The sequence below is a fragment of the Larkinella punicea genome (assembly GCF_003334855.1).
Lineage (GTDB): Bacteria > Bacteroidota > Bacteroidia > Cytophagales > Spirosomataceae > Larkinella > Larkinella punicea.
Genome location: NZ_QOWE01000005.1, coordinates 173015 through 230685, shown reverse-complemented (window position 1 = coordinate 230685; position 57671 = coordinate 173015). Strand labels below are relative to the sequence as shown.

Below are 57671 nucleotides of genomic sequence, written 5' to 3'. Positions count from 1 at the left end.
CAGACCGAAGATTTTACCGACGGCTACCGGATCGACGCCCGCGCTTTTCAGAAAACCGTTCGCCAGGTTCAGGTCGGGTACTTCTTCGACCAGGGCACCGGCACCGTATTTCTGGGCAATCGACTCGAGGGTTCCCGATGCACTGTTCAATTTGGCAATGATCTGTTCCGCCTTCACCTGATTGCGAACTTTCGCGGTCAGTTCCGGACGGAAGTTGTCGATCTTCACTTCATCTTCGGATGTTTCGCCGGTCAAAACCGCCACCACATACTGGTCATCCACTTCAACCGCCGATGAAACGTCGTTGACGTCCGTATCCTCGTTGAAAGCCCAGCGAACCAGTTCACGGGCATTTCCCAGCGCGTTGACGCTGGTTGAGTTTTCCGGAATCCGTTCGGCCGTGGCTACCACCAGTGTTTTGTCTTTCTTCGCATTTTCGTCAAACGCTTCCTTGGTCTGGCTTTCCGTCGCGAACTGCTCGGCTTTGCGATACACTTCATCGCGGGTTGCCTGGCTCGGGGTAATGGTTTTACCGATCGTCGAAATCCGGTACAGGGTATTCGTTTTCGGCTCGGTTACTTTGATGATGTGGTAGCCAAATTCGGTTTCAACCAGACGCGGAATCAAACCGGTGCCGTTGAAGCCGAAAATCGCATCCTGGAACGGTTTCACCATCTGGTTGTTGTTTTTGAAATACCCCAGGTCACCACCCTGCTGGGCCGATCCGTCGGCGCTGTTGGCTTGGGCGAGGGCTTCAAAGCTGGCTCCTCCCTGAATTTGACGCAGAATGCCTTCGGCCGTAATCCGGGCTGCGGCTTTCGCTGAATCGCTGCCGGCGGCACGAATCAGGATGTGGCTGGCCCGAACCGTGAAGTTGGTGTCCTTTTTAACGCCACCATACTTGTAAATGAAATACGTGTTACCTTCTTTGTAAGGGCCGTATACACCACCCGGTGCAAACGTACCGACAGTGGCTTTCAGTTGTTCGGGCATTTCGCCGAGCGTCATGTACAACGGAGCCTGAATGTCGGAGTTCATCCGGGCATACGAAGAGTCGTTCGTGGCCGTTGCCAGACCACGGGCCAGCGTTTTAATCTGATCGTATAAGGCCGTGCTGTCTTCTTTTGACGGTGCTACCGGGAAGGTTACATACTGAATCGTCCGGCTGTTGATGCTTTTGTATTCGTCCTTGTGCTTGTCCAGGTATTCCTGCAACTGGCCATCGGTTATTTTCACCGTCGTATCCGGAACGGAGTAATACGGAACCAGCAGGAATTTGGCATTGGCGCGGGTGTTCTGGGCCTGGTATTCTTTCTGGGCTTCGGCGGTTGTGACAAACGACGATAACCGCAGCAGGTTTTCGTATTTGGTCCGGGTGCGGTCGGCGCTCAGATTTTTCTCAAAATTGGCCCAGGCCTGTTGTTGTTCGGCGGGCAGCGTTTTGAGGCTTTTCAGGTAATTGATAACGGTATTTTTGTCGAAAGAACCGGTTTTGGGGTCCGTAAACGTCTGCCGGATGGCGGGGCTGATGTAATTCCCCTGCACCATATCGACCAGTTCGTCGGGCGTTACCGACAGGCCGAGGGCATCGTATTCTTTCTGATACGCAATGTCTAAAATGAACTGATTCCAGGCCTGGTCGCGAAGTTGAACCTGGTCCTGTTCGGTAGCCGGGCGACCGGTTTGTTGCTCATAAGCGGCCCGGGCTTCATCGACTTTCGCATTGAATTCCGGATACGAAATCTTTTGGCCGGCAATCTCACCCACATTCTGATCCTGTCCGCCAAACAGGCTTCCCGGACCGAGCAGATCACCTCCTACAATAAATAAAATCAAGCTGACGGCAATCACACCAACCGCAACGCCTGATTTTTCTCTGATCTTGTTAATTAAAGCCATTGTTAGTTTTACGCAGAAATTTGACCCGCAAAATAACACTTATTCTCACAGAAATACAAGGAGAAAACGGGGGCGAATAGGCTGTGTTTCAAAATTAACGCGGCTGACACGGGTGGGTTGGACGCTTATCCGAAGCGTCCTGTTTTTCGCAAATCTTTTGGAAAGCAGGACGCGGGGACTTTAGCCGATGTTTGCTGATGCCAACCGGGCCGGGAATCGTTGGTGGGGCTCCACCTGGTGAATGACGACCAGATTTGACGCACATCGGTCGCTTATGGGTTGATGGTCAGACGGAAAACGAAACCTCTTTTTCGCCACAAGGCTCCTCAGACGAAGCCTGAACAACCTTATGACGCAGCCTGTTCCCGGAAGCAATGCAGAGCGATGCCGGAGTCCTTAAAACAAGAAGAAAAGTGACAGCCCGGCGCAGGAAAAACGGGTAATCCAGCGAATTTGGGGCTATCATCAGCTATTCTTTTACCCCGGGCTTCAGGGAATAAACGACGGTTTTATGCGGTTATTACCAGCGTTTATACCCTGAAATTGTTTACTACGAATGCTTTTATTTCCTCCTCAACAATAAGAACATCCAGCCGTCGTTGAAGCCGGAATGACTTGGTCAGGAATTATAAGACAGGCCGGGCCTTCGCACTGCGGAAAAAAGGAGAGTGTATGCATTTCATCAAGTTACTGATGTGGCTAAATAAGCTACATAACCATTCGCTATATTGAGCCGGGTTTTAGAATTATTCCAGATTATAAAGGATGGTTTAAGGAAACAAGTTGGCAGAATAACGGGTTTCTTTTGAGTATTTATTACCATATGATTTTGAGCGTAAACTTCACTTTTTTGCTACAACTCAAAATTGGTGAAAAGCGGCTGAAACAAATTCTAAAACCGTTGGCAAAGACGTCCGCCAATAGGTCCAGGTGTGGCCGCCATCCCGAATCCGAAATTCGTGTGGAATTTCTTTTTTGCGCATGGCAATATGAACCAGTGAGTTTCCTTCATACAGGAAGTCGTCGTCACCGCAATCAATGTACCAGCGGATTGCTTTTTTCTGATTATCGGGTACATTGTTCACCAGATTCAACACACTTTGGCGGTTAAAATAAGCCTGCAGTTCGTCGTCCGTTGCCGTCTGGTTGGTTCGGGCCAGCCGGGTTTTGGCATCTTCGGTTGAGACCGGTCCCGTGGCCGCGCTGAGGGGGCAGGCCGATGAAAACAATTCGGGGTGGTGGAGCGCATAGGTGAAGGTGCCACCGCCCCCCATCGACAAACCGGAAATGGCCCGAAACCGCTTTTCCGCTTTGATTCGGTAGTTTTTTTCAACGAAAGGCATCAGTTCTTCAAAGAAAAAATCTTCGTAGCGCCATTCCCCTTTTACATCATTTTCATAACCACGACGGCCGGTATTGGCGTCGGGCATCACGATAATCATGGGGGTTGCTTTGCCCTCCGCAATGGTTCGGTCGGCGATGTGAAGGACCTCGCCGAATTGTACCCAGCCCGTGTGGTCGTCGCCGGCACCGTGCAGCAGATACAACACCGGGTAGGTTCGCTGCGAGGTTTCGTAGTCGGGGGGTAAATAAATCGCAAACTTCCGGTCACTCTTCAGAATCCGGCTTTTTAACGATTGGTTATCCAGCACTTTTCCCGTTTGGGCAGCCACCAGAGCAGGCAAAACTGCCAGGAACATCAGCACCTGAAACGTAGTTTTTTTCATGTACGACAAGGGGTTTAGGAGTGAGTTAAAACCGTTCGTCAAAGAGCCCTTCTACTCCCGTAAAATTGCCCGGTCATGACATCTCCGACGACTTTCCAAGATACGACAAAGAAATAAAAAAGGAACGCAAGTCGCCCTGCGTTCCTTTTTTAACCAACTTTTTGTGGCCTTACATCGCGTCCTGAATCGCTTTGATGGTATCATAGTGTTTTTGCAGGGTCGGAAGGGTCTTTCCTGCGAACGCTTTTACATCCGGATCTTTGGCGTTAAAGGAAGCATCTTTAAAAAGGTCGATATCTTCCTTGTGGTCATCGACCATCAGTTTAACGTATTCTTTGTCAAATTCTGCCCCCGAGAGTTTGCTTAAATCGTCCACATGTTTCTGATGATCTTCGCTTAGGGTAGCCGGTATGGTGATGTTCTTGGAGGTGGTCAATGTTTTTAATTCATCGTTGGCTTTGGCATGATCGGAGGCCATCATGGCACCAAATTCCTTCACTTTCGGATTCAGTGCTTTCTGTTCGGCCAGTTTTCCCAGTTCGACTTCCATCATGCCCCCGCTGGCTGCTTTTATCGCAAATTCGGAATCATCTTCGGGCATGTCTTTCTCGTCATTGGCTTCTTCGGCCTGTTCCGCGCTGTCCTTATTGCTGCTACTATTACACGCCTGGAAGGTGTACGTCCCCAATACTAACAGCAGGAATAAACTTACTTTTTTCATGATCGTTGAGCTTTTATTGTGTGAGATGTTTTGTTAGACTCTTGACCGTAAAACTCACGATTCCGGGTAAAGTGTTTTCAATTATCCTGAATATTATCCAAAGGCCCGGAATGGGCGACCCGGAAATGTTGCATCAGCATATTCGTTTTTTTGGTTTCCTGTACGGAATATGAATCCTGCTTTGCGGGATAATGGCCGGAATTAGTATGATGGGAAGTTTCGCTAATTAATAAATGATCAAGTAGTGATGAAACGATAACATAATTCATGTTGAAAAAAAAACTGCGCTTTTTAAACCGTCTTTGGAACACTTTATTCGGCCTTTTTGCGTACTTATCCTGAAGTGATCGGGTGGAACCACTGTTTTACCAGACATATTCTTTGCCGGAAAAAAGGCCGTTTCGTTGGGCTAATTTATCAAGTGAATCGTTGATCAGCCTCTAAACGAAATTAATTATTTATTAAAGAAGTCTTTTTTTATACCAATCGATTTAAATAAAAGTAAAATAAATTAAACAGAATTGAATAGCTTTGCAGGCAAACATTTTTCAACACACCCAATGAAAGTAAAACCGAACAAAATCCGTTTCTTCTCACCGGAAGACAATACGGATGAAGCACCCAAAGTAACACCGAAAGAGACTTCGTTTTCGACGTCTGTGACCAAAACCGGTCGCCTGGCTTTCCCCCAAAAACTGATGGAAGGATTGAGCATCGATCCTTCAAAACCCCACTACAAAGTGGGAACGGTTAACCGTCGCAAAGGCGTAAAAGCGTTGTATCTGATTCCAACGGAAGCCGGTGATGATGAAGCGTTTGAATTGTCAAAAACCGGTCGTGGTTATTCCATTCCCCTGAAAGGAGTCTTCCAGAAGATCGGCCTTAATTTTCAGGATCATGAATACACGTTCGTGATTAAGCCCTATGAGTATGGTGATGGCGTATCCGGTTTTGAACTGGTTTCTGACCAGCAAACACCACGCACGGCAGCCTCTGATGAATCGGAGGAGTAAGCTTCGGATAGCCGGATTGTTGTTCGCTCTTGTGGCGAACCTTTCCGGCTTTTCTCAGTCGACGTATTCCCAACATCTGTTGGCGCATCGGGAAAACTATAAAGCGGAATTCCTGAAATCGCCGAAGAGTCCGTTAAAAAAAGAGGATTTAAAAAATCTTCGCTTCTACGATCCTGATTCTATGTATCGGGTCGAAGCCACGGTTCAGCGAACGCCCCAAGCCGAGCCGTTTGATTTACCTACCTATGACGGTCAGAAAAAAAGCTACGTTCCGTATGCCGTTCTGACGTTCCGTATTCATGGTAAACCGTACCAACTGACGCTTTACCGAAGCCTGCAACTGGCGCGTTTACCCCAATACCGGGATTACTTATTTCTGCCGTTTAAAGATGCCACCAATGGCCGGGAAACCTACGGCGGTGGGCGTTACATCGACCTGCGGATGGGGGATGTCAAAGAGGGAAAGATTGTAATTGATTTCAATAAAGCCTACAATCCGTCCTGTGCCTACAGCGACGGTTATGCCTGTCCAATTCCACCCAGAGAAAACCATCTGGCGGTGGCTGTGGAAGCGGGGGAGAAGAATTATGAGTTAAGAGTTAAGAATTAAGAGTTAAAAATTAGCTATTGCCTTTAAGGGCGTCAGCCAACTTTTAACTCTTAATTCTTAACTTCTTTAACTCCAATCCCGATCCGACGAATCGCGGGTGTTCCAGCTATCGGTGGGGGCAAACCAGGTTGCGCCTTTCCGGAGGAATTTCTTGGCAACTTCTTCGTTGAGTTCGACACCCAGTCCCGGTTTGTCGGGCACTTTCACGAAACCTTTCTCAACGATCGGCTTGATCCCGGTCACAATGTCTTCCCAGCCTTCCACGTCAACGCCGTGGTGTTCCAGCGCCACAAAGTTTTCGGTGGCAGCCGCGCAGTGAATGTTGGCCATCATGCAGATCGGCGAACCGGCAAAGTGCATTGCCATCGGAATACCGGCTTCTTCGGCGTAATCCCCGATTTTTTTGGTTTCCAGTAAACCGCCCGACGAAGCCAGATCCGGGTGAATCATGTCGATGGCCTTGGCGTCGATGAGCTTGATGAATTCTTCCTTGGCGAAAATGTCTTCACCGGTCAGTGTGGGTGTTTCGATGGCATCCGAGATTTGCTTCCACTGATCGGTATAGAACCAGGGCACCAGGTCTTCGAGCCACGCCAGCCGGAACGGTTCCATGGCTTTGCCAATCTGAATGGCGGTATTGACGTCGAAGTGTCCGAAGTGGTCGGCAGAAAGTGGCGTGTCGTAGCCCACGATGTCCCGGACTTTGCTCACGTGCAAGGCCAGCGCGTCGATGCCTTTTTTCGTTACCTGAATGCGGGTAAACGGGTGTTTGGTCTGCGCATAATTGCCCATCAGCCCCGGTTTGGCATCATTCCATTGTTGCTTGACATTCCAGTTCTTTGTACCGACCAGCATGCCCGGCGTGTCGGCCAGCATTCCGATGCCGAAGTCCATCTTCAGGAACGTATAGCCCTGATCCCGGCGCCGGACCATGTGTTTGGCAAATTCGTCGTAGTCCTTGCCTTCGGGCGTATCGGCGTAGAGCCGGATGTAATCCCGGTATTTACCGCCCAGCAACTGGTAAGCCGGCACGTTATAAGCTTTTCCCGCCAGATCCCACAGGGCCATTTCGACCCCGCAGACGCCCCCGGCAGCCCGGCCATGATTCCCAAATTGCTTAATCTGTTTGAAGATCTGCTCGACATTGCACGGGTTTTTCCCCAGAATGCGGCTTTTCAGCATGAGTGCGTAGTTGGCACTGGCGCCGTCCCGCACTTCACCCCAGCCTACCAGCCCCTGGTTGGTATCGATCCGGATGATGGGGCTCGAAAAAGGAACGCCCTGCAAAACCGCAATGCGCATATCGGTGATCTTGAGATCCGACGGTTTCGATTCGCGCTTTACTTTCTGGGTGATAAACTCCAGTTCGCGCTCCGGTCGTCCGTCGAACAACATTCCCATCGACAGACCGCCCAGAGCCGAGTTGCGCAGAAAACCACGCCGGTCGACGCCGGAAGACGGACCTCCCAGACGGGGTTCGGCGGCTGTCGGTGCAGGGTATTTCTTCAATAAATCAAGTAGGTGTTGAATTTTTTTCATGCGTTTAACTGGATTTAGGTAATACTATTTCATTCAATCGGTATTTACATAGAAAAGCAAACTTCAGTCTGGATATAATTCAATTTATTGAGAAAGTTAATGAAAAACCTCATTTTTTCGTTTTGGTGGCCTATTTTTTTACACCAGCTGTCTGGGTCAGTATTTTACCCAACCTCCTGTCTTTATGAGTAGACCTTTTTGACTTTTCTAATTCCTTAATCTTTCCGGGTGCAGCATCTGCGTGCAGTTTTGCTGACCGGCAACCCTTAAAAAAGCGATGATAAAGAGAACACTTGTAGTACTGACAATTGCCCTTTCGGGAAGTCTGACGGCCCAGGCCCAGCGGGTTGGCTCATCGGTTGAGCAGGTTACCGCTTTAACGTCTAACTGGAAAGGAGCTCGTCTGCCCGATGGCCGGCCCAATGTGCCGGATCTGGTTCTGGAGCGGCTGCAAAACTGTACGCTGGAGCAAATCTGGGGGTATCTGGGGAATAAAGGCTACCGCAACCAGGTCGAGAAAAACTGGGTCATTCTCAAACCCGGCGAAACCATGACCGGACGGGTGGTTACGGCGCAGTTTATGCCGACCCGGCCCGACCTCGACAGTCTGGTGAGGAAGCAGGGTAAAGCCGAAGGGCGGTCACAAAAAGGCGGCATCAACATCTGGCCAATCGATATTCTAACCAAAGGCGATGTGTATGTGGCCGACGGCTACGGAAAAATTAAAGACGGAACCCTGATTGGTTCGAGCCTCGGCAACGCGATCTACGGCAAAACCGGGAAGGGCGTGATTTTCTACGGGTCGGTTCGGGACATGCAGGAATTAAAAGACACCAAAGGGTTCAACGCCTGGGTGAAAGGGCACGATCCGTCATACATCAAAGACATGACCCCGACGTCCATTAATGCGCCGATTCGCGTCGGTGAGGTGACGGTTTTTCCGGGCGATGTTGTATTTGCAAATGAATACGGCGTGGTGTTCATTCCGGCGCACCTGGTCGAAGGGCTGGTGTCGGCTTCGGAGATGACGGCCTTGCGGGATGAATTTGAACGTGTACTTTTGCAGCAGGGTAAATACCCTTCGGGCGAGATTCACGGCGACTGGTCGGCCAAGATCAAAGATGAATTCAGAGCCTGGGTGGGCAAATACCCCAAAAAATTAGCGATTACCCAAAAAGACATCGATGCCTATCTGGCGAAAGAACATTGAAAAGAAAGGAAATAATAAATGTTAAATGAGTAATATTAAATGTAAAAGTAGTTTTCAATCCAGCACTTTTACATTTAATATTACTCATTTAACATTTGATATTGTTTATAGATTAATTGATCCCGTATGAAATCCAGAGTTGCCGTTTTAGCTTCGTTGCTTGCCCTCGTATTCAGCACGCATTCGTTGGTTGCCCAAACCATTCCCAAAGAGGAATTGACATTTTTGACGTCGGAATGGAAGGGAGAACGGTTTCCCGACGGACGCCCTAAAATTCCGGATGCCCTCGTGGAACGGGCTAAAAAAATCGGGATCGACGATGCCTGGACGGTTTTAAAAAACGAAGGCTACACGAACCAGTTTGAAGGCGGCTGGAAATTCATCCACGACGACGTCATCGTAGTGGGCCGGGCCGTGACGGCGATGTTTATGCCCAGCCGACCGGATGTGGAAAAAAACATCAAGGAGCGTGGCACCACCAAACAGGGTCGCAAGGGAAATACCAACACCTGGCCCATTGAAACGCTGACCAAGGGCGATGTATACGTGGCCGACGGTTTTGGGAAAATCGGCGGAGGAACGCTCGTGGGAGCGACGTTGGGGAACGCCATTTTTAGCAAAACCGGCAACGGCGTCGTTTTCAACGGAGCCGCCCGCGATTTGCAGGAATTGCAGAACATCAAAGGATTCAATGCCTTTGTGCGGGATTTCCACCCGTCTTTTCTGGAAGAAATGGTGTTGATGGGACTCAATACGCCGATTCGGATGGGGGGCACGATGGTGTTGCCGGGCGATCTGGTGATTGCCCAGCGCGAAGGCATTTTGTTCGTACCGGCGCACATGGCCGAGCAGGTGATTGTCACCTGCGAATTTGTGACCCGCAAGGATCAGTTTGGCTTCGAAATGGTGAAATCAAACCGCTACACCACCGGCCAGATCGACAGTCAGTGGACCGACGAGATTAAGACGGAGTTTCTGAAATGGCTGGGGCAACATCCCGAACTGGGCGCCATGACCCGGCCGGAGCTGGATAAAGTCATGAGCAAACGAACCTGGTAAATTTTCGTTTCAATCGATACGTACGATGGCCGGAGATCTCTTCGGCCATTTTTTTTGCCCGGCGGGCTTGAAAGAAAAAAAACATTCGGGTGTGTGACCGGTTGCGAAAATGTCGCATTTTTTCAATACCGGAACCGATTGGGGCTTTACTTTTACGGCATAATTCGCAACAATACTACGATTGAACAGGAATGAATACATGGTATCAGGAATTTAAACCGTCGGCTGCGCTGCAACCCTTCGTTGAATGTTACTGGCTGCATCATTTTGAAACCAGCGGTAATGAAGAGTCGCCCCTGCAACGTTGCCTGCCCTTCGGAACGCTGGAACTGATCATGCACCTGGACGATAACCGCGCCTATGCGTTGTTTGATAACCAGTGGCACAAGCTCCCGCAGGCGTTTTTTGCGGGGCTTTACCAGGATGCCGTGCAGTGGAAGTCGGTGGGAACGACCCGAAAATTCGGTATTCAGCTCAAACCGGAGAGCCTGCCGCAACTGTTCAACGTGCCTGCGGCATCGCTGTTCAATCATTTCACGGATCTGGAAAGTCTCTTCGGAAAACGCATGAACCGTCTGGTCGACAGCGTCTACGGTTTGCCGGATATCCAGGCGGTGGTCAGCGCAGCGGAGACGTTTCTGCTGGCGCAACTCCGGAATCTGAAGGCCGAACGCAATTACGTATTCGAAGCCACCCGTCTGATCCGGAAAGCGAAAGGAAACCTCTCGATCGAGGACCTGAGCACGCATTTATACGTGAGCAAGCGGCAGTTGGAACGTAGTTTTAAGGAAAAATACGGCACCACGCCCAAGATGTACCAGCGGATCATTCGCTTCCGGAATGCCTACGAGTCGTTCCAGCAGGAAACGACGCTCCCCAACTGGCTGGATGTTTCGCACACGTTTGGCTATTCGGACCAGGCCCATTTTATCCGGGAATTCAGACTGTTTACCAATGACGCCCCGACGATGGTGTTTAATAACCAGGGCCACTATTATCGGGTTCCGGGCCGGCAACTGATCCGGACCCATGCCTAAGGTATCTGATTCCGGTTTTTGATAAACGCTGCCGGTTTTATTCTTCCACTTTTTACCGTTTCAATGACGGTCTGCCGGAAATCCAGCGGATCACAGGATTTTTTCACTACAAACAAAACGCACCATGAAATGGATTTATCTGGCGGCCACAGCCGCCATTGGGCTTGCCTGTGCCTTTACCCAACCGCATAACGCCCCCCAACCGGAATTCAGTCCGGTTCTGGTACCCAAAAAACCAACCCAGGGCGAGCTGGTCAAACGGGGCGAATACCTGGTGACGATTATGGGCTGCGCGGATTGCCACGCGCCCAAGAAAATGACAGCCCGGGGTCCCGCACCTGACATGGACCGCTTTCTGTCCGGTTACAATAGTGCTCAACCGCTGGGTTCGTACGACAAAAATCTGGTCAAGTCGGGTCAATGGGTGCTGTTCAATGGGCAGAATACCGCCTTCATCGGTCCCTGGGGCGTGTCGTTTGCGGCCAACCTAACGCCGGATGCCACCGGAATCGGCAACTGGTCGGAGGAACAGTTCAACAAAGCCATGCGGCAGGGGAAATTCAAAGGGCTGGACAGCGGCCGCCCCTTGCTGCCGCCGATGCCGTGGCCGAACTATGCCGGGATGACCGACGCAGACATGAAGGCGGTTTTTGCCTATCTGAAATCGCTCAAACCGGTTTCCAATGCCGTCCCTGCCCCGATTCCGCCCGCGCCCTGAGTTCGAACATCCTCGTTCTAAATCTATTTTTTTAGTCAAAAACAACGAATACACCATGAAAAAAGTACGCTTATTTTGCGCCATTGCCTTGTCGTCCTTTCTGTTGAATTGCACAAAAGACCATTTAGATCCTTCGCAGGAGCAGTACCAGCTTGACGAAAAAAAGTCCGTTGCCGTATGGAAAGGAAGTCTGCGAACCGGTTATTTTGAAGAAGGTTCCATTGCCGTGACGAGCGATGTCCTGACGGTGAAAGACGGGAAAGTAACCGGTGGTTCGTTCACGATTCCGGTTTCGTCCATCGTCAGCACCAGTTTGCCGGATACGCTGAAACCGGTGTTGGTACACCATCTTCAAAGTGCCGATTTCTTCAACATGGCGTTGCATCCGTCGATTACCTACACGATCACCAGCCTGGCACCTTTTGCGGGTGGAGAAGGAGTAACCGGGGCCAACTACCAGGTGGATGGCAGTCTGACGATGCTGGGCAAAACCCATCCGGTGAATTTTCCTGCGAAAATTGCCTTGAAAGACAATCAGTTGGCCGTGGAAGCCACCTTCAAGGTGGACCGCACCCAATGGGGCATGACCTATAGCGCGGACCCCACTTTACCCGATGCGCAATACATTCTGCCCGAAATCGCTATCCACTTAAAACTCGCCGGGAACAAACACTAAGGGCCGGGATGTTCTTTTGTCTCTAAGCTTCTGTCTTTCTTCCCAAAATGACCGACCAAACAAAAGACATGCTGCGCCGGGCAGCCTCGTTTTGCGCCTATCAGGAACGAACCCAGCGGGAAGTTCGCGAACGACTCGGTGAGTGGGAGGTTTTCGGCGATGAGGCTGAGGAGATGATTGCGTGGCTGATTGAACAGAATTACCTGAATGAGGAACGGTTTGCCAAAACGTTTGCGGGCAGCAAGTTCCGGGTGAAACGCTGGGGGCGGCACAAAATCCGGCAGCACCTCAAGCAGCGCGGCATTACCGGCTACAACCTCGAACAGGCCATGAAGGAAATTGAACCCGACGATTACCGCCAGACGCTGGTCGATTTACTCGAAAAAAAGAAGCGCAGTCTCCAGGGCGAAAGCCCACTGGTATTGAAGCAGAAACTGGTCCGCTACGCCATCAGCAAAGGCTACGAAAGCGAGATGGTGTGGGCGGTTATTGGGGAGAGTAAAGAGTAAAAAGAGAATAAAGAGTAAAGACAAGAGAGTAAAGACGAATGAAATGCTCAGGACGTCTTTACTCTCTTGTCTCTGCTCTTTATTCTTTATTTACCTTTAGAACTTTCGCTTGTTGCCCCTAAATCCCCTAAAGGGGACTTTTGTCACCCGGAGAATTCCGTGTCCAAGTCCCCTTTAGGGGATTTAGGGGCAACAAGCGTTAAAAATCAGCGTCGAAGGTAATTTTCTGATCTTCTTTTTCTTTGGTAGATGACATGACACCGGCTTTCTGGTATTCGCCGACGCGTTTCTCGAAGAAGTTGGTTTTGCCCTGCAGTGAAATCATGTCCATGAAATCGAACGGATTCGTGGAGTTATACACCTTCTGTAAACCCAGCGACACCAGCAGGTGATCGGCTACAAATTCGATGTATTGCTTCATCAACTCGGCGTTCATCCCGATGAGCGAAACCGGCAGCGATTCACTAACGAACTCCTGTTCGATGCTGACCGCATCCTGAATCATCGCGTATACCTCCGATTCCGGCAGTTTATTCTTGATGTGTTCCGTGTAGAGCATGCAGGCAAAGTCGCGGTGCAAGCCTTCGTCGCGCGAAATCAGCTCGTTCGAGAACGACAGACCGGGCATCAGACCCCGTTTTTTCAACCAGAAAATCGAGCAGAACGAACCGGAGAAGAAGATGCCTTCCACGGCCGCAAACGCCAGCAGCCGTTCCACGAATGAACCGTTTTCGATCCAGCGCATGGCCCAGTCGGCTTTCCGTTTCACGCACGGAATGGTATCGACCGCCCGCAGCATCTTGTCTTTCTCGACCGGGTTTTTGATATACGTATCGATCAGCAGCGAGTAGGTTTCCGAATGGATATTTTCCATCATAATCTGGAAACCGTAGAAGCATTTGGCTTCGGCATATTGCACCTGCGACAGAAAACCGACCGCCAGATTCTCGTTGACAATCCCGTCTGAAGCGGCAAAAAAAGCCAGGACGTTGGAGATAAAATGCCGCTCGCCGTCGTTCAGGTTTTCCCAGTCGCGCTGGTCCTGCGAGAGGTCAATTTCCTCCGCCGTCCAGAACGACGCTTCGTGCTGCTTATACATTCTCCAGATGTCGTGGTGTCGGATCGGGAAAAGAACGAACCGGAGTGGATCATCTTGTAAGATCGGTTCGATTGCTTCAGGTTGAGCCATGATTCTTATAGACTTAGTGGTATGTGTAACGTTCAATAAACTAAAAAGCGGGCTAACAAAGTTATCGCATTGAAGGAGGAATACAACTTAAATATTATTGGATGAAAGTAGACTGGTAGCCGCTTTCTGAATAACTCCATAGCTATCAAATAGTTGTTGGGCGGGCAAAAAAATAACTTCTTAGAAATCTGCTAAAATTTGATTTTTGCATTGAAAGCCAGTCATTTGTAGTCCCATCTCGATTTTAGTGTTTTTATGTCCGTGTTGCCATTGCCCGGCTCACCGCCGGTGAGTGCTGTCATGATTACCTTCAACTCCGCCCGCATTCTGCCGGCGGTTCTGCGAGCCTTAAGCTGGTGTGACGAAATTGTCGTGGTCGATTCGGGCAGCACCGATCAAACCCTTCCGCTGGCGCAGCAGTTCGGTTGCCGTGTTCTCCACCGGGATTTCGACGGTTTCGGTCTACAGAAAGGATTTGCCGTCAGCCAGGCCCGGAATCCCTGGGTGCTGGTGGTCGATGCCGACGAAGTTGTAAGCGACGAACTCCGTTCCGAAATCCAGCTTCGGCTGGCGGAAGTGGCAGCCGGAAAGCGCCATTTCCACGGTTTTGAAGTCCCGATTTCCCTCGTCTTTCTCGACCGGCTGATGCGGTATGGCGGAGAATACAAAATGCCCCACCTGCGGCTTTTCGACAAGCGGTTTGGCAACTACAACACCGCCCGGGTTCACGAAGACGTGATACTGACCGGGCCGGTCGGCAAACTGACGCACCACATGCTGCACGACAGCTACGGAAGCCTCCACGAATACTTCGAGAAATTCAACCGCTACACCACCGCCGGAGCCCGTGATTTGCTGAGCCGGGGCAAACGCGGTTCCATTGCCCAGATCATTTTCCGGCTTCCGATTACGTTCGTGAAAGCGTATGTGATTAAACGGAATTTCCTGAACGGTTATCCCGGTTTTATCTGGTCGTTGTTTTCGGCGATGTATCCGGTGGTGAAATACGCGAAGCTCCGGGAGTTGCGGAGGAGCAGGAACCCCAACGCAGCGCTGTCGGACTGAGGATCGTAAACGACATTTAAGCCATTTTCGCTTCAAAAAGTCACTTGTTGTTTGTCTGTTAAATGGGCTGGTAACATAAAAAGTGACATTTAGCAATTCTAGTGTTGCCAGACAAAAACAAGTTGGTTTTTGTGAAATGCAATCCCATCTTGCGTGCCATTCGCTGGGCAAGTCCGGATGGGAAACCCTTTTAAGTAGCGCATTTTAGACCGACTCTGTCTCCTTTTTTTTGTATGGGAAAACGCTATACTTCGTTCATACAGTTTATTGTACTTATAATTGTTTGTGCATCCAATTTATATGGTATTGCTTTTAGCAATTCGGAGGAATTGCCAGATGGTAGTAAGCGGACGCCAAAAGCTAAAGTAGGTACGTATGGCCCAACCAACCGGTTCTCTAAGATTGGAACAGCTCCGTCTGAAAATCCATTCCAATCAGGATTAAAACGGCCGGAAGCGATTCCGGCGAGGCCCTTCCGGCTGAGCCCCGTACGATCCCTGAAAAACAGTGTAGACCCGGTCCGGTTTATCCTGACCGCCAATAAAACGACGATCACCGTTGGTGAAGAGATTGAGCTAACCATCCGGGCCGAATTGCTCGATATTCCACCCAGCCTGCTATTCTTTTTTGAGGAGCAGAAATCATTTTCCCTCAAACTGCTGTTGCCCGACGGATTTGTAATTACCGGCGGCACTTATTACGACCTGATCGGAACGACGCTTGATCTGCAATCCAAACCCGCTGTCGAGTATACGGTTAAAGGGAAGTTTGCCCGGTACTCACCGGAACCTTTTACGCTTCTGAGAGGGCCTAAAGACGTCAGTACACAAAGTCTTTTTGAGAAGAAAGCGGAATTGGTGCCGGATCTCCAGCCTGTCTGTACCCTTGAGGCCAGTCAGGTTCGGGTCTATGAGCCAGTGGCGGGGGTCTTGGTGATCGAGGTGTTGGAAAACCCGACCAGTTATGTATACAGCCTGGATAATATCACGTTTTATCCGACCAATTTCTTTCCCCGACATTCTACCAAAAACGGCACCGTCTACGTCCGTGAAAAACAGAATGCTGCTTGTGTGGTAGCCGTCAATTATTCCTTTGCCCCATCGAAACCCATCAAAGGCGCACAAGGGGCGACACCACAAGGAGCGACACCACTATCCGATTCGCCTTGTGATGATCCTAGCGCTAAACCTATCGTAACGGATGCGGGGGGTGTATTGACTGTGTATAACTGTTTGGGAACGCCCCTTTGGCTTCGGGAAGGAATTTATCTGAGTCCAACGTTGGGACAAAACACGATCATTGCCTGTAACAGTGGTGGGAATGGAACCTATACGGTTAGTTGCAACACCGGTTCTGGCGGGTGTGCAGATCAATCCAGCGATCCGGTTTATGTGTCCAGTTGTGTTACCGGTCCAGGCGGACCCGGAGGTCCGGGTGGCCCTGGTGGACCCGGTACTTGTACGAATACCCAACCTCAGTGGGAGGATGTAGGAGAGACTGTATGTGTAGGAACGCGATTAGACAAATTACAAGAAGATAAAAATAGCTGTTCACCGACTTTTGGTCAGCAGCAATGGGTATTGGTTGATCCTTGCGGATGCAATAGCTCGGCTAGCTGGCAGGATACCGGAAATACGCGTTGTAACCCTGATTGGCCAGAGTGGCTGGAAAAAGAGCAAGTAGATGTTAACGGCTGTTCAACTACAAGTGGGCATATACAATGGGTAACTACAAATTTTTGCGGTTGCTATTCGGGACCACGTTGGATGCCAAATGGCCAAACTCGTTGTAATAATGGGATTGTTGAACGGGAAGAGCGGGACGAAAGTTTTTGCTCTCCATCGTCGAGTAATTTCCGTTGGACAGCAACAGGCCAATGTTGCGACAGCCAGCCAAGATGGGAAACAACGGGTGCCATTCGTTGTGATGCTTCAACAGGCTATCAGGAACAGCGGGAGGAACGGGATAACGCTGGTTGTTCGCCAACCTCGGGTGAGCTTCGCTGGATAACGACCGGCCAGACCTGTCCATCTCCGCCGGATTGGCAGGGAACGGGCGTATTCCGGTGCGACGCTTCGACGAATTATCAACAAGAGCACGAAGAACGGGACATTGCCCAAGGATCACCGACGTATGATCAAACCCGCTGGATTCCGACCGGGCAGAGTTGCATACCGGGAGCTAATTGGCAAAATACGGGAAATATACGTTGCGATGGCTCCACGAATTATCAACAGGAACGCGAGGAGCGCGACATCGCTCAGGGCTCCTCAACCTACGATCAGACCCGCTGGGTACAAACCGGTCAGAGTTGCATACCCAATGCTAGCTGGCAAGGAACAGGTACATTCCGTTGCGACGCTTCGACCAATTATCAGCAAGAACGTGAGGAGCGAGACGTCGCCCAGGGATCACCGACTTATGACCAGACGCGTTGGATTCCCACTGGTCAGACCTGTACGCCCGGCGCAGACTGGCAGGGAACGGGTGCATTGCGGTGTGATGCGTCGACTAATTATCAACAGGAACGCGAAGAACGGGACGTTGCTCAAGGTTCTCCCTCATTCGATCAAACGCGTTGGATTCCCACCGGTCAGAGTTGTGTACCGGGTGCAGACTGGCAGGGAACGGGCGCGTTCCGGTGTGATGCTTCGACCAATTATCAACAGGAACGCGAAGAACGGGACGTTGCCCAAGGCTCACCGACTTATGATCAGACCCGTTGGATCGGAACAGGTCAGACCTGTGTGCCGGGTGCGGCTTGGCAGGGAACAGGCGCGTTCCGGTGTGATGGCTCCACGAATTATCAACAGGAACGGGAAGAGCGGGACGTAGCTCAAGGGTCGTCCACGTATGATCAAACGCGGTGGATTCCAACCGGTCAAACATGTGTGCCCGGCGCAGATTGGCAAAACACAGGCAATTTCCGGTGTGATGGTTCGACCAATTATCAACAGGAGCGTGAAGAGCGGGACGTAGCTCAAGGGTCGTCCACGTATGATCAAACACGCTGGGTTCAAACCGGTCAGAGTTGTATACCCGGCGCGGACTGGCAAGGCACGGGCAATTTCCGATGCGATGGTTCAACGAATTATCAACAGGAGCAGGAGGAGCGCGATATTGCCCAAGGCTCGTCCACGTACAATCAAGTGCGGTGGATTGGAACGGGTCAGACCTGCACGCCCGGTGCGGATTGGCAAGGAACCGGCGTGTTGCGTTGTGATGGTTCTACGAATTTTCAGCAAGAACGCGAGGAGCGGGATGTCGCTCAGGGTTCGCCTTCATTCGATCAAATCCGTTGGATTGGAACGGGTCAGACCTGTACACCCGGTGCGGACTGGCAAGGCACGGGCGTATTCCGTTGTGACGCTTCGACGAATTATCAACAAGAACAAGAAGAACGGGACGTCGCCCAAGGTTCGTCCACGTACGATCAAACGCGTTGGATTCAAACGGGTCAGACCTGTACGCCCGGCGCGGATTGGCAGGGAACGGGTGCGTTCCGGTGTGATGGCTCCACGAATTATCAACAGGAACGCGAGGAGCGGGACGTTGCTCAAGGCTCACCGACTTACGATCAAACCCGTTGGATGCAGACCGGTCAGACCTGTACGCCCGGCGCGGATTGGCAGGGAACGGGGGCATTCCGGTGCGACGCTTCGACCAATTATCAGCAAGAACGCGAGGAGCGGGACATCGCTCAGGGCTCGTCCACATACGATCAAAAGCGGTGGGTTCCCACCGGTCAGACCTGTACGCCCGGCGCGGACTGGCAAGGCACGGGCGTATTCCGTTGCGACGCTTCGACGAATTATCAACAAGAACAAGAAGAACGGGACGTCGCCCAGGGGTCGTCCACGTACGATCAAACGCGTTGGGTTCAAACCGGTCAGACCTGTACACCCGGCGCGGACTGGCAGGGAACGGGTGTATTCCGTTGCGATGGCTCCACAAATTATCAGCAGGAGCGCGAAGAACGGGATGTCGCTCAAGGTTCTTCTACTTTTGATCAAACGCGTTGGGTTCCCACCGGTCAGAGTTGTACGCCCGGTGCAGACTGGCAGGGAACGGGTGTGTTCCGGTGTGATGGCTCCACGAATTATCAACAGGAACGCGAGGAACGCGATGTTGCCCAAGGTTCGTCCACGTACGACCAAATCCGGTGGATCGGGACGGGGCAGACCTGTGTACCGGGCGCGGACTGGCAGAGCACGGGTTTATTCCGCTGTGACGCTTCGACCAATTATCAACAGGAGCGTGAAGAACGGGATGTCGCTCAAGGTTCACCAACTTATGATCAGACCCGTTGGATCCGAACGGGGCAAACTTGTACACCCGGCGCGGATTGGCAGGGAACGGGTGCGTTCCGGTGTGATGGCTCCACGAATTATCAACAGGAACGCGAGGAACGGGACGTTGCACTAGGCTCACCAACTTACGATCAAACCCGTTGGGTGCAGACCGGTCAGAGTTGTACACCGGGTGCAGACTGGCAGAGTACAGGTTTATTCCGCTGTGACGCTTCCACTAGCTTTCAACAAGAACGCGAAGAAAGAGACATTACCCAAGGTTCGCCAACCTATGATCAAACCCGTTGGATCGGAACGGGCCAGACCTGTACGCCCGGTGCGGATTGGCAGGGAACGGGTGCGTTCCGTTGCGATGCGTCGACCAATTATCTCCAAGAACGAGAGGAGAAAGATACCGCTACTGGATCATCGACGTATAATCAAACGCGTTGGACTCAGACCGGTCAGACTTGCACCCCTGGAGGTAACTGGCAAACTACCGGTAATGTCCGCTGTAACCCTACCGTCAATCGCCTGGAACGCGAGGAACGGGACATGGCAACGGGTTCGGCGACGTATAACGAGACTCGGTGGATCCTCACCACCGATTGTTGCCCGATGAGTGCCCCGACAGTCAATGCGTTCCCTGCCGCGATCTCCGGCCCCCAGACCGTCACGCTAACGGCGTCGGGTTGTGCTTTTCAGGTGGAATGGTCCGGGCCGGGCGGTACCTCGACGGGGGTTGTCTTGATGGTAACGCTATCCCAAACTACCACCTTCTCGGCCCGTTGCATCGACAACAATTGCCAAAGCCCCACCGCTTCGGTGACCGTGCAACGGATTACGGTTCCGGCCCCCATCATTCGCACCAACGGGACCGCCTTGTGTCAGGGTGACACCCTGCAACTGGATGCCGACGGCTGTGAAGGACTGGTGCGGTGGTCGAACGGGATGACGGGCAACCGCATCCGGTTTGCGCCGACGGCCACAACGACCTACTCGGCGACCTGCGTAGTGAGCAACGTGGCCAGTGAGGCTTCCAATGCCATCGGGGTTTTGGTGCAAACCGCGCCCACCGGTGCCAGCGCCACGACGGGCCAAACCAGCTATACGACCGGGCAAACCATCAGCCTGAGCGCGACGGCTGCGGGGGCTACCCGCTACGAATGGAGTGGTCCGGGCGGTTTTATGGCTACGGGCCAGTCGGTGAGCCGCCCGAGTGCGACCGTGGGCATGGGTGGTTCATACACGGTTCGGGCATATGGCGGAGCCGCCTGTCCGGCCGTAGCTTCCGTTTCGGTGACGGTTCAACCGTCGGTGACTTGCACCCTGGCGTTCGATGGCGAACCGCTGGCGGACTGCGACTTTTCGGCGGCTGACACCACGCGCCGGGGTCGGATTACGGTGAAGGTGAAAAATGAACAGGTTAATAGCCCATTGCATATTGCGCTCTACCAGCCGGTGGTGAACGGTGGCCAAACGAGCTACCAACTGACATCGATTCTGCCCAACAGCCCGGCGGTTTTTACGGGTTTGCAGGAAGGCACGTACCGGATCGATGCGTACGAAGTAACGGGAATCGATACCTGCCGGGCGGGAAGCCTACTGGTGACGGTGGACTGTGACACGACGGTTTCGGGCTGTAACCTCCGCATCAAGGCCGTCGACAGTCAGAATACCGAAACCGATGTGATGCCGCAGGTGGGCGGGGTTTTGCAACCGCTGACGCTGTCAGTGGAACACCTGGAAGGGGCATCGCTGGCGGGGTATAGTTATCAATGGACGCGGACGACGGGAACCGGAGCGGCTGTCAGTCTAGCGACTACTCCGACGCTCTCGGCGACGGCGATTGGGGAATACGCCGTGAAGCTAATCAGTGGGTCGGACACCTGTACGGCTTACCTGACGGTTCGCAGCAAACCGTGTACACCCCGGACGCACACGTATGCCTGTGGGACGACGCCCGCCATTCCGCTGCCCGACATCGGGAGCCGATTGAGCAATCTGGCGGTGGGCGACACGATCCGGGCGGCTGATTTCGACATCATTGTGACGGAGGTGAGGGGTGGCGGTTCGGAAGGCTGGAATGGGGTGGGGTACACGGAGATTCCGTATTTGCAGGGCTCCCGGATTGCCATTGAGCTGACTGGGGTAGTGGTCAATGATTGTTATGAGTTGGTGGGCGGAATGGCGGTGTCGGCGTATGATCCGAAATGGACGGAAGTTAAGCCTATTGATGAAGTAGTGACAAATGCAGTCACGGCCATAAAAGATTTGCTAGCAGTCTACACACCTAGTGACAAAGCAAAGCTGGAAGAATATACGAAAAAGCTTGATGAAGTGAAGCAAGCCTACCAGGACGATGACGGCATTCCGCAGGAAGCTAAAGAAGCTATTATTCATAATACGACTATAATTCAAGCTAAATTGAATGAATTAGTATCTTGCGATTCTTTATCAAATTCTCACAATGGTAGAAGAGCCGCTATTGCCTGTCCTAATCCTCAGGATCTCATTGACATGATGAATGAAGGCCTTCCAGAACAGGTGGTAAAAAAAGATCTAAATACTCTTGAATTTGGTAAATTTCAGTGGCAAGACACTTCAGGCAAGGATATAAAAGAAGAAATATCAAATAAGATTCATACATCGGCTGATATGGAATTGATTGAAAAGAAAATAGTTGAAAATGGTGGAGTACTAGGTTATTGGAATGAATACTTAAATTTAAACTATACAGAGAAATTTACACGAGATATTTATGAAAATGGTTTTATTGTTGACGCTGCATTGGGAGTGCGAGATATACTTTCAACAAGTTCAGAGAATAGAATAATTAATAATTTCTATAGTGGTAAACAGGCTGAAGTAGCTTTTGAGGTTGGAGATCCTGTATCTAATAAATTAATAGAATATTATAATGATACTTTTTCTCATCCCTACATTTCTAAATTTATCAATAGGGTTAATTCATCTATTAAAGAAGGGAAGTTTAAGGGCTTAACCGGTGAATTTGTATTTGATGTGAAAAAGAACCCAGAAGCTATTGGTTTGCCTAATTTTAGTATTGCCACTGAAATACCTTTTTATGATTTTTATGGTATAATGGGTGGTACACAAAAAATAAGGGTAGAAATGGAATTAAAAACTATCACTCAAAAAGGCACTAATTTTCTCAATAAAAACTTGAAATCTTTTGATTATAAAGTGCAAAAATTAAATGCAACTTTTCATATTATGGACTGGTATGGTGCCGATGCTGGAGATATTAATGGAAAAGATTTTAAGAAATCATTCAGTTCAAGTCTTTCGGCATTTTTTATGTTGCAACATTATTGGGGCGTTGGACATCCATTCCAGACTAGAATTTCTGCCAAATTAATTAATGAACAAACAATAGAATGAAAACTAGAATATTAATAGTGTTTTTGTTTTTATGTATTATAACTTATGCATTTTATAATATTAATACCAATTCTTGTAAAAATTGCAAAAATGATCATTTAAGATTACTGTGGTGGTGTCACCCAAATAGTAGTGTTTATGATATTACTTACAATAGATTAAATTGTTTTTGTGATGACCCAGCTGCTTGGAAAGGTCTTAGTTTGGTAATTCGCCAACTGCGGTATAATGAATCAGGGAAAGGGACTAGGTATTCTGAAAATTTATTCGGTACAAAAGATATGCCCTGTAATAGTGATGAATTTCAATATGAGAAATTTAATGATAGTGAAATTTTTTTATATGTTAAAATGGATCAGTCAAAAATTATTTATGATGGCGCTCTCAAAGAGATATATATTAACCAATTTATGTACCCTGAAGACCGTAAAATTAGTTTATTGGATGTAGGAAATGAAAATAGACAAGTTACTCAAATTTCCAGTGCAGTAATGGTAAAATATCAAATCAATTATGACAAATTAAACAGCTATACCCTCATTTCATTTCAACAAGCCATTCATCATGATTCGGCCTATCAAAAGAAATTTAAAAATGTGGAATACCAATTAATCAATAAAGAAACCCGCAGACACGATGCTAGCATTCGCTATGAAGATTTTGGTGAGCGGTTTTATTTGGATATATTTTAAAGAAAACGATGAATATTATCCAATTTTAATTGCAGTTAAGATATAAACAGGTTAATTTTAAAATTGTTTGTGAATGCAAGTTGATAGAATGATTTGTTGCTAATAACTCACAATTTAGTGACAAACTCAATCGATATCTTGTGGCAGGTATTAATCAAATAACTGCCACGGAAAAACCGTATTAGCAACGGCTAATCCACCCGTTCTTTGACATTCTGAACGACAAAATATAAGCAGCAAACGGGTCAAAAGGTGGTTTGCAACAACTGGCCTTTGGCCTCAAAGTTCCACCGCTTCGGTGACCGTTCAACGGATTACGGTTCCGGCCCCCATCATCCGCACCAACCAGACCGCCTTGTGTCAGGGTGACACCCTGCAACTGGATGCCGACGGCTGTGAAGGACTGGTGCGGTGGTCGAACGGGATGACGGGCAACCGCATCCGGTTTGCGCCGACGGCCACAACGACCTACTCGGCGACCTGCGTGGTGAGCAACGTGGCCAGTGAGGCTTCCAATGCCATCGGGATTTTGGTGCAAACCGCGCCCACCGGTGCCAGCGCCACGACCGGCCAAACCAGCTATACGACCGGGCAAACCATCAGCCTGAGCGCGACGGCTGCGGGGGCTACCCGTTATGAATGGAGCGGTCCGGGCGGTTTTATGGTCACGGGACAGTCGGTGAACCGCCCGAATGCGACCGTGGGCATGAGTGGTTCGTACACGGTTCGGGCGTATAGCGGAGCCGCCTGTCCGGCCGTGGCTTCCGTTCCGGTGACGGTACAACCGTCGGTGAATTGCACCCTGGCGTTCGATGGCGAACCGCTGGCGGACTGCGACTTTTCGGCGGCAGACACCACGCGCCGGGGCCGGATTACGGTGAAGGTGAAGAACGCCCATGCCAGCGGGCAGCTACAGATTGCGCTCTACCAGCCGGTGGTGAACGGTGGGCAAACGAGCTACCAACTGAGGTCGATTTTGCCCAACAGCCCGGCGGTTTTTACGGGCTTGAAAGAAGGCACGTACCGGATCGATGCCTACGAAGTAACGGGAATCGACACCTGCCGGGCGGGAAGTCGACTGTTGACGGTGGCTTGCGACACGACGGTTTCGGGCTGCAACATCCGCATCAAGGCAGTCGATAGTCAGGGGACGGAAATCGATGTGCTGCCGCGCGTAGGAGGAACTCTACAACCGCTGCTGCTGTCGGTGGAACACCTGGAAGGGGCTTCGCTGGCGGGGTATAGTTACCAATGGACGCGCACGACGGGAACCGGGGCGGCTGTCAGCTTGGGCACCACGCCGATGCTCTCGGCGACGGCGATTGGAGAATACGCCGTGAAGCTGATGAGTGGGACGGACACGTGTGTGGCTTATCTGACGGTCCGCAGCAAACCGTGTACCCCCCGCACGCACACGTATGCCTGTGGCACGACGCCCGCGATTCCGATGCCTGACAACGGGAGCCGGTTAAGCAACCTGGCACCGGGCGACACGATCCGGGCGGCTGACTTCGACATCATTGTGACGGAGGTGAGGGGTGGCGGTTCGGCAGGCTGGCACGGGGTGGGCTACACCGAGATTCCGTATTTGCAGGGCTCCCGGATTGCCATCGAGTTGACCGGGGTGGTGGTCAATGAGTGCTACGAGTTGGTGGGAGGGACGGCGGTGTCGGCGTATGATCCGAGTTGGAAGGAAGTAAAAAAAGTAGACCAAATCCTTAACCCTTTAAAAGTACAAGAAAAACTTACAGTTGATATAATTGACCACTTCTCTAATTTGGCTGAACTCCAAAATAATTATGCTCAAATCGATAATTCAATCGATTCTTTAAGAAGTAGCATTTTAAATGATTTTGCTCTTACTGAAGAACAAAGACAAGCTCAACTACTAAAGTTAGATTCAGTAATATCAGATTACCATATATTTAAAAATGATCCAAACTGTAATTCTAGCCCTAACAATAGGATTGCTACATTTAAAAATGAAACAAATTTAGGAAATTGTGATGCTAAGAAAAATGATATTATAACTGGATTTAGTAACTTAGATATAAATAGAAAGCAATATGAAAGTGAGCCTACGGATAGAGAGTTGTCTCAGGCACAGTTCACCTTTGTCCATAGATCATTTGCTCCTTGGAAACGATTTGGAGATTTATTTGGAACGTTTCAAAGATCTTTTGCAGGAGACAATAGAGGGTTTTCACTACTGACTTCATCACAAGACTACTCAATTGGAAAAGCAACTGCTAGAATACACCAAATAACAAAGATTGATTTAAAGAGCCAAAAAATTATTTTTTCAGATCGGTTTTCCAGCAGGACAATTGGATATAAGAACTTTATTAATCATCCTGAAGACCAGGCTTTCGCGGTAGTGGTTGGAGATAAGACAATCCTTGATCGAGGGAAATTACAAGTCCAAATGGAAGGAAGTGATCCTTTGGTTACTGGTGGAATATTAGCACCTGATATTGATTGGAAGGCCGAATTAAGTTTAAAAATTGTTAAAAGCAGTGGTAATTACTACCTTCGCGTTACAGCAATAATTAAAGGGAAAGCATTTCCCGCATATGAGGCTTTTATTGAAGATAATTTTGGTAATGCAGTATTTTTACATACTTATGCGGCACCAAATAGACTTAGATTAGGCCCTGAACTAATGGTAAATACGTATGACTACTCAAAAATATTTACCATTCAGATTCCAATTGATCAAGATGGGAGATTAAAAACAACTTCTAATTTGGTTTTTGTAGGTGATACTGGTCCAACTCAATCACTGTTAATCTCTGATTGGAACCACCAAAATTATATTAAATTGCCAGCTCCTGATTGCGAATCAGGAGAATGTGGAAAATGAATTCTATATGATCAAAAAATTGCTAGTTTTAAATTTATCGAACTTGGTGTCATATTCGATAGCAATATTTATTGCATCCGCGACAAATGATTACTTATATGACCTGAACCATAGTGCCTTTAACATATTATCGATACTATTGCACAGCATAGAGAATATGTTATTTGGTATGATATATACTGCTGTATTTTGGGTTCCGATATTTATTGTTTTATTGATTTTAGATTATTTATTTTTTTTTGCATCAAAATTGAACGCAACTTTAGCAATTCTAATGGAATGGCTTATTGTTTGTACTCCATTAATTTATTTGCTAATTGATGATTTTAATACAGAGTCTGTACAAAGATGGATTCTGTATCCTATTATGATTGTGTGTTTATTAATAGGTCAAATAGTTAAATTAAAATATTTGGTTCTCTGACAATTTCTATGGAAAAGGCGTTTTGGGTAGTTTTATGAACATGAGAAACATCAAATTTAGGCTTTGTTGAGCTTTTCGTATAAGGCTTTAATATAGACTCCACAGAAAATATCAGAGAACCGCATTTATTAAAACTAGGTGTGTTAAAAAAGAGGGGAATATCATCAGTTAATAAAGGAACCAGCAGACACGATGCCAGCATTCGCTGTGAGTATTTTGGTGAGCAGTTTTATGTGGATATATTTTAGAGTAAATAATGAATATTTTTCAAATTTTGTTGTAGTTGAAATATAATCAGGTTAATTTTAAAATTGTTTGTGAATGCAAGTTAATAGAATGATTTGTTGCTAATAACTCACAATTTAGCGACAAACTCAATCGATATCCTATGCCGGGTATCGATCAAAAAACATCCTGAAAAAACCGGACTGGCAACGGCTGGTCCACTTGTTCTTTGACATTCTGAACGACAAAAAATAAAAGCAGAGGGCTGTTGACGGTAGCTTGCGACACGACGGTTTCGGGCTGCAACATCCGCATCAAGGCCGTCGACAGTCAGGAGACGGAAACCGATGTGATGCCAAGGGTAGGCGGGGTTTTGCAACCGCTGACGCTATCGGTGGAACACCTGGAAGGGGCATCGCTGGCGGGTTACCAGTATCAATGGAGTCGCACCAGTGGAACGAGTGCTGCTGTTAGCTTGGGCACCTCACCAACCTTGTCAGCGACGGCGATTGGGGAATATGCGGTGAAGCTGATGAGTGGGTCGGATACGTGTACTGCCTATTTAACGGTTCGCAGCAAACCGTGTACACCCCGGACACACACGTACGCCTGTGGCACGACGCCCGCGATTCCGCTGCCCGACACCGGGAGCCGGTTAAGCAACCTGGCTCCGGGCGACACGATCCGGGCGGCTGATTTCGACATCATCGTGACGGAGGTGAGGGGTGGCGGTTCGGAAGGCTGGAATGGGGTAGGCTACACGGAGATTCCGTATTTGCAGGGCTCCCGGATTGCCATTGAGCTGACCGGGGTGTTGGTCAATGAGTGCTACGAGTTGGTGGGCGGAACGGCGGTGTCGGTTTATGATCCGAGTTGGGGCGGAGTAAAAAATATTACTGATGTGACAAATGACATTTCTAAATTAACAGCTTACATAACAGACCTAATTGCCAACTTCCAAGGGACTCCAGAAGAAATAGTGCAATTGAATGCCTATAATAATAATTTGGATAGTCTTCAGAATATAATAACTAATCGAGTAGATCTTACCTCTGAGCAAAAAAATCAAGGTGTATCTTTGATAGATGCTATGAAAGGTGAAACACAAAATATAATTAATAATCCGACTTTCTATGCTAGTGCTCAACAGAATATTGAAGCCAAAGAGTCAATTAACCAAAAGCTAGGTAAATACCAACAGGAGGTAAGCCAAATACTAAATATTGATTATGAGGAGTTTACCTATATACTAGTGCATGGAGGGGCGGCCCTGATGGAGGGTGTACAGGGTCAGTGTGCCGACTATCCTTCTGAGCAAGTCATTGACAATTCAACTGACTGGTATGGTAAACTTAATTACGGTAAGCATTGGAAATTGCCAACTAATCAGCTAAAAGATATTTTTACACGAGGACTGTCTTTAGTTGTAAGTGCAGATATTGCAAGGGCTTTAAGTAGTAGATTCTTCAGCGGTACAAGCCAGCGTCTTATTTTTCGTGAAGGAGAGTCTTTTTTACAAAGCTTAAATAAGCCGGGAATTTTTGGCGTATTTAATTCTTATGCACAATCAATTGAGAATAGAATCTTCGAGCGGATACGTGATAATCAATTAAATCAAATTACTGAAAGGAATATTATTGGAGATGGTGCCCAAGCAATACCGTTACCAAATTTTTCGAACCCAGCATCAATCCCATTTAATGATATGTTTGGTATCATGGGTGGAACTCAAGGTAGTATTATCACTGTAAATATTTATAAACAGAAAAACTCTGCGTTATATATGGCTATTTTTGGTTATCAATTGATGGATACATTTGGGTCAGATTGGGATGATTTAAATGATGTCATAAAAGGGTCTTATCCAGCATTAAATGCAATGTTCATATTACAGCACCTGCGCGATGGTTTTTGCCCGTTTATTACAGAGATTCAATTGAAGAGACAAGGCTGTTTCGAGATTAGAGATGGTACCGTAATTAGTGTTGACTGTTCGACGATATCTACTCCTAGACAATTATATACTAAATGAAATTACTCAAGAAACTGTTTATTTCTATTGTCTTAATTTTTGCTGTTATTAAAATGCCGTCTGTTATATATGAGGGTGTTAGATATGCTAATTGTATTAGTGAAGAATCCTTATTTAATTTTCATTGGAAAGATACTGGCGTTAGCTATATTGAGGTAAGGTGTTTCAAAGATAATTGCCAAAATCTTAAAAAGATAAACAGATATCGTATATCAATGCAAGATACTGTCTGGGGGCTTTATGGGCTTTCATTTATAGATAATATAAATAAATTTCCGAATTATGTCGGGGCGGATGAACAGAATTGGGATTATATAAATAAAGAATCTACTTTTGTTAGTTTTAATTTAAATTATGAGGATAAGTCCATTAATAGGATATTGTTTAGAGGAGAAGATAAATCGAACATTTTATTTACTACGTCTTCAATAAAGTACAAAAATATAAACTCTAACTTGGTTCAAGTAGTAGGTGATTATAAGACTATTGATTTAAATACATTACAGTCTTTTTATTTATGGTGTAGTAACCAAATGTTTCATAAAAAAATTAGTGAGTGTACATACTTTTTGCGATCTAATATTAATTCAAGACCTGATATTATTATTAGATACATAGGAAATGGAGAACGCTTTTATTTAGATATAATTTAGTTGTAAAATTTTATGTACAACTATAAACTTACTTTTCGTGGAAACTTCAACTAGAAAGTGGTTACTGCCTTTTTCATTTTTATTACTAATAGCGGGGTGGTTTCTGGCCGAATACCTAATAAACGTAACTAAGATACCATCCGGACCTATGAGGGTTGTACCTATTAAGCCCTCCTTGATCTATATAGATCAAGGAGATGTACTGCCTCGACGTGAAGATTTTTTTTTTATTGTTAATTTAAACCGTTTAGATAGCGCTGCGTTACTAATATTTATTGCTCAAAACGCATGTCAAATTGCTGATACTATCGATTTGAAACAATACGGTTCGTATCGAATGGAATTCTACGAGCATGGCCAATATATGAATGACAGTACTTATCATACAAGAGATCGTCCTTTATTTCATACTGCTGACGAATTAGATGCTTTTGTTTTATGGATTATTTACGATCATGGCGAAATTTATGAAATACAATGGTATAATACAGGAGAAGAGTCTTCAAGCCAAACAATCCGAATAACCAAAGAAGTGAAACAGCTATTTGAGAAGTGCCGTAAAAAATGAAAGCCAAGCAGATCACCATTTTTACTATGCTTTTAATAGGGGGTTATACTATTTTTAAGCTTAGCCAGTCTGCTTGCCAACCTTGTGAAACAAGTCAGATGAAAATAATTGAAGCATGTTCTCCAGTTCCTAGCGCTTATACAATTATATATAGGCGTTTAAATTGTTTTTGTGATAATTCCCAAGATTGGACAAAACTTGGAGCTATTATTCGTCGTCTAAATTATTATAAAGATATTTATGGAAGCAAATATCCTACAAATATATTTGGAACAAAGAATATACCATGTTCCGATGACGAATTGCAGTATGATGTATTTGAGGATGATGAAGTTTTTCTCTACATTCAACAGGATACTTCTAAAACCATTTATGATGGAGGATTACAAAGTTTGTATATAAATAATGTAGTAAGTAGTAAACGCAGTATTGATATCCTGGATATTGGCAAAGAAAATAGAACGGTAAATCACAATACAAAAAGAGCCACTGTTCAATATAAAATGAATTATGATGAATTAAATGGCACTGCCCTCGTTTCATTTCAACAAGCCATTTATTATGATTCTTCCTATCAAAAGAGATTTAAAAATGTAGAATACCAATTAATCAATAAAGAAACCCGCAGACATGATGCCAGTATTCGCTATGAAGATTTTGGTGAGCGGTTTTATCTGGATGTGTTTTAAAGGCGTTACATCAACTCATAATTACAAGTAACTAGGAAGAAAAATGAAAAAAATTAACTCATTTAAAATGTTTGCTCAAGCAATAAAATGTATGAAATCCATCACCTTACGCTTTCAATTTCTACCGGTTCTGTTTGTGCTGCTGAGCGTCGGGCTTGCCGGATGCAACAAAAACAGCGACGATCCCGAACCCATCACCACTTCCAGCATCGGCCAATACGCTGGTAAGATGGTTACGACGGGCGGCTTGACGAATCAGGGGTCTGCCATCGTCCAGACCATGGCCATCACCGTTGAAATGACGGCAGGTAGCAAGGAAAACGAAGTCAAGTGGAAAATTATCGGCCCTTTCGGTGATTACAACGATCCGCTGACGGCAACGATCGACGGCACCAAATTCACGACACAAAGCCAGAAACTTACGTATGGCCCGGGCGATGAGGTGGTTTTCGAAGGCACCGGCACGCTCATCGGACAGCAACTCACGGTTACGCTCCGGGAAGACGATGGACAGGGGCAATACACGCACGAAATTACAGCAACCCGAAAATAAGTCAATTTTATTCAATCCATACACCAATCAAATGCACATGAAAACGTCTGCACCATTTTTCCACTTCTGCCTGAAAACAATTTTACCGGTTTTGATTCTGCTCAGTTTTTCGGCTTGTAAAAACGACAGCGATGACCCACAGGCCGACACCGCAACCTTCATCGGAACGTATACCGGCAAGATGGCGTCCAAAGGGCAGTTGGCCGGGTCGTCCTCCACCGTCGAGTTTGATTTTGACCCCATGAAGGTGCTCATCAAAGCAGGAAGCAAAGCCAATGAAGTCCAACTGCAGATCGATACCGACCTCGGTGCTTTCGATTACTGGCCAGCCACCGTGAGCGGCAACACGATCACCCTGTCGAAACAAACGATGAAAGATGATTTCGGAACGACAACCTTCGAGGGAAGCGGCACGATAGCAGGAAAAGCACTGACGTTCACGCTGAAACAGGTAGACGATACCGGTACGTATACGCACCAGATTACCGCCACCAAAAACTAACCATCCGGGTTTGAATCGACGGTGAAATCAGCCGGACGGTCTCCTACTCGTAATCCTGTCTTCCTCATGAAGAGATCTTTAGCGGCTTTCCGGGCCGTCTTGGGGCTGCTTTTGTCGTTTGGCATGCTATTGAGCCTTCCAACGGCTCAGGCAGACAATGGCAAAACCGCCGGTACCGATCCGGCTCAGTCTACGACGGTTTCCACCAGACCCCTCCCGACGGGTAACACATCTAGTGGAGTACCTGCCGGTGGGGCAACGTCCGTCGGGGCAACGATGGTCAGGATCAACACCGGTAGTCAGGCACTTTCACCGGCGACCCTCGTCGGATTGGACGGGGCGCTCCGGCAGTCGCGGATGCATTCCCGGCAGAAAACAAACCAACGGGGCAGGTGGGAAGAAACCGCATCCATCCAGCCGCAGTTGACCGCCATTACCTCGGCAGAACGCGATTCAGCGGCTTCGCTGTTTCGCTATTTAGACAGCCGCAATGGCTACGTGGAAGAGTTGACAATGCAGGATTTAACGGTATTACCGGTCGGCCTCAAAAAACAGATCGGTAACCGCACCGTTGAACTGGGCATTCTGAAAGTAAAGTTTTTCTCCCAACATGCGGAACTGACGGTTTTTGCCCGTATTAAGGCTTCGATGCCCGATCCGTATTCGGGTGTCAATGAGCGCGAATTGTTTTTTGGAGCCGATCAGGTGCATTTTACCCGCGACGGTGGATTGACGGGTGATTTTAAGCTGGTGCTGCTGGGTGATTACATTGTCCCGATGGGCAATATGACCTTGCGGCTGCGGGGTGGGTTGAACCGTTTCACGGGGGCTACGGAAGATTTGACGTATGCAACGTTTAATTGTGGCGGTCTGGTCGGTTTGGGCGTCGCCGGGGATGTGCTGTTTCCCCGCAGCATGCTGGTGCCCATCGAACCGGTTACTGGCGGGGTTATCGGTTCCGGGCAGGTGATGGGCACTTTTCAGGTCAGTGCCCCGGATTTCAGCGACCTGATCGCGAAGGTCGACATCACGCCCTTTGCCGTGACGGGCTACGAACAATTCGGCTTCCAGTTGACGCAGGCCGTCCTGGATCTCAGTGACAAACGAAACGACAACGCCGTTTTGTTTCCGCCGGATTATTTCAACGATCCTCAAAACAGTTTGCCGGATGGCTCAGATCCCGGCACCTGGAAGGGCGTTTATATTCAGCAATTCCGGATTATTCTGCCTCCTGAGTTTAAAGCACGGGGTGGTGGCACGGAGCGCATTTCCATCGAAGCGACTAATCTGCTGTATGACCGGCAGGGTTTAACCGCCCTGGTAGCCGTCAATAACCCCCTGAATGGTGAGCCGCTATCCGCATCGGGTTGGGCTATGACACTGGATCGGTTTGAACTGGCGTTTGAAAAACATAAACTCGTTGGTGGGGCTTTTCAAGGGCAACTGACATTGCCCATTGCACCCACCACACCCGTAGGCTACCGGGGCGAAATTACGAAGAATGCCAACTATGGGCTTGAAGTTTTTGCTGTCGAATCACTCAAATTCCCACTCTGGCGGGCCACGGCGACCCTTCAGCCGTCATCACGGATTGAATTGAAAGTTGTCAACGGCACCTTTAAACCCCGGGCGACACTCCACGGTAGCCTGGGTATTTATGCCATGAAGAATGGCACCGAAGCCACGGAGGGCGCTGCAACGCTTCAATTCAAGGGGATTACGTTCGAGAATCTGGTGCTGCAAACCGACTTACCCCGGCTGACAATCGGTGCTTTGGGTTATCAAAACGATCAGAAACTGGCCGGTTTTTCGATCACAGTCAGTGAATTGCGGGTAGCTGCGGCACCGGCCGACAGTGGAGACGCCACCCTCTATTTGCAAGTTCGGGTCAACCTGATGAAGGAGACCTTTGGCGCCACGGCGGGGGTGACGGCTTATGGCAAATTTGTGGAAAATAACGGCATCCACGAATGGAATAACAACGGAATTACCCTGTCGGACTTCTGTATCAAAGGGACGGTCAGCAACCTTACGCTGGCGGGTTGCGTCAGCCTTTTCGAAAATGATGCGGTATATGGCAAGGGATTTCGGGGATCGGTTAGCCTGGGCGTAAGTAAACTCGCTCAGGATGGGAGTTCCAACAAAATGAAATTCACCGCTGAAGCCCTGTTTGGGGCCAAAGACGACTATCGGTACTGGTATGCAATGGGGGGCACGACATTCAATCCCACCATCCTGTTGGCGGGGCCACTGGAAATGAACGCCATTTATGCCGGAGCGTATCACCACATGCGTCCACGGGTACTGGGGGCATTTGGCAGCGCACTCAGTTACGAACCAACTGAAAGTATTCAACTGGGTTTTAAAGCCGTGATGGGCCTGGTGGCGGCCAAAAAAGCCTTCACCGGTCAGGCTGGCGTGGAGATTATCTTCAACCAAAATTGGGGGCTTAATTCGGTTGGGCTCTTCGGGGAAGGGGTTTTTACCGGAACGGTATCCGTCAATATTCCGGGTGCAAACAAACTGAAAACGATGGTTCTCAATACCGGAAAGGTATTAGCTGGCGATGTATTTACCCAGGAAATGCTGGAAAAGAAAGCCAAACAGGAATTCGGAGCCACCGAAGGAAACGCGCTGGGCAGTATTCAGGGCCGGGTCGCTTTGCTGATGGATTTCGAGCACCATACTTTCCACGGCGATGCGGAGGTCTTTGTCAATGCGGGTGGGCTATTACGCGGAACAGGCGCTAATAACCGCGCCGGTTGGATGGTCATGCACTTTGATGAAAACGAATGGTATTGTCACCTGGGCCATCCGGATAGAAGCCGGCGAATTGGACTGCTGATGCACCTGGGACCCCAAATCCGGATCGATGGCTACCTGATGATCGGGCACCGGATTCCGGGTATGCCCCCTCCACCAACGGAAGTACTCCAAGAACTTCGCTATGATCCGGCTCTTCAAACCGACCGACCGGCCAGTGCGGAAGCCGATGCGGTGTTGGGGAAAGGATTCGTCTTTGGAGCCAGTCTATCGCTGGATTGGCGCATTCGTTTGTGGATACCGTATCTGAATCTAACCGCCCGAGCCGGATTCGATATGCTGTTGAAAGAGTTCAATGCGCCGTTCTGCGGGGGGCGAACCACCATTGGCAGCAACAACTGGTACGGTCGGGGGCAAATCTACGCCTTTCTGCAGGGCGAAGCTGGGGTCTATATTTTTGGAAAACGACCCTTGATTACCGTTTCGGCAGCGGCTCTGCTGGAAGCGGGCTTGCCGAATCCGGCCTGGCTGGATGGGCGACTGGCACTGGGGTTAAAACTGGGCCGGAAATTTAACCAAACCGTACGCTTTAACCTGGAAATGGGCAGTCAATGCCGCCAATAAGTTTGCCATTGTAATTCTATGAAACGCATTCTATTCGGTCTTCTCATTGGGTATTGGGTGAGTTGTTTTTCAACGCTGGCCCAAGGCCAGGTAGTCAACGTGGTGGCAAGGGCTAAACCGGCCGGACAAATTCTGCTGCGGTGGGTGCCGGGCGATGAAACCGTCTGGCAGCAGGGGAATCAGTCGGGTTACCTCATCGAGCGGACGACGCTGAAACGCAACGGCGTTTTGCTGGCAACACCCGAGACGGTCAACCTGACGCCCCAACCGCTGAAACCGGCGGTCACGGCCCAGTGGCAACCCTACCTGCTGCCCGATAGTCTCGCTCACCAGGCGTTGTACGAAGCCCTGTATGCACCCGACCCTACAGTTTCGGCGGATACGACCAATCAACTGACCGTCAGTCAGGACAGCACAACAGCCTCCGAACAGCGCTATTTCTTTGCCCTGGTTGCGGCCGATCAGAGTTTTTCAGCCGCCCGTCTGGCTGCGCTGGGTTTTACCGATCAAACCGCCCAATCCGGTGAGCAATACCGCTACCGGATTCGGGTGGCGGGTCAGCCGGGCATTACGCCGGGTGACGTGATCATGGGTCTGTCGGATGCATTGCCACTGCTGCCGATTGCCAGACCCTTCCTTCGTTTTGAACCGCAACAGGCTGTGCTGCAATGGCCTGCGGATACCACCATACGGGGTTTTAACAGTTATTGGGTCGAACGGTCTACCGACGGTCAGACCTTTGCGGGGCGCAATGCCTTGCCGCTGTTGAGCAACGGAGCGGAACAGGACACCATCAGCTATCAGGATAGTTTGCCTAAAAAACGACAGGTCTTTTATTACCGGCTCCGCGGGAAAACCATCTTCGATGAGTGGGGCTATTCTCCGGTGGTTTTTGGGCAATCAAAGTCGCCGGTTTCGTACAGCCCCCGGATCACGCAGGCCACCATTCCGTCGGCGGGAACCCTGGAAGTACACTGGCGGTTTCCGGCGGATACGGTATTGCCGCGCGTCGACACGCTGATTCAGAACTTTTGGATTGGCGCATCCCCGACGGCCGATGGCACACTCGTGCGGCTGAAAGTCAATCTAGCCCCGACCGATACCAGCACAATAATCAGCCAGTACGGACAAAAAATAGCGGTTAATGGTCCGCAGTATATTACGGTGGTTGCGATGGGTCTGGATGGTGATACCTTGCGGTCGTATCCGGTTTTGGTCCAACCCGCCGATTCGTTACCCCCCGCCATTCCAACTGGTTTGCGGGGGACCGTCGATTTGATGGGCCGGGTTCAGATCCAATGGGATCCCAATACGGAGCCTGATTTACTCGGATATAAAATTTTTAGCACCGAGCGGGAGGGCGATGAGCCCTCTTCCCGTAACGGCGAACCGTTTCCGACGGCAACCTGGGCCGACACGGTCGCGCTGAATCAGTTAAACCGGGACTTGCTTTATTATGTCCAGGCCGTGGATCAGCAATTCAATCAGTCGGCCTTATCACTCCCGCTCAAGCTGACTCGACCCGACACCTTACGACCGGCCTCTCCCTGGATCAAAAGCTACGAACGAACCGATGCCGGAGTCAATCTTCGCTGGGCCAATAGTGCCAGTTCCGATGTTGTCCGTCATACGCTGTACCGAAAAGCCCTGACCGGCGTCGACACCACCTGGCAGGTCGTCCGTGTTTTCACGGCGGGCGATACCACTTACCGGGATGAACCATTGGTGGCTCCGGGCGATTACGCCTACAATATCGTAGCGGAGGATGCGGGGAAATTACAATCCCTTCCGCTGGAACCGCTGGTGGTGAGTCTGGCAGCCCGTAGCGCCGTTCACCCACCGATGACGGTCTTGAACGCAACTGGAGAAGCGGGCCGGAATGCTGTTCGGCTGGACTGGCGTTATACCGATCCAACCGTGGTAAAATATGAACTGTATCGCGCCGAAGGAACATCCGCTTTGGCTCCCTGGCAATTTATCTCAGCACCCCAAACCACTACCTGGGATGAGCGGGTGAAAGCGGATTCGACCTATCGGTATGCCATTCGGGCGATTTTTCGGGACGGCTCGGTCACCGGCTGGCAATCCCAAACCCTGGTTTACCATTCGACCGATACACTCGCCAATCAAGCCCCCATCGTGGCGTTGACGCTGCCGGATCAACGGGTGAATCAGGGTGAAGCGGTGAACTGGAGCGTTCCGCCCGGCACCTTTACCGATCCGGACGGGACGATTGCCCAAGTCCGGGTCGTTGCCGCTGGATTGCCAACCGGATTGATCGCCAGCGGCACGACACTCAGCGGACAGCCGACCCAAACCGGAACGTATACCCTAACGGTTCGCGCCGAAGACAACGGGGGGCTGGCAACCTCGACGACCTTTCAACTCCGGGTCAATGCCCGGCCTGTTTTGCGCCTGGATTCATTGGTTCAGGTGGTGACGGTAGGAAAACCGTTCTCCTATTCGTTAGCAACGGATGTAGTTACGGACACTGATGGTCAGGTCACTGAACTAGGCTGGGAATCGGGTGATTTTCCGGCCGGTGTGCAACTCAGCGGATTAACATTGACCGGCACGCTGGCAACCTCTGGCCGGTTTCCAATCCGAATCCGGGCGTTGGATAATGATGGCGCACTAACAATCGATACCCTGGTGTTGGTAGCCAATCAGCCCCCCCTTGTCATAACGACACCGGCCAGCCAAACGGCGCTTTGGAAAGAACCGTATCGATACGTCGTTTCCGATTCAGTATTCCGGGATGACGATGGATCGATTGTATCGGTCGTTGTGCTCGCTGATAGCCTGCCTCCCGGACTGGCAGCCTCTGGGCCACGGCTGGAGGGCGTTCCTACACAACCGGGTCAGTACCCGATTCGTTTGGTGGCCACGGATAATCGGGGTGCCAGCACGGAAGTGCAGTGGACATTGACCATCGGTGACGCTCCGAATCAGCCTCCGGTGGTGGACACGCCACTGCAAGTTTTGTTGGTCGCTGTCGGCGAAACCCTCAACTACACCATTCCGGCCACGACGTTCTACGATCCGGACGGCCCGATTACCTCCATCACGATCACCGGTACAATGCCGGCCGGTCTTTCGGCAGTGGGTGGTCAACTCAGCGGTATTCCAACCGTTTCCGGCAGTACGACACTGACCGTGACGGCTACGGACGCTGCGGGCAGTGCTGTTTCTACGAGTTGGGTCATTACGGTCATCAACACAACGCAAACGCCCATCATTACCGGCAGTACAACCCTTTGTTCAGGTCAATCCACGATTCTAACAGCCACGAATTGCGGAGGAATCATCAACTGGTCGACGGGAGCATCGGGTAATTCTATTACGGTTAGTCCGGTTGTTACCACTGCGTACACCGCTACCTGCACGGCAGGTGGTGTCGCCGGGTCGTCTTCTGGTCCGGTGGTGGTTACGGTACAGGCAGCGTTCACGGTCACGACGGCCAGCAACAGCCCGGTAACGGTGGGGCAACCGCTGAATTTATCCGCGATAGCCCCGGCCGGAACCCTTTTGCAATGGAGTGGCCCCAACGGCTTTGTGGCTACCGGCGCATCCGTAAGCATTCCGGTTGCTGGTACGATTCACGGGGGTAATTATAGCGTGACAGCCACCACCGGTGTTTGTTCGACTAGCGCGATGGCAACGGTTATCATTTCTGGCAATACCTCATTCAGCGTATGCATTGAAGCCGAAGACGCGACCCTGACCACTGGTACCGGAACCATTGCAACGGACGCAGCGGCATCGCAGAGCAAGTTTATCGGGAATTACAGCAACAGCAGCACCAACCGGCGGTTTACCTTTTCGAACCTTCCGCTGGCAGGCTCTTACCAGCTTCAAATCCGGTACCTCACACCAGAAGCCGCTCCACAAGCCACCTTATTGATTAATGAAGGAATCGGCACCATTACGTTACCACAGAGTAGTACAACCTGGTCCGGTGGTTTCCGGGTGCATAGTTCATCAAGAACATTTAAACAGGGTGACAACAGCATTCGTATTCAGGGGAATGGAAATGGCAGTTTTGCGCTGGATCAGGTCTGTCTGGTTCGCTGCAACACGCCATCGGCACCAACGCTGACCAGCGCCACGGTTTGTGCGGGGCAATCCGCTACCCTGGTGGCGAGTGGTTGCGAGGGTTCGGTCGTCTGGAATACCGGCGCAACCACTACTTCTTTCGTGATCAGTCCCGCAGCTACGACTTCATACACTGCGACTTGTCAGGTTAGTGGCGGCTGTATTAGTGTACCTTCCACTACGACCGTTACCGTCAATCCATCGGTTACCCTTAATGCCAGCAGCAACAGTCCCGTTGTGACAGGGCAAACGTTGTCACTGACCGCAACGGCTTCTGCGGGAGCTACGTATCGCTGGACTGGCCCCGGCGGCTTTACGTCTACTGCTCAGAATCCTACCATTCCGGGGGCTACTTCAGTCAATTCCGGTATGTATCAGGTGACGGCTTCCGTGGGGAGTTGTACGGCGGTAGCCAGTACATCCGTATTGATTTCGGCCAGCAGTTCCTACAGTGTGTGCATGGAAGCCGAAGACGCCACGTTGACGACCGGAACAGGCACCATCACGAATGATGCGGCTGCGTCGGGAGGTCAGCGAATAGGGAATTATAGTAATTCCAGTACGAACCGACGGTTTACACTCAATACCGTTCCTCTGGCCGGATCCTATCAGATTCAGATTCGGTATTACACAACGGCAACATCAGCCCAGGCAGCCGTGCTGGTCAATGAACAGGGTGCCAGCATCACCACCCTGAGCAATTCGGGAGCGAACGGGTATTCTACGTATACCTTGACGAAGAATTTGAATCAAGGCACTAATTCGATCCGGATTCAGGGCAATGGAACCGGTTCATTTGCTTTGGATCGGGTATGTGTAGTCAAACCTTAACGTTTTCCGAATGACATCATTCCGGTCCTCTGTCTGGGGCGGGTGTTTGTAACTTATCCATTCATTCCTAAAGCGAAAAAGTCACGGCGCACACCGGCATCGTGACTTTTGCTTTAGATCGAATCTGTCTGTATGTGAGTCTTTTATGGTATGAGTTTAATTAAATTTCACTCAATAGTTGACAATTCTGTGCTTTTTACTTTGATTTACAAAGTACTTTTTAAATATAGAAGAATGAGCACACCTGTAACGCCCGTTACGAGCGAACCGGCTAAAACCGCCCCCGCTTTCCAGCCAACAGAACAACCCGAAGTGATTCATCCTTTAACCGATCAAACACCCTGGTGGTGGCTGGCTTTCCGGCAGCCGACCTTCCGCTGGGGACTCGGGTTTGTGGCGGTTTCGGCCACCCTGTTTGCCCTCTATGAGTATTACGTGACCCGAAACGGATCACCCGCCCACATGACGGTTTTCGTGTTCCATTACGGGCTTGCCATTGCTTATACCGCCTGGATTCTGACGAGTAAGGAGTTGAATCTCTATACGCAGCCACCCCAGGGGCACCCGGCCCGTATGCTCATGCTGGTGTTGTGGCTGATCAGTGCCTATGCGCTGAACCGGGACATACCGGTGTTTCAGGAATCGGTTCCGTGGCTGAAAGTGATGTTGATTTTTGCAGGCTTTCTGATGATAGGTTCCACCTGGCTGGATGGTCTTTCGGTTCGGGGACAGCAGGCGTTGGTGTTCGGCCTGGCCGTGGTCTGGTGTCTGTTTCTTTACCAGACGGTTTATGTGGCTCCGTATTACCACCTGGGGCTTTTTGGAATCATCCTGCTGGGCATCGGCGGACATATTCTCGTCCCCCTGCTCATCACCATCGCGCTGGGTCGGCTTCTTCAACGAAGCTGGAATGAGCACGAACACCGGCGTCCGGCTATCATCGCCGGTTTTTTCGTGCCGCTCGTCGTTATCTCCTGGTTTTTATACCAATGGACGCAAATCGATACCCGGATTCGGTATGCATCGAACGCGATTACGGCCCGGAAAGACGACGAACTGCCGTCCTGGGTGTTGCTGGCGCAGCAACTTCCGAACGACTGGATTACGGAGCGGTATCTGAAAACCGGGTCGATCTACAGCCAGCAGGGGAGCCGGATGAACAGCGTGTTTGGACGTCAGGATGAACTGAGACGGCACGACCCCCTGGTGTTTATCGCGTCGGCGTACCGAAAACCGGCCGAAGCCTGGAATCAGGACGTGCAGAAACTCATCGGAACGCTGTATACCTCCCGGCACCAAACCGAAGAGCGGCTTCGGTCGGGCTCAAATCTGCGAACGACTAACGTGTTGACACAAGCCCGGATTTACCCCGAATACCGCCTGGCCTATGCCGAAAAAACGCTTCACATACAGAACGGTGGATCGTTATCGCAGGAAGCCTTGTACACGTTTCACCTGCCGCAGGGGGCGGTCGTTACCTCCTTGTCATTGTGGATCAATGGGCGGGAAGAAAAAGGAATTCTGACCACCAAAGCGAAAGCCGATACGGCCTACCGCACCATTGTTGGCGTTGAAAACCGCGACCCTGAGCGCGATCCGTCGGTGGTTCACTGGCGAGAAGGAAACCGCGTAACGGTGCGGGTGTTTCCGTGTCCGGTGGGCGACGCGCGGCAGGTTAAAATCGGCATCACCTCGCCCCTGCGGCTGGAAAACCGGCTGGTCGGGCCGCCCCAACTGGTGTATGAAAACGCCTGGTTTGAAGGCCCCGATGGGCAGGGCGCCACCGAAACCGTAAAAATCGATTTTTCGCAGAAACCGCAAAATCCGGCGTGGCCGGACTTTCTCGAACCCGGATTTTTTGAAAAACCGGTCGAAAAACAACAGATCAGCGAGTCGAATTACCAGCGGTATTGGGAATTTCGCTTTGACGCGCCGAAGCTGGCAACGGGCGGTTTTCGGTTCGATGGGCATACGTACCACCTGCAACCCGCGCGGACGATCACCGAACGATTCAACCCGCAGGCCGTTTTTCTGGATCTGAATCAGGACTGGACGGAAACCGACATCGATGAAGTCCTGAAAATAGCCGAAAACCGCCCGGTCTGGGTGTATGACGAAGGCTTGGTTCAACTGACCAACGCCAACCGCGACGAACTGACCGAACGAATTTTACAACAGCGGTTTAGTGTCTTTCCGATCCATCAAATTCCCAATCCGGCGGTGGTTTTGCTGGTGACAAAAGGCTCCGAAATCGGGCCGCAACTGAGTGATCTGGCCGGGAGTACTTACGCCGAAACGCTGAAGACGCAGGCCAGAAACCGCCCCGCCTTGCGAACGTTTTGTCTCTCAAAACCGTCGGATCTGGTGAAAACGCTGAGCGAACTGAGCATTCTTCAAACGGATTACGGTACGGTTTCGGAGCTACAAACGCTGGTGAAAAACAGGCAGTTTATCCGGCAAATAACATCTGAACAGTCAGTTTCGTTGCCGCAGTCGGGTGTCCGCATCACCCGAACGGCAGAGGTGACTGCAAAACCGTCAGCTCCCAACGCACCCGATCATTTGTTTCGTTTGTATGCTTATAATCACTTGCTAAACCAGTTGGGAACGCGGTATTTCGAGCCGGATTATGCGACGGACTCGCTTGTTGCCGAAGCGCAGCAAGCCAACATCGTTTCCCCGGTTTCGAGCCTGATTGTGCTGGAAACGCAGCAGGACTACGACCGGTTTGGAATCAAAAAATCAAAAGACGGGCTGGACAATGCGACCCTGAAAAATACCGGCGCGGTTCCCGAACCGCACGAATGGGTTTTGCTGATTCTGGCCGTGGTATGGGTTTTCTATCTCTGGCAAAAAGGCAGTTATGTGGGTCTTTGATCTGACCTTCCTCATGGGGCTGGCGTTGGCGGTTTATGTACTGCTGACGCCAGCCCGTCGCCGGTGGATGGCCGTGCTGGGCGGTCTGGCGCTGGCGTCGCCCGGTTTGCGCTGGCTAACGACGGTTTTTGGTTTTCCGATCCGCTTGCAACTGAGTGCGTGGGTCGTCGCGATTTTACAGACGCTGGGTGCCGATGCGACCGTGAGCGGCAATCTGATCCGGCTGAATGGCGTCGATTTTGCCATCGATCCGGCCTGCATGGGCTTGCAGATGACGGGTTTGTCGATGCTGGCGGGCTTATTTCTGGTCGTTCATTTGGAAAACCGCACGCGCATGCAGCTTTCGTTCGGCTGGCTGGTTCTGGTGGCGGTTGGAACGGTTGCGCTACTGATTTTGACCAACCTGCTGCGGATTCTGACCCTGGTCGTTTTCCGAATTGCGCCCGAAGACCCGTTGCACGATCTGGTCGGTCTGGCGTGTCTGTCCCTGTACCTGCTCGTTCCGTTGACCTGGGGCTTGCAGCGGCTTTATAGTCGGGTCGGAAAACCGTTGCCTGCCCATTCGGGCCGGGTCTGGGTGCGGCTGGCAGCGGTTTATGGCGTTCTCGTACTGGCCGGTTTTGGGGTCATTCAGCGGAGCCAGCCGGTTACACCGGTGGCGGTTGATGTTCCGTCCGGCTATGTTTCTCGCCAACTCGATCATGGGTTTACCCAATACAGCAAGACCGGGTCACTGGTGTACGTCAAACCGGTTCGCACGGCCTACAGTGCCGAACACAGCCCGCTGGTGTGCTGGAAAGGCAGCGGATATGTGTTTGGGGCCGTCGCGGAAAAAGTGATCGACGGCCACCGGATTTACGTCGGGTCGTTGCAGCGGGGGCGCGAACGGCTGTATACCGCCTGGTGGTTTACAAACGGCGTTCAGCAAACCATCGGCCAGTTCGATTTTCGCTGGCGGATGCTCCGGGGCGAACCGGCTTTTGCGCTGGTGAACGTCACCGTAGCCCGACCCGCCGACCTGGCGAAAACCGTTCGTGAGTGGTATTGAACGGTCTTCATCAGGAGTAGAATCTGATTCAAAGAAGAATGATGCGAAAATAAGGGTAACAGGCGTATAATTGAATGTTTCTATGTTATAATTATTAGTAACTTTCTGATTGTAAGATAAAAAGCTGTAATAGAATTTTTAATTTTTTGCATTATTACACCAAATAATAAGGACGTTTATCGAACCATTTTGCCGTAAAGACGTTAAAGAGAAAGTAATTTAGAGTAGGTTAGGGATTAGAAGATGAGGAGTTTTGAGATTCCTGAGTCTATTATCGTATGAAACTTTTTAAATGTACACACTGCGGAGAACCGATTTATTTTGAAAACAGTCGGTGTACCCAGTGTGAATACCCGCTTGGCTTTGTAGCCGGGCAACTGGAACTGCTGCCGTTGGAGGCAGCAGGCACCGATACATTCCGGATTTATAACCAGGGCGAAACCCTTTACCGCTATTGTGCCAACCACCAGTACGGCGTTTGCAACTGGTTGGTGGAAGATGGACAATCGCGCTATTGTGAAGCCTGCACGCTGAACCGGACCATTCCAAACTTGAGTAAACCGGAATATCTGCAACGCTGGAAAGTGATCGAAACCGCCAAGCACCGGCTTATTTATTCGCTCCGGCGCATGAAACTTCCCGTTATTGGCCGGTCGGCTGATCCGGAACGGGGTCTTTCCTTCGATTTTCTGGCCGACGGAACCCAGAAACGAATCCGAACCGGTCACATGCGGGGCCTGATTACCATCAATATCGTGGAAGCCGATGACATTGAACGGGAAATGACCCGCCAGAAAATGGACGAACCGTACCGCACGGTGTTGGGTCATTTCCGGCACGAAATCGGGCATTATTACTGGGATCGTCTGATCCGCAACACCGACCGGATCGACCAGTTCCGGGAGCTGTTTGGCGACGAACGGGAGATCTACAAAGATGCCTTGCGGGACCATTACCAGCAGGGCCCTCCGGCGGGCTGGAATCTGAACTACATCAGCGCCTACGCCAGCGCCCACCCCTGGGAAGACTGGGCCGAAACCTGGGCGCATTACCTGCACATTCTGGATACGCTCGAAACCGCTTATGCCTTTGGGCTAAGCGTTCAATTCCAGCCGGTTATGGATTCGATGAGCATGGCGCAGGAAGAAAAAATCGACCCCTATGATCCGGAAGATTTCAAAACGCTGATGGATCTGTGGGGGCCGCTGTCATTTGCCATGAACAATCTGAACCGCAGCATGGGCCACCAGGATCTTTATCCGTTTATCATTCCGCCGGGCGTTTTGGAAAAGCTGAGTTTTATCCATCAGATTTGTTACCAGGCCCGCCAGTAAGGCCGGCAGGCGGTTTTACACCGTGAGCCGCCGGTAAAATCCTTCTTCCAGTTCCAGTAAATCCCGGTGCGTGCCGCGCTCGACAATCTCCCCGTTTTGCACCACCAGAATCTCATCTGCGTGCTGAATCGTGCTGAGCCGGTGGGCAATCACCAGCGTCGTGCGGTTAGCCATCAGGCGCGTGAGGGCTTCCTGAACCAGTTTCTCCGATTCGGTATCCAGGGCTGACGTCGCTTCATCCAGAATCAGAATCGGCGGATTTTTCAACACCGCCCGGGCAATGCTGATGCGTTGCCGCTGTCCGCCCGACAACCGCCCACCCCGGTCGCCGATAACGGTTTGGTAGCCATCGGCCTGGGCCAGGATGAAATCGTGGGCATTGGCAATCTCGGCCGCCCGCATCACGTCGGTTTCCGTGGCTTCGCTGCCAAAGGCAATGTTGTTGAAAATGGTGTCGTTGAACAGAATGCTCTCCTGGGTCACAATTCCCATCAGGTTGCGCAGGGAGTGCATCGTACAATCGCGCAGGTCCACGCCGTCGATCAGAATCCGCCCGGCAGTGGGGTCGTAGAAACGCGGAATGAGGTCGGCGATGGTCGATTTTCCGCCCCCCGACGACCCGACGAGGGCAATGGTTTTGCCTTTTTCCAGCGTAAAACTGATTCCCTTCAAAACCGGCCGGTCGGGCTGGTAGGCAAAGGACACGTTCTGGACTTCGATGTTCTGTCGAAAACCGGGCAGCGTAAGGGCGTTGGGTTTGTCCTGAATAAGCGGCACAGTATCAATCAGTTCCAGCACCCGTTCGCCCGACGCAATCCCGCGCTGCGAACCGCTGAAAGCATTGGAAATCTCCTTGGCCGGGCGCGTTACCTGCGAAAAAATCAGAATGAAGGTAATGAAATCCGAAGCCGATAATTCCGACTGCTGGGTCAGAATCAGCGAACCGCCGTAGAGCAGAATGATGGCGACGACCAGAATGCCCATGAATTCGGAGAAGGGCGACGCCAGTTCGCGCCGGTTGGCCAGCGAGCGGACGGCCCGGCGGTAACCATCGTTTTCGGTTTGGAATTTCTCGGTCACGAAGCCCTCGGCGTTGAACCCTTTCACGACACGCATCCCGCCAAAGGTTTCATCGAGTAGGCTCAGAATGCCGCTCAGCCGCTGTTGGCCGGCCTGGGCGTCCTGCTTCATTCGCCGGACGAGCATGGCGATAAAACCGCCCGAAACCGGGATGACCAGCAGCGCAAAAAACGTCAGGTTGGCCGAAATGTTGAACAGGGCAATGATGTAGGCAATCAGCAGAAAAAACTCTTTGGAAGCCGCCGAAAGGCTGTTAGCGATGGAGTTTTCGACTTCCTGAACGTCGGTGATGGTGCGGGCGATGAGGTTGCCCTTGCGTTCGTTCGAGAAGAAGCCGAGGTGCAACTGAATGGCTTTTGTAAAAACCGTCTCCCGCAGCCGCGCCACCATCCGGGCTTTGAAGCTCTCCAGTTGCCGGACCGACAGATACTTGAATAAGTTGTTGAGCAGGACCGTTGTCACCACAATGCCGCAGACGAACTGCAAGGCACCGAGTTTGCCGTATTGCCGGAAAAAAAGCGCGAAGTAATATTGAAAAACCTCGGTCGGCGAGGTTTCGAACGACAGCCTCGGAGCGGGTTGGCTGAGCAGGGCCTGTAACTTGGCCGGGTCGACTTTATCGAAAAGAACATCCAGCAGCGGGATCAGCAGCGTAAAGTTCAGCACACCAAATACGCTGGCTAACATGGAGGTTAGCAAAAAGGGCGTCAGAAAACGACCCAGCGGTCTGGCGTAAGAAAGTAAGCGAAAATAGGTTTTCATTGCCTGCAAAGATAGCGGCTGAAACCGGGATTACCCAGTTTGAAAAATGATACCTAAGATTTGTAGGTATACCGATGTTTTTTGTATACTTGCCCTCATGAACAGCAATCAGCAGTTACTTAAAGGCAGTTTGTCCGTCATAATCCTGAAACTACTGGAAGAACAGGAACGCATGTACGGCTATGAAATCACGCAGAAGGTGAAAGCGTTGACGGCGGGGCAGATGGCGATTACGGAGGGCGCACTTTATCCCGCTTTGCACAAACTCGAAGCCGAGGGCTTGCTGACGACCGAAACGCAGGTGGTGGAAGGGCGCGCGCGAAAATACTATTCCCTGACGAAAGACGGCCATACCGAAGCCGTCAGCCGGATTTCGGAACTAGGCATCATGCTGGAGAATCTGCAACGGCTTTTGACCTTAAAACCGGCTATTTGATATGGCACTGACAAACGAACAACTCACGGCAATTGACCGCCATCTGCGGAAAGAAAACTGGCTTCTCAACGAAGACCTGATTGATGAGCTAACCGATCATTACGCCAACGGCATCGAGGAGCAGCTGACAACGGGCGTTCCGTTTGAACTGGCGATGAGCGATATCCATAAAGGTTTCGGTGGACGGAAGGGTTTGTTGAAGATGGAGGAAGACTATCACGCTAATCAGGCGAAAGGACACATCCGGTTGCTTCGATCCATACTGATCAGCTATTTTAAAATGCCACGACTGGGTATTACCGTTCTTTCCAGCCTGGTTCTGTATGGTTTAAATGTGATGTTTCCGCTTTCATTGAAATCGGATTATGTGGGATTTGCCCTCGCCACTGTCGCATTGATCACTTATTTCTTTGCGTTCAGGCGATTGATGTCCTGGCACAAATCCGGATTTGGTCGAAATGAGCAGGTTAATCTCGTCTTGCAGGGATTTAATGCTTTGTTTTTAAGCTTTTTTTACCTGCGGTTATTTCTGCCGGATAAAATCTTGTTGAACTTACATCCAGCCGTGACTACGTTAATCTGTATCGTATTCTTTTTGTACGAAGTCAGCACCCTTGAACTCTTAATGCAGTACAAAAGCAAACGATTGAAAAGCGTACAATCTTAGATTATGCTCTCTCCACACCACCTCACCCTTCTTCGTCAGGACCTCCGCACGCTGGCTCACATCGAGTACGAAGAGGTCGAAAACGAGCTTCTGGACCACTATGCGACATTGACGGAGCAAAAGATGGAGAAAGGGCAATTCTTCGAGTATGCCAGCGCGAATGCCTGGGCAGAGTTGGGGGCCGGACCCGGTTTGAATGCCATTCAGCGGGATTACGAGAAGAATATTCGCAAACAGATTTCAAGCCGTCATCTGGAAATTCTGAAGAGTTATTTCCACTGGCCGACGGTTTTGACAACCTTGTTGATTGGGGTTCTGGTGTATATCGTTATACCTATTTTAGCTGACGATGTACTTCTCTTAATTCTCTTACTCTCCGTATTTATCCAAATGGCTGTCGTTCAGTATTGCTACTATAAAAAGAAAGAACTGGCCGGTACTTCTAAAAAGATTATTTGGGACTCATTGAGTTATCGAGCGGGGATTTTATTAAACAGTGCTAGCTTCTTTCTGAATATGCGTTCCACAGGTGTGATTTTTGGAGTGCAAGGCCCCTTGCAAATAAATGCGGGTATTGGTGCCATTCTCTGCTCCATCGCTATTATTTATTCGATGAGTTTCATTCAACTCTACCGCGAAAATTTTAGCTACAAAATTGCTTACTAATCTATTGAAGAACCATGCTCACGCCACACCACCTCACCCTACTTCGTCAGGACCTCCGCACGCTGGCTCATATTGAGTACCAGGAAGTCGAAAATGAACTTCTGGACCACTATGCGATGCTGACGGAGCAGAAGATGGAGACAGGGCAAGTCTTCGAGTATGCTAGTGCGAATGCCTGGAAAGAACTGGGCGAAGGTATTGGATTGCAACAGATTCAGGAAGAATTTATCAAAAATATTCGCAAACAGATTTCAAGTCGGCATCTGGAAATTTTGAAGAGTTATTTCCGCTGGCCGACGGTTATTGGAACCCTGTTTATTTGCGGGTTGGTTTATCAATTATCGACTGTATTAGGCCCAAAGACTATTTATATTGTAACACAATTCCTCTTTTTATCTCCAGGATTAATTTTGATCTATGCCCTTGTCCGAAAGGAGCATCGTCATACCGATACTCGAAAGCTTGCATGGCAATACATGAATAGCCGTGCTAATATACCAACGGCTTTTTTACAGTTTAATAATATGTTACCATTTTTTCTAAATAATGAGGATAAGCCAACACCGTTTCTTCTAATGCATCCATCTATTTCAACGGGTTTAGCTTGTGTTCTTCTTATTTATACACTCACCTTCATGGAACTCTACCGCGAAAACTTTAGCTACAAAACCGCTCACTAGCCTAGCCCCAGACTTGAGTGCGCCGACACGCTTACTCAAAATTCTCGGGGTTCTACACCTTTATGCGTCCGATTTCGCGTTATTTGTAGCATACAACCTTGTAAAAAACGCATGTATCTTCGTTATCTGGCCGTCAGCCTGCTTTTGACCCTTGGCTCCTGCGGAATTATTTCGCCCAACTCGTCCAGTTCCGACCGGTTTTCGACCAGTCCGGAGAAATTTGCTGTTCAGCCGGGGCAGGTCGATGAAGCATCGGGCATGGTTGCCAGTCGCTCGATGGATGGTCGGTTGTGGGTGCAGGAGGACGGTGGAAATCCCGCCGAAATCAACCTCATGACCACCGATGGCAAGGTGGAAAAGCAGTTTTCGATACCGGGTGCCTCCAACCGTGACTGGGAAGATCTGGCCATCGGGCCGGGGCCGCAGGACGGGGTTTCATACCTCTATCTGGCCGACATCGGCGATAACCTCAAGCAAAACGATCTCAATTATATCTACCGGTTTCCGGAACCGAAAAATGCCAACGAATCCGTCAACGGCGTTGAACGAATCAGCTTTCGGTATGCCGACGGTGCCCGCGATGCCGAAGCGATCCTGCTCGACCCCCAAACCCGCGATCTCTGGATCGTGAGCAAAGCCGAAGAAAAAGTACGCATCTACCGGCTGCCATACCCCCAAAGCACGAGCGTTGAGATGAAGGCGGACTATTACGGCGAACTACCCCTGACGCTGATTACGGGTGGCAGCGTTTCGGCGGATGGCAACGAAATTGCGTTGATCTCCTACCTGGGTGCGTATCACTGGCGTCGCAAAAGCGGGCAATCGCTGGCGGATGCGATGCAAAAAAACAGCTTTAAAACCCTGGCGACTGACCCGCTCGGCATCCAGAGCGAAACCATCTGTTTCGATAAAAACAGCAATGGCTACTACACCCTGCCCGAAAAAGGAAGCCAGGCGTCGGTAACCTTAAACTACTACAAACGGTTATAGGACGTTGATGCAGGGGAGACTCCCCGGTTCGAAACGCTTAAAACCCCATCGTCTTGTCTAAAACCGCTGCCATCGTTGGAGCCGGCATTGCCGGCATTGCCGCTGCTATTCGGTTGGCCGTCAAAGGCTACCGCGTCGATGTGTTCGAAGCCAATGCCTATCCTGGCGGTAAATTGTCCGGTTTTTCGCTCGACGGTTTTCGGTTCGATGCCGGGCCGTCGCTCTTCACCATGCCGCAGTTGGTCGAAGACCTGTTCCGGCTGGCGGGCCGAAATCCTGACGATTATTTTAAGTACAGTCGGCTGGACGAGACTTGCCGGTATTTCTGGGATGACCACACGCACCTGACCGCCTGGGCTGATCGCGACGGTTTTGCCCACGAAGTAGAAACCCAACTGGGCGAGCCCGCCGATCACCTGCTGGCGCATCTGGCCGACAGCGCGGCCAAATACCGCATCACCGAAAAACTGTTTCTGCACCGCTCGCTGCACAAGCTATCGACCTGGTTCAACCGCGACGCGCTGTACGGCTACCTGAATTTGCCGAAGCTGGAGGTGTTCAAAACCATGAACCGGGCTAATGAACAGCGGTTTCAAAACCCCAAACTCGTTCAGCTTTTCAACCGCTACGCGACCTACAACGGCTCCGACCCCTATCAGACGCCCGCTACGATGAACATCATTCCGCACCTGGAATACAACATCGGGGCATTTTTTCCGAAAGAAGGCATGATCGGCATCACCAACAGCCTGGTCCGGCTGGCGGAAGAACTGGGCGTACGGTTTCACTTCAACACGCGGGTGACGGAATTGGTGACGGAAGGAGAACGGATTGTGGGCGTCAGAACCGGGAATGGAGACGGTATGCGAAGCGAACCAAAACCCTACGATGTCGTCATTTCCAACATGGACGTCGTCAGCACGTTCCGGCGGCTGTTGCCCAACGCCCGGCAGCCGGAGCGGATTTTACGGCAGCCGAAATCCAGTTCCGGATTGATTTTTTACTGGGGAATCAAGCGGAAATTTCCGGAACTGGGCCTGCACAACATCATTTTTAGTTCTGATTACCGCGCCGAATTTGACCACATTTTCAATCAGAAAACGCTGTCGGACGACCCCACGGTTTACCTCAACATCACCTCTAAACACAAACCGGACGATGCGCCACCGGGTTGCGAAAACTGGTTTATTCTGATCAATGCGCCGAACAATACGGGCCAGGATTGGGAGGCTCTGATTGCCAAAACCCGGCAGAACGTCATTCGAAAACTGAGCCAGAACCTCGGTGTCGACATCGCGCCCCTGATTGCCTGCGAAGCCATTTTAGACCCCATCCAGATCGAAAACCGCACCTCAAGTTCGCAGGGCGCGTTATACGGCAACAGTTCCAACAACCGGTTTGCGGCTTTTCTGCGCCACGCTAACTTCTCGCACCAGTTCCGAAACCTATATTTTGTTGGCGGCAGTGTGCATCCGGGGGGCGGCATTCCGCTCTGTTTGCTGTCGGCTAAAATTGCGACGGACTTGCTATAAGTTGTCTGGTAATCCCTTCAGCTAACCTCCGAAAGGCTGAAAACCGTATATTGCAAGCTTTGCACTGAAACTCGACGGCATGGATACCTCGTACCTGATTATCATTTTCAGTTTATCGGTTCTCCTTTCGTACGTGTTCGACTTGCTCAGCAGCCGTTACAAAACGCCGTCGGTGATTTTGCTGCTGGCGTCGGGCATGTTGATGCGGCAGGTGACGAATTATTTTGCGTTTCAACTGCCGTATGTCGACACCATTTTGCCGACTTTGGGGACCCTGGGGCTGATTTTGATCGTATTGGAAGGCGCACTGGAGTTGGAGTTGACGGGGGAGAAGCTGGGAATGATCCGCCGGGCCTTCTGGGCATCGCTGTCGTCCATTCTGGTCACGTCGCTGCTCATGGCCTCGCTGTTTTATGTGCTGATGGAAGCGTCGTTTTTCAAGTGTCTGGTAGCCGCCACGCCGTTTGCCGTCATCAGTAGTGCCGTGGCCGTTCCGGGCAGCAACAACCTGAACCCAACGAGCCGGGAGTTTGTCGTCTACGAATCGTCGCTGTCCGATATTTTGGGCGTCATGATTTTTAATTTTCTGGTTTACAACGCTTCCGGTGGTATTCTGTCGATTTTGTCGTTTGCCAAAGACACCATCATCATGGTGATTATCTCCCTGATCTGTTGCTTTTTCCTGCTGTATCTGATCAGTAAAATCAGCCACCGGATCAAATTCCTGCCGATCATTTCCGTTCTTTTTCTCGTTTACGCCGTCAGTCGGATTTACCAGCTTTCCCCGCTTTTGCTAATTTTGGTTTTTGGGTTATTCCTCAACAACACTGAACTGTTCATCCGGGGCCGGCTCGACCGAATCTTTAAAAATGAGCTGTTTGAAAAAGAACTGGATCAGTTCAAAAACCTGACGGCCGAGGGAGCTTTTATTGTCCGGACATTTTTCTTCCTGCTGTTTGGCTATGCCTCCGATTTTTATACCCTGATTGAACCTGACGCGCTGATTGTGAGTTTTTTACTCCTGTTGATTCTCTATTCCGTCCGGACGGGCGTGTTGCGGTTGTCATTACCGGGCAGTATCAACCCGGTGGTTTTTATCGCCCCGCGCGGGCTGATTACGGTTTTGCTGTACCTCAGCATTCCGGATAATCTCAAACTGGTGGGTTTCCGCGACGGTATTCTGATGGCCGTGGTGTTGCTGACGGCGTTGGTCATGATGGTGGGCGTCATCAGTTATCGGGATGACACCCCTGCGGACTAAACGGCACCTCCCGAAGGGTTGCCGGTACGATATGCCAGAAAACCGTACCACTTCCGCGTTTTCCAGTACGTCAGATTGTGCTCATTATCAAAGGCTTCACGTTCGAAGCTGATGTTGCGGTACGCATCATAATGATGGTTGTATTGCCAGCGCCGGATCAGGTATTCCAGCAAATACCAGACATAGAAGGGGAGGATGCCCAGTTCCAGTTGCTGGCGGAGGTGTATGCGTTCGTGGTGGAGCAAAACCGCATCCGGGCGTTTTGTCCGTACCAATACGAACGGAAATAATGCCATGCCACTGACCCACAAAAACGGTATGCGAACGATAATCATAGAGCAATTTTAAAAAGAGAGCAGAAGGGCTTTCCCACGCCCCATCCGTTGTCTGCTAATACCCAAGGTAAGTTGTTCAGGTAACAAAATAAAACCGCTCACCATTCCTTTTTCACCTTTTGACAAACTTTACGACCCGGTTATTTCCGATCTGTTTCCCTCCGAAAAAAACATTGTATATTTGAGAAAGACCGGATTCCCGGCGTTGTCATAACCTACATTTTAGTGTTCTTACTCTATGAAAAAAACCGTGCTTTACGTTGCGTTAAGCCAGTGCCTGCTCTGGTCGGCGGTGGCGCAAACGCCCAAGAAATCGACTCCCGGACGGCCTGCTCCCAAACCGGCCGCCACGGTTTCGACCGCTCCGAAAGCCCCATCGACCGAGTCGGCGGCACGCATCAAATTTACTGAATACGATTTACCAAACGGCTTGCATGTGATTCTGCATCAGGACAATACAACGCCCTTGGTGGCCGTCACGATGATGTACCACGTCGGCTCGAAAAACGAGCAACCGGGTCGCTCGGGGTTTGCCCACTTTTTCGAACACCTGATGTTTGAAGGCTCCGATAACATCAAGCGCGGTGAATACATGAAAATAGTAAAAGGCGCCGGGGGGCAGTTGAACGCCAACACATCCACCGACCGGACGTTCTATTACGAAATCCTGCCATCCAACAAACTGGAACTGGGCTTGTACATGGAATCGGAGCGGCTTTTGCACGCCAAAGTCGACGAAAAAGGCGTTGAAACCCAGCGCGAAGTGGTGAAGGAAGAACGGCGGCAACGGTATGAAAACCAGCCGTACGGCACGTTCTTTCCGCAGGTTTTGAGCCATGCGTTCAAAGTTCACCCCTACAAATGGGCGCCCATCGGCTCGATGGAAGACCTGAATGCGGCCAAAATCGATGAGTTCCGGGATTTCTACAAGGAATTTTATATTCCGGGCAATGCCATTCTGTCCATCGCCGGTGACATCAATCCCGAGGATACGAAAAAGCTGATTGAGAAATATTTCGCCGAAATTCCGAAAGGAACGAAAACACCGTATCGCCCGACTGTAAAAGAGCCGGTTCAAAAAGCCGAGGTGCGCGACATCGTATACGACAACGTCTCGCTGCCGGGCGTCTTCCAGGCCTATCACATGCCCGCCCAGGGTGATCCGGATTATTACGCGCTGGATGTGTTGCAAACGCTGCTCGCAGCCGGTGAAAGCTCCCGGATGAACAAGGAACTCGTTGACAAACAGCAGAAAGCCGTTCAAACTGGGGTGTTTCCCCTCTCCACCGAAGATCCTGGTTTGTTTATTTCCATCGGGATTGCCAACATGGGCGTCAAAGCCGAAGACCTGGAAGCGGGGATGAACGCCGAGATCGAAAAATTGAAGAAAACCCTGGTTACCGATGCCGAATTCCAGAAGGTGAAAAACCAGATTGAAACCAATTTCGTAAACCAGAACGCGGGTGTAGCCGGTATTGCCGAAAGCCTGGCCAACTACAAAATGTATCTGGGTGATGCCAACCTGATCAACACGGAACTGGAAAGGTATAACAAAGTGACGAAGGAAGACCTGCGCCGGGTGGCCAACAAATACCTCACGAAAGAAAACCGCGTGGTGTTGTATTATCTGCCCAAGGCGATGGAGCCTAAAAAAGAGGGCAAGGGGGAATAAGCAAATAAGGAATATCGAACACTGAATATCGAATTTTGAATATCGAATGATGAAAGCAAACTATATTCTGGCTGCGGGCTTGATGGCTCTTGGTCTATCGGTTCAGGCGCAAACGCTTGACCGGTCAAAACTGCCTGCCGATGCCCCGGCACCGGTCATTAAAGTGGGCAAACCCGTGTCGTTTACGCTCGCCAACGGCCTGAAAGTGTTCGTGGTACAAAATAATAAACTGCCGCGCGTCGGTTTCAGTCTGCTGTTCGACTACCTGCCTATCCGCGAAGGCGACAAGGCGGGCTACGTCAGCATTGCGAGCCAGTTGATCAAAACGGGGACCAAAACCCGCACGAAAGACCAGATTGACGAAGCGGTTGATTTCATCGGCGGTAGTCTGAACACCTCACCAACCGGCGTTTATGCGATGTCGCTGAAAAAGCACACGCCCAAAATGCTGGAAGTGATGTCGGACGTGGTGCTGAACCCGAAGTTTACGCAGGAAGAACTGGACAAGCTGAAAAAGCAGACCAAATCCGGGCTGGCGTCGCAGAAAGACAATCCGGCGGCCATTGCCACGCGGGTGAGCAGCATGCTGGTTTACGGCAAAGACCACCCGTATGGCGAGCCGGATTCGGAAGAAACCGTCGACCGGATTACGCTCGACGATTGCCGTAAATTCTACGAAACCTATTACCGGCCCAACATCGGGTATCTGGCCGTGGTAGGCGACATTACCCCCGAAGAAGCGCGCCCGATGGTGGAGAAATACTTTGGCAAATGGCAGCCGGGCGAGGTTCCGAAACCGAATTATGACACGCCAAAACCGCCCGCCAAAACGACCATTGCGCTCATCGACCGGCCGAGTTCAGTGCAGTCGGTGGTATATATCACGCATCCGGTTGTGCTGAAACCGTATACGCCCGAGTCGATTCAGGCCAGCCTGACCAACGACATCCTGGGCGGTGGCGGTGGCAACGCCCGTTTGTATAACAACCTGCGCGAAAAACACGGTTATACCTACGGCGCGTATTCGTCGCTGACGAGCGACCGGCTGGTGGGCCGTTTCCGGGCCAACGCCAATGTGCGGAATGCGGTGACAGACAGTGCCGTAGCGGAATTTATGACGGAACTGAAAGCGATCCGGAGTTCGAAACCGACGGCTGAAGAACTGAAAAGTACGAAAAACACGTTTGCCGGGAATTTCATTTTCACGCTGGAAGACCCCGAGACGATTGCCAATTTTGCGATCAATACTGCTCGCTATAATTTGCCGGAAGACTTTTTTGCCAATTACCTGAAAAACGTCGATGCCGTCACGGAAGACCAGGTTGAAGCTTCAGCCGCCAAGCTGATCGATCCGGAACACGCTTATATTGTGGTGGTGGGGAAAGCCGCCGAAGTGGCCGACAAATTGAGACGGTTTGGCGACATTGTTTATTACGATGTCAACGGCACGAAAGTGGAAGCGCCCGCTCCCGGCAAACTGACGACCACGCCGGTGGGTGTGACGGCGGATCAGGTGATCGAAAAATACGTGACTGCGATCGGCGGGAAAGACGCCATTGCGAAAATTAAGGATGTCACCCAAAAGCTGACGACCGAGATTCAGGGCACGAAAATAGACATTGAAAGCAAGCAGAAAGGGCTGAACAAGTTTTCGCTGGCCGTAACGGCACAGGGGCAGGTGGTGCAGAAAGTGACTTCCGATGGCACGAAAGTGAAAATGGAAGGCGCTGGTCAGTCGAAAAACGTGACGGACGAAGAAGCCAAGATGGAAATTCTGAAGAATGCTTCTTTCGCTGAATTGCTGTATCCGACGCTGGGAGCCAAAACCACCCTTGTCGGCACGGAAAAAGTGAATGGAAAAGACGCCTTCAAAATTGACGTGACGCTGGGCAAAAAGACCATTTCGGAATTTTATGATACCGAAACCGGCCTGAAAGTGCAGCACACGGCCATTGAGCAGACTCCGCAGGGTGAAATGGCCATCAATACTGGCCTGAGTAATTACAAAGAGGTGAACGGCGTGAAGTTCCCGCACACCCTGACCCAGAATCTGGGCCCCATGACGATGAAAATGGAAACCCAGTCGCTGGTGGTGAATACCGGGCTGGATGACAAGGAGTTTGTGGTGCAGTAAGTGCGGTTTATGGTATA

The 57671-nt window shown here is 50.3% G+C and carries 40 protein-coding genes (1 of these 40 cut by a window edge); 32 read left to right on the top strand and 8 right to left on the bottom strand.

All coding sequences use genetic code 11. The annotated features are described in order from the left end of the window. The 3 genes from DUE52_RS07855 to DUE52_RS07845 form a co-directional block, all read right to left on the bottom strand. On the bottom strand, positions 1–1899 hold the 5' portion of the coding sequence (locus DUE52_RS07855; protein ID WP_114405437.1) for a peptidylprolyl isomerase. The gene continues 210 nt to the left of window position 1, outside the view; only the first 1899 of its 2109 coding nucleotides appear in the window; the start codon lies at positions 1897–1899; the stop codon falls past the left edge of the window. An 860-nt stretch (positions 1900–2759) separates the two neighbouring features. Next, the gene (locus DUE52_RS07850; protein ID WP_114405436.1) at positions 2760–3626 is read right to left on the bottom strand and encodes an alpha/beta hydrolase; all 867 of its coding nucleotides are present in this window, start codon (positions 3624–3626) and stop codon (positions 2760–2762) included. Between the two features lie 169 nt (positions 3627–3795). Next, on the bottom strand, positions 3796–4347 hold the full coding sequence (locus DUE52_RS07845) for a DUF4142 domain-containing protein (RefSeq protein WP_114405435.1): 552 nt from the start codon (positions 4345–4347) through the stop codon (positions 3796–3798). Between the two features lie 560 nt (positions 4348–4907). On the opposite strand from DUE52_RS07845, the gene DUE52_RS07840 reads away from it, so the two are divergent. Together DUE52_RS07840 and DUE52_RS07835 are read left to right on the top strand one after the other, a co-directional pair. Further along, positions 4908–5360, top strand: a complete 453-nt coding sequence (locus DUE52_RS07840) for a hypothetical protein (protein WP_114405434.1) — start codon at positions 4908–4910, stop codon at positions 5358–5360. Then, the gene (locus tag DUE52_RS07835) at positions 5272–5970 is read left to right on the top strand and encodes a DUF1684 domain-containing protein (protein WP_310587791.1); all 699 of its coding nucleotides are present in this window, start codon (positions 5272–5274) and stop codon (positions 5968–5970) included. The genes DUE52_RS07840 and DUE52_RS07835 overlap by 89 nt, the downstream gene beginning before the upstream one ends. 66 nt (positions 5971–6036) lie before the next feature. On the opposite strand, the gene DUE52_RS07830 is transcribed toward DUE52_RS07835, so the two are convergent. Continuing rightward, positions 6037–7509, bottom strand: coding sequence for a mandelate racemase/muconate lactonizing enzyme family protein (locus DUE52_RS07830; protein ID WP_114405432.1), 1473 nt, complete (start codon positions 7507–7509; stop codon positions 6037–6039). Between the two features lie 277 nt (positions 7510–7786). On the opposite strand from DUE52_RS07830, the gene DUE52_RS07825 reads away from it, so the two are divergent. From DUE52_RS07825 to DUE52_RS07800, 6 genes are all read left to right on the top strand, one after another. Further along, positions 7787–8719, top strand: coding sequence for an RraA family protein (locus tag DUE52_RS07825; RefSeq protein ID WP_114405431.1), 933 nt, complete (start codon positions 7787–7789; stop codon positions 8717–8719). Between the two features lie 126 nt (positions 8720–8845). Continuing rightward, on the top strand, positions 8846–9778 hold the full coding sequence (locus DUE52_RS07820; protein WP_114405430.1) for an RraA family protein: 933 nt from the start codon (positions 8846–8848) through the stop codon (positions 9776–9778). Between the two features lie 191 nt (positions 9779–9969). Beyond that, complete coding sequence (locus DUE52_RS07815; RefSeq protein ID WP_114405429.1) at positions 9970–10815, top strand: helix-turn-helix domain-containing protein; 846 nt, start codon at positions 9970–9972, stop codon at positions 10813–10815. Positions 10816–10939: 124 nt separating this feature from the next. After that, positions 10940–11533, top strand: a complete 594-nt coding sequence (locus DUE52_RS07810) for a c-type cytochrome (RefSeq protein WP_114405428.1) — start codon at positions 10940–10942, stop codon at positions 11531–11533. Positions 11534–11588: 55 nt separating this feature from the next. Then, positions 11589–12209, top strand: coding sequence for a YceI family protein (locus tag DUE52_RS07805; protein ID WP_229312096.1), 621 nt, complete (start codon positions 11589–11591; stop codon positions 12207–12209). 47 nt (positions 12210–12256) lie between these two features. Further along, a complete protein-coding gene (locus DUE52_RS07800) occupies positions 12257–12718 on the top strand; it encodes a regulatory protein RecX (RefSeq protein WP_114405426.1) in 462 nt (153 codons plus the stop codon). 199 nt (positions 12719–12917) lie between these two features. On the opposite strand, the gene DUE52_RS07795 is transcribed toward DUE52_RS07800, so the two are convergent. Continuing rightward, positions 12918–13907, bottom strand: a complete 990-nt coding sequence (locus DUE52_RS07795) for a ribonucleotide-diphosphate reductase subunit beta (RefSeq protein WP_114405425.1) — start codon at positions 13905–13907, stop codon at positions 12918–12920. A 255-nt stretch (positions 13908–14162) separates the two neighbouring features. On the opposite strand from DUE52_RS07795, the gene DUE52_RS07790 reads away from it, so the two are divergent. From DUE52_RS07790 to DUE52_RS07755, 4 genes are all read left to right on the top strand, one after another. Then, complete coding sequence (locus DUE52_RS07790) at positions 14163–14972, top strand: glycosyltransferase family 2 protein (protein ID WP_114405424.1); 810 nt, start codon at positions 14163–14165, stop codon at positions 14970–14972. Positions 14973–15301: 329 nt separating this feature from the next. Next, the gene (locus tag DUE52_RS07770) at positions 15302–22666 is read left to right on the top strand and encodes a hypothetical protein (RefSeq protein WP_133299788.1); all 7365 of its coding nucleotides are present in this window, start codon (positions 15302–15304) and stop codon (positions 22664–22666) included. Continuing rightward, positions 22663–23358: a hypothetical protein gene (locus tag DUE52_RS32060; protein ID WP_133299787.1), complete on the top strand. Its 696-nt coding sequence runs from the start codon at positions 22663–22665 to the stop codon at positions 23356–23358. The genes DUE52_RS07770 and DUE52_RS32060 overlap by 4 nt, the downstream gene beginning before the upstream one ends. A 298-nt stretch (positions 23359–23656) precedes the next feature. Then, positions 23657–26221, top strand: coding sequence for a hypothetical protein (locus DUE52_RS07755; RefSeq protein ID WP_114405417.1), 2565 nt, complete (start codon positions 23657–23659; stop codon positions 26219–26221). Between the two features lie 1207 nt (positions 26222–27428). Here DUE52_RS07755 and DUE52_RS32355 read toward each other — a convergent pair. Continuing rightward, entirely contained in the window at positions 27429–27578 is a 150-nt protein-coding gene (locus tag DUE52_RS32355; RefSeq protein WP_165840889.1) for a hypothetical protein, read from the bottom strand. Position 27579: 1 nt separating this feature from the next. Here DUE52_RS32355 and DUE52_RS07745 point away from each other — a divergent pair, with 1 nt between their 5' ends. The 11 genes from DUE52_RS07745 (at position 27580) to DUE52_RS07695 (ending at position 45439) form a co-directional block, all read left to right on the top strand. Then, positions 27580–28902, top strand: a complete 1323-nt coding sequence (locus DUE52_RS07745) for a hypothetical protein (protein WP_133299786.1) — start codon at positions 27580–27582, stop codon at positions 28900–28902. Continuing rightward, complete coding sequence (locus DUE52_RS07740; RefSeq protein WP_114405414.1) at positions 28899–29555, top strand: hypothetical protein; 657 nt, start codon at positions 28899–28901, stop codon at positions 29553–29555. Before DUE52_RS07745 ends, DUE52_RS07740 begins: the two co-directional genes overlap by 4 nt. Positions 29556–29592: 37 nt before the next feature. Beyond that, positions 29593–30123, top strand: a complete 531-nt coding sequence (locus DUE52_RS07735; RefSeq protein ID WP_133299785.1) for a hypothetical protein — start codon at positions 29593–29595, stop codon at positions 30121–30123. After that, positions 30120–30812: a hypothetical protein gene (locus tag DUE52_RS07730; protein ID WP_114405412.1), complete on the top strand. Its 693-nt coding sequence runs from the start codon at positions 30120–30122 to the stop codon at positions 30810–30812. The genes DUE52_RS07735 and DUE52_RS07730 overlap by 4 nt, the downstream gene beginning before the upstream one ends. A gap of 91 nt (positions 30813–30903) precedes the next feature. Beyond that, a complete protein-coding gene (locus tag DUE52_RS07725) occupies positions 30904–31365 on the top strand; it encodes a hypothetical protein (RefSeq protein ID WP_114405411.1) in 462 nt (153 codons plus the stop codon). Positions 31366–31402: 37 nt separating this feature from the next. Next, positions 31403–31867 (top strand): hypothetical protein, encoded by a 465-nt coding sequence (locus tag DUE52_RS07720; RefSeq protein WP_114405410.1) that lies wholly within the window; start codon positions 31403–31405, stop codon positions 31865–31867. Positions 31868–31933: 66 nt separating this feature from the next. Continuing rightward, positions 31934–35254: a hypothetical protein gene (locus DUE52_RS07715; RefSeq protein ID WP_133299784.1), complete on the top strand. Its 3321-nt coding sequence runs from the start codon at positions 31934–31936 to the stop codon at positions 35252–35254. 18 nt (positions 35255–35272) lie between these two features. Further along, on the top strand, positions 35273–40180 hold the full coding sequence (locus tag DUE52_RS07710; protein ID WP_114405408.1) for a putative Ig domain-containing protein: 4908 nt from the start codon (positions 35273–35275) through the stop codon (positions 40178–40180). A 234-nt stretch (positions 40181–40414) separates the two neighbouring features. Further along, on the top strand, positions 40415–43057 hold the full coding sequence (locus DUE52_RS07705; RefSeq protein ID WP_165840888.1) for an XrtN-dependent VIT domain-containing protein: 2643 nt from the start codon (positions 40415–40417) through the stop codon (positions 43055–43057). Then, a complete protein-coding gene (gene xrtN, locus DUE52_RS07700) occupies positions 43044–44105 on the top strand; it encodes an exosortase N (protein ID WP_114405406.1) in 1062 nt (353 codons plus the stop codon). Before DUE52_RS07705 ends, xrtN begins: the two co-directional genes overlap by 14 nt. A 278-nt stretch (positions 44106–44383) precedes the next feature. Then, entirely contained in the window at positions 44384–45439 is a 1056-nt protein-coding gene (locus tag DUE52_RS07695) for a zinc-binding metallopeptidase family protein (protein WP_114405405.1), read from the top strand. 15 nt (positions 45440–45454) lie between these two features. Here the strand turns inward: DUE52_RS07695 and DUE52_RS07690 are convergent, their stop codons facing one another. Then, entirely contained in the window at positions 45455–47281 is a 1827-nt protein-coding gene (locus DUE52_RS07690; RefSeq protein ID WP_114405404.1) for an ABC transporter ATP-binding protein, read from the bottom strand. Between the two features lie 97 nt (positions 47282–47378). Here DUE52_RS07690 and DUE52_RS07685 point away from each other — a divergent pair, with 97 nt between their 5' ends. From DUE52_RS07685 to DUE52_RS07655, 7 genes are all read left to right on the top strand, one after another. Beyond that, entirely contained in the window at positions 47379–47717 is a 339-nt protein-coding gene (locus DUE52_RS07685) for a PadR family transcriptional regulator (protein WP_114405403.1), read from the top strand. Between the two features lies 1 nt (position 47718). Further along, the gene (locus tag DUE52_RS07680; RefSeq protein WP_114405402.1) at positions 47719–48384 is read left to right on the top strand and encodes a hypothetical protein; all 666 of its coding nucleotides are present in this window, start codon (positions 47719–47721) and stop codon (positions 48382–48384) included. Positions 48385–48387: 3 nt separating this feature from the next. Further along, positions 48388–49050: a hypothetical protein gene (locus DUE52_RS07675; RefSeq protein WP_114405401.1), complete on the top strand. Its 663-nt coding sequence runs from the start codon at positions 48388–48390 to the stop codon at positions 49048–49050. A gap of 14 nt (positions 49051–49064) precedes the next feature. Further along, positions 49065–49730, top strand: coding sequence for a hypothetical protein (locus DUE52_RS07670; RefSeq protein ID WP_114405400.1), 666 nt, complete (start codon positions 49065–49067; stop codon positions 49728–49730). Between the two features lie 111 nt (positions 49731–49841). Continuing rightward, positions 49842–50720: a PE-PGRS family protein gene (locus tag DUE52_RS07665; protein ID WP_229312095.1), complete on the top strand. Its 879-nt coding sequence runs from the start codon at positions 49842–49844 to the stop codon at positions 50718–50720. 53 nt (positions 50721–50773) lie between these two features. Then, positions 50774–52252, top strand: a complete 1479-nt coding sequence (gene crtD / locus DUE52_RS07660; protein ID WP_114405398.1) for a 1-hydroxycarotenoid 3,4-desaturase CrtD — start codon at positions 50774–50776, stop codon at positions 52250–52252. A gap of 79 nt (positions 52253–52331) precedes the next feature. Continuing rightward, positions 52332–53513, top strand: a complete 1182-nt coding sequence (locus DUE52_RS07655) for a cation:proton antiporter (protein ID WP_114405397.1) — start codon at positions 52332–52334, stop codon at positions 53511–53513. Here the strand turns inward: DUE52_RS07655 and DUE52_RS07650 are convergent. Then, on the bottom strand, positions 53510–53848 hold the full coding sequence (locus tag DUE52_RS07650) for a hypothetical protein (RefSeq protein WP_114405396.1): 339 nt from the start codon (positions 53846–53848) through the stop codon (positions 53510–53512). The two genes, DUE52_RS07655 and DUE52_RS07650, sit on opposite strands and share 4 nt — an antisense overlap. A 238-nt stretch (positions 53849–54086) precedes the next feature. Here DUE52_RS07650 and DUE52_RS07645 point away from each other — a divergent pair, with 238 nt between their 5' ends. Further along, positions 54087–55520: a M16 family metallopeptidase gene (locus tag DUE52_RS07645; RefSeq protein WP_114405395.1), complete on the top strand. Its 1434-nt coding sequence runs from the start codon at positions 54087–54089 to the stop codon at positions 55518–55520. 46 nt (positions 55521–55566) lie between these two features. Further along, a complete protein-coding gene (locus DUE52_RS07640; RefSeq protein WP_114405394.1) occupies positions 55567–57654 on the top strand; it encodes a M16 family metallopeptidase in 2088 nt (695 codons plus the stop codon). Positions 57655–57671 lie beyond the last annotated feature (17 nt).

What these genes read in the sequence shown, in the direction of transcription:
- DUE52_RS07850 (WP_114405436.1), bottom strand. Translation starts at nt 3,626, where the DNA reads ATGAAAAAAACTACGTTTCAGGTGCTGATGTTCCTGGCAGTTTTGCCT.
- DUE52_RS07845 (WP_114405435.1), bottom strand. Translation starts at nt 4,347, where the DNA reads ATGAAAAAAGTAAGTTTATTCCTGCTGTTAGTATTGGGGACGTACACC.
- DUE52_RS07840 (WP_114405434.1), top strand. Translation starts at nt 4,908, where the DNA reads ATGAAAGTAAAACCGAACAAAATCCGTTTCTTCTCACCGGAAGACAAT.
- DUE52_RS07835 (WP_310587791.1), top strand. Translation starts at nt 5,272, where the DNA reads ATGAGTATGGTGATGGCGTATCCGGTTTTGAACTGGTTTCTGACCAGC.
- DUE52_RS07830 (WP_114405432.1), bottom strand. Translation starts at nt 7,509, where the DNA reads ATGAAAAAAATTCAACACCTACTTGATTTATTGAAGAAATACCCTGCA.
- DUE52_RS07825 (WP_114405431.1), top strand. Translation starts at nt 7,787, where the DNA reads ATGATAAAGAGAACACTTGTAGTACTGACAATTGCCCTTTCGGGAAGT.
- DUE52_RS07820 (WP_114405430.1), top strand. Translation starts at nt 8,846, where the DNA reads ATGAAATCCAGAGTTGCCGTTTTAGCTTCGTTGCTTGCCCTCGTATTC.
- DUE52_RS07815 (WP_114405429.1), top strand. Translation starts at nt 9,970, where the DNA reads ATGAATACATGGTATCAGGAATTTAAACCGTCGGCTGCGCTGCAACCC.
- DUE52_RS07810 (WP_114405428.1), top strand. Translation starts at nt 10,940, where the DNA reads ATGAAATGGATTTATCTGGCGGCCACAGCCGCCATTGGGCTTGCCTGT.
- DUE52_RS07805 (WP_229312096.1), top strand. Translation starts at nt 11,589, where the DNA reads ATGAAAAAAGTACGCTTATTTTGCGCCATTGCCTTGTCGTCCTTTCTG.
- DUE52_RS07800 (WP_114405426.1), top strand. Translation starts at nt 12,257, where the DNA reads ATGACCGACCAAACAAAAGACATGCTGCGCCGGGCAGCCTCGTTTTGC.
- DUE52_RS07795 (WP_114405425.1), bottom strand. Translation starts at nt 13,907, where the DNA reads ATGGCTCAACCTGAAGCAATCGAACCGATCTTACAAGATGATCCACTC.
- DUE52_RS07790 (WP_114405424.1), top strand. Translation starts at nt 14,163, where the DNA reads ATGTCCGTGTTGCCATTGCCCGGCTCACCGCCGGTGAGTGCTGTCATG.
- DUE52_RS32060 (WP_133299787.1), top strand. Translation starts at nt 22,663, where the DNA reads ATGAAAACTAGAATATTAATAGTGTTTTTGTTTTTATGTATTATAACT.
- DUE52_RS32355 (WP_165840889.1), bottom strand. Translation starts at nt 27,578, where the DNA reads ATGATGTCGAAATCAGCCGCCCGGATCGTGTCGCCCGGAGCCAGGTTG.
- DUE52_RS07740 (WP_114405414.1), top strand. Translation starts at nt 28,899, where the DNA reads ATGAAATTACTCAAGAAACTGTTTATTTCTATTGTCTTAATTTTTGCT.
- DUE52_RS07730 (WP_114405412.1), top strand. Translation starts at nt 30,120, where the DNA reads ATGAAAGCCAAGCAGATCACCATTTTTACTATGCTTTTAATAGGGGGT.
- DUE52_RS07725 (WP_114405411.1), top strand. Translation starts at nt 30,904, where the DNA reads ATGAAATCCATCACCTTACGCTTTCAATTTCTACCGGTTCTGTTTGTG.
- DUE52_RS07720 (WP_114405410.1), top strand. Translation starts at nt 31,403, where the DNA reads ATGAAAACGTCTGCACCATTTTTCCACTTCTGCCTGAAAACAATTTTA.
- DUE52_RS07715 (WP_133299784.1), top strand. Translation starts at nt 31,934, where the DNA reads ATGAAGAGATCTTTAGCGGCTTTCCGGGCCGTCTTGGGGCTGCTTTTG.
- DUE52_RS07710 (WP_114405408.1), top strand. Translation starts at nt 35,273, where the DNA reads ATGAAACGCATTCTATTCGGTCTTCTCATTGGGTATTGGGTGAGTTGT.
- DUE52_RS07705 (WP_165840888.1), top strand. Translation starts at nt 40,415, where the DNA reads ATGAGCACACCTGTAACGCCCGTTACGAGCGAACCGGCTAAAACCGCC.
- xrtN (WP_114405406.1), top strand. Translation starts at nt 43,044, where the DNA reads ATGTGGGTCTTTGATCTGACCTTCCTCATGGGGCTGGCGTTGGCGGTT.
- DUE52_RS07695 (WP_114405405.1), top strand. Translation starts at nt 44,384, where the DNA reads ATGAAACTTTTTAAATGTACACACTGCGGAGAACCGATTTATTTTGAA.
- DUE52_RS07690 (WP_114405404.1), bottom strand. Translation starts at nt 47,281, where the DNA reads ATGAAAACCTATTTTCGCTTACTTTCTTACGCCAGACCGCTGGGTCGT.
- DUE52_RS07685 (WP_114405403.1), top strand. Translation starts at nt 47,379, where the DNA reads ATGAACAGCAATCAGCAGTTACTTAAAGGCAGTTTGTCCGTCATAATC.
- DUE52_RS07680 (WP_114405402.1), top strand. Translation starts at nt 47,719, where the DNA reads ATGGCACTGACAAACGAACAACTCACGGCAATTGACCGCCATCTGCGG.
- DUE52_RS07675 (WP_114405401.1), top strand. Translation starts at nt 48,388, where the DNA reads ATGCTCTCTCCACACCACCTCACCCTTCTTCGTCAGGACCTCCGCACG.
- DUE52_RS07670 (WP_114405400.1), top strand. Translation starts at nt 49,065, where the DNA reads ATGCTCACGCCACACCACCTCACCCTACTTCGTCAGGACCTCCGCACG.
- DUE52_RS07665 (WP_229312095.1), top strand. Translation starts at nt 49,842, where the DNA reads ATGTATCTTCGTTATCTGGCCGTCAGCCTGCTTTTGACCCTTGGCTCC.
- DUE52_RS07655 (WP_114405397.1), top strand. Translation starts at nt 52,332, where the DNA reads ATGGATACCTCGTACCTGATTATCATTTTCAGTTTATCGGTTCTCCTT.
- DUE52_RS07650 (WP_114405396.1), bottom strand. Translation starts at nt 53,848, where the DNA reads ATGATTATCGTTCGCATACCGTTTTTGTGGGTCAGTGGCATGGCATTA.
- DUE52_RS07645 (WP_114405395.1), top strand. Translation starts at nt 54,087, where the DNA reads ATGAAAAAAACCGTGCTTTACGTTGCGTTAAGCCAGTGCCTGCTCTGG.
- DUE52_RS07640 (WP_114405394.1), top strand. Translation starts at nt 55,567, where the DNA reads ATGATGAAAGCAAACTATATTCTGGCTGCGGGCTTGATGGCTCTTGGT.